The 57,112-nt window shown below is 69.2% G+C and carries 50 protein-coding genes and 5 pseudogenes (1 of these 55 running past the window's edge); 20 read left to right on the plus strand and 35 right to left on the minus strand.

Annotated elements, in window-relative coordinates; all coding sequences use genetic code 11:
- Positions 1–9: 9 nt before the first annotated feature.
- Positions 10–1,059, minus strand: a complete 1,050-nt coding sequence (locus tag ACLZN2_RS14845) for a LacI family DNA-binding transcriptional regulator (RefSeq protein ID WP_416978914.1) — start codon at positions 1,057–1,059, stop codon at positions 10–12.
- A gap of 135 nt (positions 1,060–1,194) precedes the next feature.
- Here ACLZN2_RS14845 and ACLZN2_RS14850 point away from each other — a divergent pair, with 135 nt between their 5' ends.
- Entirely contained in the window at positions 1,195–3,327 is a 2,133-nt protein-coding gene (locus ACLZN2_RS14850; protein ID WP_416978915.1) for a glycogen debranching N-terminal domain-containing protein, read from the plus strand.
- Positions 3,328–3,641: 314 nt separating this feature from the next.
- Here the strand turns inward: ACLZN2_RS14850 and ACLZN2_RS14855 are convergent, their stop codons facing one another.
- Complete coding sequence (locus ACLZN2_RS14855) at positions 3,642–4,235, minus strand: hypothetical protein (protein ID WP_416978916.1); 594 nt, start codon at positions 4,233–4,235, stop codon at positions 3,642–3,644.
- Positions 4,236–5,482: 1,247 nt separating this feature from the next.
- Between ACLZN2_RS14855 and ACLZN2_RS14860 the strand changes: the two genes are divergently transcribed.
- Entirely contained in the window at positions 5,483–6,907 is a 1,425-nt protein-coding gene (locus ACLZN2_RS14860; RefSeq protein ID WP_416978917.1) for an MFS transporter, read from the plus strand.
- Positions 6,908–7,290: 383 nt separating this feature from the next.
- On the opposite strand, the gene ACLZN2_RS14865 is transcribed toward ACLZN2_RS14860, so the two are convergent.
- The 4 genes from ACLZN2_RS14865 to ACLZN2_RS14880 form a co-directional block, all read right to left on the minus strand.
- Positions 7,291–9,306 (minus strand): glycosyl hydrolase, encoded by a 2,016-nt coding sequence (locus tag ACLZN2_RS14865; protein WP_416978918.1) that lies wholly within the window; start codon positions 9,304–9,306, stop codon positions 7,291–7,293.
- 323 nt (positions 9,307–9,629) lie between these two features.
- Entirely contained in the window at positions 9,630–10,484 is an 855-nt protein-coding gene (locus tag ACLZN2_RS14870) for a carbohydrate ABC transporter permease (RefSeq protein WP_416978919.1), read from the minus strand.
- Complete coding sequence (locus ACLZN2_RS14875; protein WP_416978920.1) at positions 10,481–11,458, minus strand: carbohydrate ABC transporter permease; 978 nt, start codon at positions 11,456–11,458, stop codon at positions 10,481–10,483. The genes ACLZN2_RS14870 and ACLZN2_RS14875 overlap by 4 nt, the downstream gene beginning before the upstream one ends.
- Positions 11,459–11,546: 88 nt before the next feature.
- Positions 11,547–12,866, minus strand: coding sequence for an ABC transporter substrate-binding protein (locus ACLZN2_RS14880; protein ID WP_416978921.1), 1,320 nt, complete (start codon positions 12,864–12,866; stop codon positions 11,547–11,549).
- A gap of 282 nt (positions 12,867–13,148) precedes the next feature.
- On the opposite strand from ACLZN2_RS14880, the gene ACLZN2_RS14885 reads away from it, so the two are divergent.
- From ACLZN2_RS14885 to ACLZN2_RS14895, 3 genes and pseudogenes are all read left to right on the plus strand, one after another.
- The gene (locus tag ACLZN2_RS14885; protein ID WP_416978922.1) at positions 13,149–15,548 is read left to right on the plus strand and encodes a glycoside hydrolase family 2 protein; all 2,400 of its coding nucleotides are present in this window, start codon (positions 13,149–13,151) and stop codon (positions 15,546–15,548) included.
- Positions 15,545–16,576: a LacI family DNA-binding transcriptional regulator gene (locus tag ACLZN2_RS14890; RefSeq protein WP_416978923.1), complete on the plus strand. Its 1,032-nt coding sequence runs from the start codon at positions 15,545–15,547 to the stop codon at positions 16,574–16,576. Before ACLZN2_RS14885 ends, ACLZN2_RS14890 begins: the two co-directional genes overlap by 4 nt.
- Positions 16,577–16,830: 254 nt before the next feature.
- Positions 16,831–17,962: pseudogene (locus tag ACLZN2_RS14895) on the plus strand (DUF4158 domain-containing protein); the annotation flags it as partial.
- A gap of 5 nt (positions 17,963–17,967) precedes the next feature.
- On the opposite strand, the pseudogene ACLZN2_RS14900 reads toward ACLZN2_RS14895, so the two are convergent.
- Positions 17,968–18,360 (minus strand): annotated as a pseudogene (locus ACLZN2_RS14900) (IS5/IS1182 family transposase); the annotation flags it as partial.
- Positions 18,361–18,526: 166 nt separating this feature from the next.
- On the opposite strand from ACLZN2_RS14900, the gene ACLZN2_RS14905 reads away from it, so the two are divergent.
- Both ACLZN2_RS14905 and ACLZN2_RS14910 read left to right on the plus strand, forming a co-directional pair.
- Positions 18,527–18,805 carry a DUF4158 domain-containing protein gene (locus tag ACLZN2_RS14905; RefSeq protein WP_217712302.1) on the plus strand — a complete coding sequence of 93 codons (279 nt, stop codon included), beginning with the start codon at positions 18,527–18,529 and terminating at the stop codon, positions 18,803–18,805.
- A 102-nt stretch (positions 18,806–18,907) separates the two neighbouring features.
- Positions 18,908–19,576: a hypothetical protein gene (locus ACLZN2_RS14910; protein WP_416978924.1), complete on the plus strand. Its 669-nt coding sequence runs from the start codon at positions 18,908–18,910 to the stop codon at positions 19,574–19,576.
- 37 nt (positions 19,577–19,613) lie between these two features.
- On the opposite strand, the gene ACLZN2_RS14915 is transcribed toward ACLZN2_RS14910, so the two are convergent.
- Genes ACLZN2_RS14915 through ACLZN2_RS14930 form a run of 4 tightly spaced genes read right to left on the minus strand, consistent with a single transcriptional unit; the run spans position 19,614 to position 22,571 of the window.
- Positions 19,614–20,114 (minus strand): hypothetical protein, encoded by a 501-nt coding sequence (locus tag ACLZN2_RS14915; protein ID WP_416978925.1) that lies wholly within the window; start codon positions 20,112–20,114, stop codon positions 19,614–19,616.
- 17 nt (positions 20,115–20,131) lie between these two features.
- Positions 20,132–21,157 carry a hypothetical protein gene (locus ACLZN2_RS14920; protein WP_416978926.1) on the minus strand — a complete coding sequence of 342 codons (1,026 nt, stop codon included), beginning with the start codon at positions 21,155–21,157 and terminating at the stop codon, positions 20,132–20,134.
- Positions 21,154–21,489, minus strand: coding sequence for a helix-turn-helix domain-containing protein (locus ACLZN2_RS14925; RefSeq protein ID WP_099934877.1), 336 nt, complete (start codon positions 21,487–21,489; stop codon positions 21,154–21,156). Before ACLZN2_RS14925 ends, ACLZN2_RS14920 begins: the two co-directional genes overlap by 4 nt.
- Positions 21,486–22,571: a tyrosine-type recombinase/integrase gene (locus ACLZN2_RS14930; RefSeq protein WP_416978927.1), complete on the minus strand. Its 1,086-nt coding sequence runs from the start codon at positions 22,569–22,571 to the stop codon at positions 21,486–21,488. The genes ACLZN2_RS14925 and ACLZN2_RS14930 overlap by 4 nt, the downstream gene beginning before the upstream one ends.
- A gap of 486 nt (positions 22,572–23,057) precedes the next feature.
- Between ACLZN2_RS14930 and ACLZN2_RS14935 the strand changes: the two genes are divergently transcribed.
- Positions 23,058–23,546 carry a hypothetical protein gene (locus tag ACLZN2_RS14935; protein ID WP_416978928.1) on the plus strand — a complete coding sequence of 163 codons (489 nt, stop codon included), beginning with the start codon at positions 23,058–23,060 and terminating at the stop codon, positions 23,544–23,546.
- Between the two features lie 176 nt (positions 23,547–23,722).
- Positions 23,723–25,222: a hypothetical protein gene (locus ACLZN2_RS14940; protein ID WP_416978929.1), complete on the plus strand. Its 1,500-nt coding sequence runs from the start codon at positions 23,723–23,725 to the stop codon at positions 25,220–25,222.
- Positions 25,223–25,253: 31 nt separating this feature from the next.
- Here ACLZN2_RS14940 and ACLZN2_RS14945 read toward each other — a convergent pair whose 3' ends face one another.
- A complete protein-coding gene (locus tag ACLZN2_RS14945; protein ID WP_416978930.1) occupies positions 25,254–26,420 on the minus strand; it encodes an IS630 family transposase in 1,167 nt (388 codons plus the stop codon).
- 87 nt (positions 26,421–26,507) lie between these two features.
- On the opposite strand from ACLZN2_RS14945, the gene ACLZN2_RS14950 reads away from it, so the two are divergent.
- Entirely contained in the window at positions 26,508–26,834 is a 327-nt protein-coding gene (locus ACLZN2_RS14950; protein WP_416978931.1) for a hypothetical protein, read from the plus strand.
- Positions 26,835–26,925: 91 nt separating this feature from the next.
- Here the strand turns inward: ACLZN2_RS14950 and ACLZN2_RS14955 are convergent, their stop codons facing one another.
- From ACLZN2_RS14955 to ACLZN2_RS14980, 6 genes are all read right to left on the minus strand, one after another.
- Positions 26,926–27,396 (minus strand): GNAT family N-acetyltransferase, encoded by a 471-nt coding sequence (locus ACLZN2_RS14955; protein WP_416978932.1) that lies wholly within the window; start codon positions 27,394–27,396, stop codon positions 26,926–26,928.
- Between the two features lie 124 nt (positions 27,397–27,520).
- Positions 27,521–27,868, minus strand: coding sequence for a hypothetical protein (locus ACLZN2_RS14960; protein ID WP_416978933.1), 348 nt, complete (start codon positions 27,866–27,868; stop codon positions 27,521–27,523).
- Positions 27,869–27,915: 47 nt separating this feature from the next.
- Positions 27,916–28,323 (minus strand): recombinase family protein, encoded by a 408-nt coding sequence (locus ACLZN2_RS14965; RefSeq protein WP_416978934.1) that lies wholly within the window; start codon positions 28,321–28,323, stop codon positions 27,916–27,918.
- 66 nt (positions 28,324–28,389) lie between these two features.
- Positions 28,390–28,593 (minus strand): hypothetical protein, encoded by a 204-nt coding sequence (locus ACLZN2_RS14970; RefSeq protein ID WP_416978935.1) that lies wholly within the window; start codon positions 28,591–28,593, stop codon positions 28,390–28,392.
- Positions 28,594–28,770: 177 nt separating this feature from the next.
- The gene (locus ACLZN2_RS14975) at positions 28,771–29,430 is read right to left on the minus strand and encodes a response regulator (protein ID WP_416978936.1); all 660 of its coding nucleotides are present in this window, start codon (positions 29,428–29,430) and stop codon (positions 28,771–28,773) included.
- A gap of 2 nt (positions 29,431–29,432) precedes the next feature.
- On the minus strand, positions 29,433–30,383 hold the full coding sequence (locus ACLZN2_RS14980) for a HAMP domain-containing sensor histidine kinase (protein WP_416978937.1): 951 nt from the start codon (positions 30,381–30,383) through the stop codon (positions 29,433–29,435).
- Positions 30,384–30,664: 281 nt separating this feature from the next.
- Here ACLZN2_RS14980 and ACLZN2_RS14985 point away from each other — a divergent pair, with 281 nt between their 5' ends.
- Entirely contained in the window at positions 30,665–30,994 is a 330-nt protein-coding gene (locus ACLZN2_RS14985) for a DUF3040 domain-containing protein (protein WP_416978938.1), read from the plus strand.
- A gap of 83 nt (positions 30,995–31,077) precedes the next feature.
- The gene (locus tag ACLZN2_RS14990) at positions 31,078–32,394 is read left to right on the plus strand and encodes a cation:proton antiporter (protein WP_416978939.1); all 1,317 of its coding nucleotides are present in this window, start codon (positions 31,078–31,080) and stop codon (positions 32,392–32,394) included.
- 99 nt (positions 32,395–32,493) lie between these two features.
- Here ACLZN2_RS14990 and ACLZN2_RS14995 read toward each other — a convergent pair.
- Together ACLZN2_RS14995 and ACLZN2_RS15000 are read right to left on the minus strand one after the other, a co-directional pair.
- A pseudogene (locus tag ACLZN2_RS14995) lies at positions 32,494–34,253 on the minus strand (DUF4158 domain-containing protein); the annotation flags it as partial.
- Between the two features lie 143 nt (positions 34,254–34,396).
- Positions 34,397–34,720 (minus strand): annotated as a pseudogene (locus ACLZN2_RS15000) (transposase); the annotation flags it as partial.
- Positions 34,721–34,817: 97 nt separating this feature from the next.
- Here ACLZN2_RS15000 and ACLZN2_RS15005 point away from each other — a divergent pair.
- Entirely contained in the window at positions 34,818–35,723 is a 906-nt protein-coding gene (locus tag ACLZN2_RS15005) for an alpha/beta hydrolase (RefSeq protein ID WP_416978940.1), read from the plus strand.
- Here the strand turns inward: ACLZN2_RS15005 and ACLZN2_RS15010 are convergent.
- From ACLZN2_RS15010 to ACLZN2_RS15020, 3 genes are all read right to left on the minus strand, one after another.
- Positions 35,695–36,672 carry a helix-turn-helix domain-containing protein gene (locus ACLZN2_RS15010; RefSeq protein ID WP_416978941.1) on the minus strand — a complete coding sequence of 326 codons (978 nt, stop codon included), beginning with the start codon at positions 36,670–36,672 and terminating at the stop codon, positions 35,695–35,697. The genes ACLZN2_RS15005 and ACLZN2_RS15010 overlap by 29 nt on opposite strands.
- A 296-nt stretch (positions 36,673–36,968) precedes the next feature.
- Positions 36,969–37,328 (minus strand): suppressor of fused domain protein, encoded by a 360-nt coding sequence (locus ACLZN2_RS15015; protein ID WP_416978942.1) that lies wholly within the window; start codon positions 37,326–37,328, stop codon positions 36,969–36,971.
- Between the two features lie 367 nt (positions 37,329–37,695).
- On the minus strand, positions 37,696–38,028 hold the full coding sequence (locus tag ACLZN2_RS15020; protein ID WP_416978943.1) for a non-heme iron oxygenase ferredoxin subunit: 333 nt from the start codon (positions 38,026–38,028) through the stop codon (positions 37,696–37,698).
- A gap of 330 nt (positions 38,029–38,358) precedes the next feature.
- Here ACLZN2_RS15020 and ACLZN2_RS15025 point away from each other — a divergent pair, with 330 nt between their 5' ends.
- On the plus strand, positions 38,359–39,240 hold the full coding sequence (locus ACLZN2_RS15025) for an IclR family transcriptional regulator (protein ID WP_416978944.1): 882 nt from the start codon (positions 38,359–38,361) through the stop codon (positions 39,238–39,240).
- Here ACLZN2_RS15025 and ACLZN2_RS15030 read toward each other — a convergent pair.
- From ACLZN2_RS15030 to ACLZN2_RS15080, 11 genes and pseudogenes are all read right to left on the minus strand, one after another.
- Positions 39,228–40,253, minus strand: coding sequence for an aldo/keto reductase (locus ACLZN2_RS15030; protein ID WP_416978945.1), 1,026 nt, complete (start codon positions 40,251–40,253; stop codon positions 39,228–39,230). The genes ACLZN2_RS15025 and ACLZN2_RS15030 overlap by 13 nt on opposite strands.
- A 93-nt stretch (positions 40,254–40,346) precedes the next feature.
- Positions 40,347–40,649 (minus strand): oxidoreductase C-terminal domain-containing protein, encoded by a 303-nt coding sequence (locus tag ACLZN2_RS15035; protein ID WP_416979004.1) that lies wholly within the window; start codon positions 40,647–40,649, stop codon positions 40,347–40,349.
- A 15-nt stretch (positions 40,650–40,664) separates the two neighbouring features.
- Positions 40,665–41,567, minus strand: a pseudogene (locus ACLZN2_RS15040) (NAD(P)/FAD-dependent oxidoreductase); the annotation flags it as partial.
- A gap of 268 nt (positions 41,568–41,835) precedes the next feature.
- On the minus strand, positions 41,836–42,399 hold the full coding sequence (locus tag ACLZN2_RS15045; protein WP_416978946.1) for a 3-phenylpropionate/cinnamic acid dioxygenase subunit beta: 564 nt from the start codon (positions 42,397–42,399) through the stop codon (positions 41,836–41,838).
- Between the two features lie 17 nt (positions 42,400–42,416).
- A complete protein-coding gene (locus tag ACLZN2_RS15050) occupies positions 42,417–43,757 on the minus strand; it encodes an aromatic ring-hydroxylating dioxygenase subunit alpha (RefSeq protein ID WP_416978947.1) in 1,341 nt (446 codons plus the stop codon).
- 60 nt (positions 43,758–43,817) lie between these two features.
- Positions 43,818–44,795, minus strand: a complete 978-nt coding sequence (locus ACLZN2_RS15055) for an alpha/beta fold hydrolase (protein WP_416978948.1) — start codon at positions 44,793–44,795, stop codon at positions 43,818–43,820.
- 45 nt (positions 44,796–44,840) lie between these two features.
- Entirely contained in the window at positions 44,841–45,740 is a 900-nt protein-coding gene (locus ACLZN2_RS15060) for a VOC family protein (RefSeq protein WP_416978949.1), read from the minus strand.
- Between the two features lie 251 nt (positions 45,741–45,991).
- Positions 45,992–46,645 (minus strand): NAD(P)-dependent oxidoreductase, encoded by a 654-nt coding sequence (locus tag ACLZN2_RS15065; RefSeq protein ID WP_416978950.1) that lies wholly within the window; start codon positions 46,643–46,645, stop codon positions 45,992–45,994.
- On the minus strand, positions 46,642–47,202 hold the full coding sequence (locus tag ACLZN2_RS15070) for a MarR family winged helix-turn-helix transcriptional regulator (protein WP_416978951.1): 561 nt from the start codon (positions 47,200–47,202) through the stop codon (positions 46,642–46,644). The genes ACLZN2_RS15065 and ACLZN2_RS15070 overlap by 4 nt, the downstream gene beginning before the upstream one ends.
- Before the next feature lie 100 nt (positions 47,203–47,302).
- On the minus strand, positions 47,303–48,277 hold the full coding sequence (locus tag ACLZN2_RS15075; RefSeq protein ID WP_416979005.1) for an Lrp/AsnC family transcriptional regulator: 975 nt from the start codon (positions 48,275–48,277) through the stop codon (positions 47,303–47,305).
- Between the two features lie 301 nt (positions 48,278–48,578).
- Complete coding sequence (locus ACLZN2_RS15080; protein WP_416978952.1) at positions 48,579–50,189, minus strand: MFS transporter; 1,611 nt, start codon at positions 50,187–50,189, stop codon at positions 48,579–48,581.
- A gap of 263 nt (positions 50,190–50,452) precedes the next feature.
- On the opposite strand from ACLZN2_RS15080, the gene ACLZN2_RS15085 reads away from it, so the two are divergent.
- Both ACLZN2_RS15085 and ACLZN2_RS15090 read left to right on the plus strand, forming a co-directional pair.
- The gene (locus ACLZN2_RS15085; RefSeq protein WP_416978953.1) at positions 50,453–51,064 is read left to right on the plus strand and encodes a TetR/AcrR family transcriptional regulator; all 612 of its coding nucleotides are present in this window, start codon (positions 50,453–50,455) and stop codon (positions 51,062–51,064) included.
- 74 nt (positions 51,065–51,138) lie between these two features.
- Positions 51,139–52,713, plus strand: coding sequence for an MDR family MFS transporter (locus ACLZN2_RS15090; RefSeq protein WP_416978954.1), 1,575 nt, complete (start codon positions 51,139–51,141; stop codon positions 52,711–52,713).
- Between the two features lie 78 nt (positions 52,714–52,791).
- Here ACLZN2_RS15090 and ACLZN2_RS15095 read toward each other — a convergent pair whose 3' ends face one another.
- Positions 52,792–53,664 carry a LysR family transcriptional regulator gene (locus ACLZN2_RS15095; RefSeq protein WP_416978955.1) on the minus strand — a complete coding sequence of 291 codons (873 nt, stop codon included), beginning with the start codon at positions 53,662–53,664 and terminating at the stop codon, positions 52,792–52,794.
- 152 nt (positions 53,665–53,816) lie between these two features.
- Between ACLZN2_RS15095 and ACLZN2_RS15100 the strand changes: the two genes are divergently transcribed.
- The 4 genes from ACLZN2_RS15100 to ACLZN2_RS15115 form a co-directional block, all read left to right on the plus strand.
- Positions 53,817–54,710 (plus strand): MBL fold metallo-hydrolase, encoded by an 894-nt coding sequence (locus ACLZN2_RS15100; RefSeq protein WP_416978956.1) that lies wholly within the window; start codon positions 53,817–53,819, stop codon positions 54,708–54,710.
- Between the two features lie 46 nt (positions 54,711–54,756).
- Positions 54,757–55,689: a nuclear transport factor 2 family protein gene (locus tag ACLZN2_RS15105; RefSeq protein ID WP_416978957.1), complete on the plus strand. Its 933-nt coding sequence runs from the start codon at positions 54,757–54,759 to the stop codon at positions 55,687–55,689.
- A gap of 85 nt (positions 55,690–55,774) precedes the next feature.
- Positions 55,775–56,566, plus strand: coding sequence for a maleylpyruvate isomerase family mycothiol-dependent enzyme (locus ACLZN2_RS15110; RefSeq protein ID WP_416978958.1), 792 nt, complete (start codon positions 55,775–55,777; stop codon positions 56,564–56,566).
- 296 nt (positions 56,567–56,862) lie between these two features.
- Positions 56,863–57,112, plus strand: the 5' portion of a protein-coding gene (locus tag ACLZN2_RS15115; RefSeq protein WP_416978959.1) for an IclR family transcriptional regulator. Its footprint extends 551 nt past the window's final position; 250 of the gene's 801 nt are visible here — the first part of the coding sequence; the start codon lies at positions 56,863–56,865; its stop codon lies beyond the right edge, outside the window.

Genomic DNA, 57,112 nt, shown 5'->3' on the forward strand with positions numbered 1-57,112 from the left:
CCCCTTTGCTCACACGTCCGGTGCGGGCGTGCTGTCACGGATGACCAGGGACGGCTCCAGCAGGACCCGCTCCGGCGGCGCGTCCCGGTCGGCCAGCCGCGCCAGGAGCAGGCTGACGCACTCCCGGCCGACCGCCTCCAGCGGCTGGGCGAGCGAGGTCAGGCCGGGCGAGAGGATGCCGGCGGTCGGCGAGTCGTCGAAGCCGACCACGGCGACGTCCCGGCCCGGTGTGGCCCCGCGCTCGCGCAGGGCGTAATAGCAGCCCAGCGCGAGGGTGTCGCTGGCCGCGACCACGGAGGTGGCGCCCGCGTCCAGCAGCGGTTTGACGGCGGCACGCGCATCATCCACGTCGTCGGCGCTCTCTGCCCTCCGCCCCCGTGTCGGCAGGCCGTGTCGGCGCATGGCCCGCTGCCAGCCCTCAGCACGGTCGTCACCGACACCGGAGCCGCGCTGCCAGCCCAGGAACGCGATCTTGCGGTGCCCGAGGGAGATCAGGTGCTCCACCGCCGCGTCGGTGCCGGCGGCGCCGTCCACGTCGATCCAGTCCCCGATCTGTCGTTTGGACCACATCCGGCCGAAGGCGACGAAGGGCACGTCCCGCTTGTCCAGCCAGGGCTGGCGCGGGTCGCCCCGCTCGTCTGTGTCACTGAGCACGAAGGCGTCGACGTCGTACTGGTCGAGGAGTTCCTCATAGCCCTTGAGGCTCGCGCCGCCGGGCGGTGAGGCGAACAGCAGGATGCGGTAGCCGGCCTCGTCGGCGGCCTCGGACAGGGCGTGCAGAAAACGGTCCATGACCGGGGCCGTGGTCCCAGGCGGGGAGGGCCTGACGCCGTAGCCGATCAGCTTGCTGGAGCGGGTGCGCAGTGTCTGGGCGGCGCGGCTGGGGCGGTAGCCCGTCTCGTCGATCGCACGCAGCACCCGCTCCAGAGTCTCGGGACGCAGCTTCTCCGGCGCATTGATCGCGTTGGACACCGTCGGCGCGGAGACACCGGCCCGGGCGGCAACCATGGCGATGGTCACCGGACCCTTGGCCGGGGAACTGCGGGGAGAGCGGGGCATGGCGATCTCCAGGATCGGTCGGGCTGGAACAAGCTGGGCGTGGATCCATTTAAGCGATTCAGAGCGGCTTGTCAGCCCTGCGAACTCGCGGTTAGGGTTCTTTTATCGATTTAATGAACGAGAGGTTGCGCCCCATTGGACGTCACTGTCAAGACCCATGACGGAAACATTTCCGCCACCGCCCTAGGGGCAGCGGTCCACGGCCTGCAGCCGTTCCTGCACGACGCCGTCGTCACGCTGCACGCGCCGAGCTTCGTCATCTCACCCGCGAACGGGCAGCTCACCGACGGTGCGGACGGCTTCTACCACGGCGACAGCAGGGCCCTGTCCCGGCTGGCCGTCGCCGCCTCGAACGCCGTGCTCGCACCGGTCGCGGGCGGGCTGCAAGGCGCCGACCGGGCGGACTTCCGGGCGGTCCTCCGGGGACTGGGCGAGATGACGGAGGACCCGGTGGTCGCCCTGCACCGGCGCCGTACCGTCACCTCCGGCCGCCTGGAGGAGACCTTCACGGTCAGCAACGCCGGCGCGCGGCCGGTCCGCCTCCGGCTCACGGTCCAGGCCGCCACCGACCTCGCGCCGATGGAGAAGGTCAAGGCTGGCCACCTCTTGGACCACATACCGCCCCAAGCCGTGGCGGACGGACTGCTCTGGTCACGCGACCGCTTCGCGGTGCGCCTGCACAGCACCCCGTCGCCGGACACGCTGGACGCTGCCGCCGGACAGCTGTCGTACGACATCGAACTGGCCCCCGGCCAGTCGCAGGCCGTGCTCCTGACCTGCACGGCCGCGCACGCCGACGGCGACCAGTTCCCGGCCCCGCCCACTGCGCAGGTGCCCTGGAGCGTGCCCGTTCTGCGCAGCGCCGACCGGCGCTTCGACCGCTGGCTGCAGCAGTCGGTCGCCGACCTGGACCGGCTGCGTCTGACCGATCCGCTCTCCGGCGACAACGCGGGAGCACGCGCCGATCAGTTCCTGGCTGCCGGCGCTCCCTGGTACCTGACCCTCTTCGGCCGCGACGCCATCTGGGCGGCCCGCATGCTGCTGCCCCTGGGCACCGACCTGGCCGCCGGCACCCTGCGCACCCTCGCCCGCCGCCAGGGCACCATCGTCGACCCGGCGACCGAAGAACAGCCGGGCAAGATCCCGCACGAAGCACGGCGCACCACCCAGCAGTTCAGCGACACGCTCGTCCTGCCGCCGCTCTACTACGGCACAGTGGACGCCACCCCCCTGTGGATCACCCTGCTGCACGACGCCTGGCGCTGGGGCCTGCCCGCAGGCGACGTAGAACAGCTCCTGCCCCACGCCGAGTCGGCACTGGCCTGGATGCGCGAGCAGTCAGCCGCGGACGGCGACGGCTTCCTCAAGTACGTCGACCAGACCGGCCGGGGCCTTGCCAACCAGGGCTGGAAGGACCACGACGACTCCATCCGCCACCGCGACGGCCGCCTCGCCGAGCCGCCGATCGCCCTGTGCGAGGTCCAGGCATACGCCTACGAGGCCGCAATAGGCGGAGCGGCACTGCTGCGGGCCTTCGACCGCCCGGGAGCCGAGGTATGGGAGGAATGGGCCGAACAGCTGGCCGACCGCTTCCGCGAGCGGTTCTGGGTGCAGGACGCACTCGGCCCCTACCCGGCCGTCGCCCTGGACCGTGACGGCCGCCCCGTCGACTCGGTGACCTCGGGCTTCGGCCACCTGCTCGGCACTGGCCTGCTCAACCACGAGGAGAGCGCGCTGCTGGCCGCCCGGCTCACCGACCCGGACCTCGACTCCGGCCACGGACTGCGCACCCTGAGCAGCGCCTCAGGGGGCTTCAACCCCTACGGCTACCACACCGGTTCGATCTGGCCCCACGACACAGCCATCGCCGTACACGGCCTCGTCCGGGCCGGCTTCCCCCAGGCGGCGGCATCGCTCGCCTCCGGCCTGCTAGACGCTTCCGCCCACTTCGACGCCCGCCTGCCCGAACTGTTCGCCGGCCACAGCGCCGAAGCCGGCGCACGCCCCGCGCCCTACCCCGCCTCCTGCCGACCGCAGGCATGGGCAGCAGCATCGTCGGTCCTCGTGCTCCAGGCCGCCCTGGGCCTCGACGCGGACGTCCCCGGCGGCACGGTGACGGTCGCCCCCACGTTCGCACACGAGTACGGCCCGCTGACAGTGACGGGGCTGCGGGTGGCCGCCGACCCGCTGGAGGTCACCGTCGCAGCGGACGGCGCAGCAAGCACGGTGGCGCCGGAAGGCATGACAGTGGTCATCGATCAGTCGTGACCAGCAACGCCCCTCTTTTCTCAAGGCGAGTTGGGGCGCCGAAGATCTCCGCACGATCATCGACACCTTCCTCGCCCAACTGCAAAGGCGTGGAAACACCAGCCACCCGGGTGCTGTTCAATCGCGATGTGCGTGCCACACCAGCTGCAAACGAGAGGTGTTGCGTGCGGCGACGTGCGGCGGGGTCGCGTTCGGCGACGTGTCGGGCGACCGAGTCGACGCCGGGGCGGGCGTATCGCTCCAGGGAACGGACCGAGGCGTGGCGGGAGCGGGCCAGCAACATAGGGGGGAGGTGCCGTCCTCAGCGTCGTGTGTCAGAGCACTGTGACGGAGCCGGTGGAGTGTCCAGCCGTCCAGGTCCTCAATGTCCTCGGGTGAGGCGAGCGGGTTGGCCAGCAGCGCCGGGTGTTCTCCTCGAAGATCTCCTCAGCCCGGCGGTAGGAGAGTCGGGCCCGGCCGGTCTCCGGGCACATGTCGAGCGTCGGTGTCCCGGCCGGGGCCTTGCGGTCGGTGAGGAACAGCGGCCCGCGGGTGCGGCGGGCGATCAGTCGGGGCAGGAGCTGGGCGGTGCTGGACTGCCCGTGAATCCATTCGATCGCCCCGCCCTTGGCAGTGATCTTCCCCCGCTTGTCCTGCGGGTAGAGGTCTTCCACGTTCAGGCACAGCACCTCATCTGCCCGCGCGGCGGACTCGTAGAGCATCTTCCAGAACGCCTTCTCCCGCCGGGCGACGTCCAGCCGCCACAGGGCGACGATCTGGTTCCCCGCCAGAGCCTTGGTGCGATCCGGCGGCGCCGGCCGCCGCTCGATGCCGATCGTCGGATCGACGACGATCCAGCCTTGGCGCTGCCACCAGCCGATCGCCTTGCGCGCGATGGACAGCTCCCGGTTTACGGTGTCGGCGTCCATCTCGTCCGCCCGCGCCGCCGCCAGTTCGGAGCACCTCCGGCAGTGCCGGGTCGTCGATCCCGGTGACGGGGAAGACGGGTGGCTTCGCGCCCCGGCGGGCGGGTCCGGTCGGAGCGGGCTCGCCGGCGAGCATCCACCCCCACGTCGTCAGCGAGATCCGGTAGATCCGTGCGGAGGACTTCGCGATGCCCACGCCGGTGAGGTACCAGAGCGCGCCCCCGTTCCCGAGTTCAGTCACCGGTTCGATCGTCACGTCCGTCCCGCCTTTCCGGCACTGCCGCAGTAAATGCGTACACCTCGCCGGCAGCGGCCGGAGAGTCCGCTGCAGGTCGCGACGATCACGGTAGGGGGTCTGTCGCAGTAAATCCGGCCTTTACTGCGGCAAGACGGGAGGCGGCCCGGCAGGCGTCAAATAATGTGACACCAAACTGCAGTCTCTGCACGGTTCCTACTCGACCCCCGTTGTCGACGACCGTGCCGAGGCGATGGTGGTGAACTCCTTGCGGGCAGAACGCGTCACCGCGAGCCGTCCTTCTGGACGCCGCGTATCAGGCGAGTTGGTTCGCGGGGCGGCTCGACGACGCCAGGCGGGCCTTGTGGACAGGGCCGTCGTCCCCTCGCACCAGCTGCATCACCGTGGTGCGCGATGAGCAGGACCGCCCGCCCGGACGCCTTCGCCGACACCGGAGCGACAGCCCGCGCATTCTCGGCCAGGCGCTTCAAAGCCCGCTCCGCGATTGCCATTTCATCCCGCTCGACCTGAACCTCCTGAAGCTGCTTGCCCAACTGCTCGGCGAGGGCGTCCAGTTCGCACCGACGAGCGGCCACCCCTGTCACTCCCGCCCCCCCCGGGCCCAGCCCGCGATCACACGGCACGCCGACCTGCCAACGGACCTGCTCGCGGGCCGGTCGTGGGCGCAGCCGAACCCGGTATCCGCCGGAGCCGGACCTGCCCGACGATCCACACCATGGTCATCGGCCGCCGACCGGCACGAATACCCGCCTCTCCCTTCACACCAGCCTCGTGACCAGCTCCTTCAGCTTGCACACCGCTCACTGAGACCGAGTGGCCGGACCGCCCGTCCCGGGTCGCGACGCCGCCGGGTGACGGAGCCCCTGGCCCCGGAAGCCGAGGGCCCGCTTCCCGCCTGCGCACCCTTGACGGGCCGTATCACCGTCACTAATCTCCGAATAAATTTCGCCAAGCGAAAACTGCATGAAACAGTGACGACATAGGGAGATCGACAGTGGCCATCACCGAGTCCGAGGTCGGGGCGAGACTGGATCGCCTGCCCATCTGGCCTCACCCGAAGTCCCTGCTGTTCATGCTGGGCGCCGGGTTCTTCTTCGCCTACTTCGAGGGTGTCAACATCGGCATCGCGCTCCCGGGCGCACTGGACCAGTTCAACGCCTCGCTCGGTGACGGCGCCCGGGTGATCAGCCTGGGTCTGTGGGGCACCCTGCTCGGCACGCTCAGCAGTGGCTACCTGTCCGACCGCAAGGGCCGTCGCGCCGCCCTGTTCTGCGGGGTCATGCTCTGCGGAGCCGGCTCACTGCTCAGCGCGTTCGCCCCGTCCCTGACGGTGTTCACCGGCGCGCGCTTCCTCGCCAACATGGGCTCCGCGGCGGCCGCGATCACCATCGGCTCCTACCTCAGCGAGCTCTCCCCCGCCGCCCGACGCGGCCGCCACGTGGCCACAGCCGTCATCCCCGGAATGGCCGGACTGGCCAGCGTGCCGTTCATCGGCCTCGCCGTGGTGCCCGCATTCGACGCCGGCTGGCGGATCATGCTGGTGATCCCGGCCCTGGCAGCCGTGATCTACCTGGCCGGATACCGCGTGATGCCGGAGTCGCCACGCTGGCTCGTCACTCATGGCCGTGCCGACGAGGCGGAGAAGATCGTCCGCAGGGCGGAGGACCACGTACGCAGCCGGATTCCGGGCGAACTGCCGCCGGTCGACACTCGACAGACCGCACGGCCCGTCGCCGCCCCGGACACCAAGGAGGGCGGCCAGACCCGGAAACTGTTCCAGGCCCCCAACCTGCGCTGGACGATCCTCTTCGCCCTGATCTGGTTCGGCTTCCAGGTTCCGGTGAAGTCCGTACTCGGACTCGGCGTCGAGCTGCTGACCCGACGCGGCTTCGACATCGCCCAGAGCATCGCGCTCTCCATCGGCCTGAGCGTGGGTGTCGTCATCGGCGCGCTGCTGGCGTTCGCCGTCACCGACATGTTCCCCCGCAAACACTCGCTGGCGGCCCTGACAGCGACCAGCGCGGTGCTGATCATCCTCATGGGGATCTTCCCGACCACCGCGTTGATCGTTGTGGCCTGGGTGGCCATGGGAATGGTGATCGGCTTCAGCACTCCCCTCCTGAACCTGATCACCGCCGAGCACTTCCCGACCAGAATCCGCAACCGCGGCGCCTCGGTGTCCTCCGCGCTCGGCGACCTCGGTGGGGTGGCTGGTCCCTACATCGCCGTGGCGGCGTTCAGCGCCGTCGGGTTCTCGGGAGCGTGGTTCGCCTTCGGCGGTTTCCTGCTCGTGCTGCTGATCCCGCTTGCGATGACCCGCAACACGAACGGGACGGCTCTCGAGAGCGTCACACCCGGACTGCCGACGGACGCGCCGGCCGGCAGCGAAGAAGAAACGGTTACCCGCACCCCTGTGTAGGTCTCCCCCATAGCCGATGAGCCGGACCGGCCCTCGACAGTGCCCGGACGGGTCGCGCGGGCGGACGTTTCTCACCAAGTACGGACCCTCTCCGTGCGGTTGCCCACGCCCGCGCGGAGATTGGTCTCGTCGGCCGGTAACCCCATCCGGCCGCACCGGTGACGGCTCCACGCCAGCGGAGACCAGGAGGGACAGGGACAAGCCCGGCCCGGCTCAGCGGCCGCGAGTCGCGTGCGCGCTCCCCTCCGTTCCGTTCTATACGACCGTGCGGTCACCGGGCGACGGAACATTGTCAACGCCCCGGAGCGGCCGAGGGCGGGCCGAATTCCCCGGACCAGGGGCACCACCCCGCCCGCACGGACCTGTGCCGGTCCCCTCAGCTGTCATACGGCCCTGATGTCATCCACGTACACGACGCCCTTGACGGCCCCGCTGGTGCCGTGTCCGAGGTACAGGTTGAACGCCGTCACCTTGGCGAGATGAGCCGCGTCGAGCAGGGCGTCGGCGTGTGCGGTATCCCAGGGGGCGGGCCTGAAGTCGCTGAAGAGTGCCTGGACCCGCTGCCCAGTGGTGCCGGACAGCGGAACCCCGTACTCGAAATAGGCGCCGTCCGCAACGATCTGGAGCGTCGCGCCGTTTCCGGATCCGTCGCCCTGGAGCCACAGTGCCATGGATGTGAAGGCGGACCAGTCGGCGTCGACGGACTTGCCGATGCCGGTGTACTCGGCGCTGGTGAAGTCGTAGGCGTAGGCCAGCCCGTAGGAGCCCGCGGCCCTGTGCTCGCTGGACAGGGTGGTGACGTTGGAGTTGACGTGGCTGTAGGCCTCGCTCAGGCTGACGTCGTCCCCGGCGTAGCCCTCGAAGTCGTCCACCCACCCGTTGGGCAGGGGTGCGACCTCGCCGAGGAGCACCACGGCCGAGTCGGTGAGCGTCCTGCCGTCCACCCGCGCGCTCACCGTGACGTCCGCTTTGCGGTTGTCCAGCCAGGCCGGGTCGACCGACCAGACGCCCGAGTAGAAGCCGTCGGCGTCGAGGCGCAGCGGTCTGGGGCGTCCGCCGTTCACGGCCCAGGTGACCCGGCTCGCCCGCGCGGGTGTGACCCGCACCCGCACGGTGGTCCTGGATGCCGTCACGCGCTGCCGGTCCGTGGGGATCACCAGGTGCAGGAACGGGTCGTTCCTGACGGCGGTGGCGTGTGTGGAGAACACCCCCCGCAGATCGTCGGCGAAGACGGTGTACGGGTCCTTGTAGTACGACACGAAGTCCGCCCACAGCGGATGGCCCGGGTAGGGCACATAGGCGCGGTTGGTGCCTCCGAAGTTGGCCCAGGTGAGCATGTACGTCGCCTGACGGGCCAGCGGGTCCGCCTTGACGGCGGCCAGCAACCGGGTGAACCACTTCACGTCGCGTCCCTCGGTGCCGCTCTCCCCGAACTCGCTGAGGGCCGGTGCCTTGCCCCGCTCGTTCGCCAGCCGAACCACCATGGCCAGGTCCTTCACCAGGCCGTTCAGCCAGGTGGCCGAGCCGGCCGAATCGTCGTAGGCGTCGTAGCCGAGGATGTCGACGAACCGGTCGCCGGGGTAGGTCCTGAGATAGCCGGTCGGGTCGCCTCCGAAACTCTGGTTGGGCGAGTAGGCGTAGAGCAGGTTGTGAACGCCTTTGGTGTCGCGCAGGTACTCGACGGTGTAGCGGTACAGCTCGATGTACTCCGCCGAGGTGGTGTGGCCCGCGCCCCACCAGAACCAGCCGCCGTTGTTCTCGTGGAAGGGACGGAAGATCACCGGGATCTCGGTGCCGTCGGATCGACGCGCGCCCTTGACCGCCTTGGCGATGCGGTCGAGGAAGGCGGTGAACTGCGCGTGCTGCGCGCCGCCGGGAAGGATCCGGCCGACCACTCGGCCCGCCGTGTCGTTGAAGTTCCCGCCAGTGACGAAGTTCGGCATGTGTGCGCTGAGCGTGTTGATGCCGCCGCGGGCATCGCCCTGCCTGATGACCCGGCTGAGCGCGGCGATGTTCTCGGTGTGGGTTCCGCCCTCGACGCCGGGACGCTCACCGCCGTCGAGGATGAGGGTGTCCCAGCCGAAGACCGCGGGATGGTCACCCACCGCCGCCTCGGTGTCGGACGCCCTGCCGTTCGGAGTGCCGAAGGTGAAACCGTAGGTGAGATCGTGCTGATGGCCGAAGAGGACGCCCTTGCCCTGTTGGCGCTTCAGAAAGGCGAACAGGGAACGGGTGGCGGGGTTCGCCCTGTCGTCGACGAGCCGGACACGCATCGGCACGCCGGCGGACGTGGAGGGCGACGGTGAGGCGACGGCCTTCGACATCTGCGAACCCGCTGCGACGGCGACCGAGGCGCCGAGGAGGACGAACGCGCGACGGTTCAGGCGTGGGTTGGGCATGGACGTCTCCTTTGACGTGGGTAGCCCTGCTCAGGGGAAATGACTCATTGCGGTGGAGTGGGTGAACGGCCCTCGCTGTCCCGGCCGACGTGCACCGGGCATCGGGGCGGCCGTGGGCTGCGCGGCAGCGTCGTGGAGATGGAGCCGGTCCCGTCGGCGTGTGCCGAGGCGGCTGCACGACCGCCACGGCACAGGGCGGGAGCGCGTTCACGTCACCGTGAACCGGTCAGGCGGGCACGGTCGCGCGTTCTCTCCTGGAGCTGCTTCCGGCACGGTCGGCGGTGTCGGCGGCAGACCCGTCGCCGCCGACCCTGCCCGCCCGTTCACTTCGTGGCGCCCCGTGCGAACCCGTTGTAGATGTAGCGCTGGAGGAAGAGAAAGACGACGAGCGTGGGCACGATGACGAGGATCGCACCGGCCGAGATGGCCTCCCAGTGGGCGCCGAAGGGGCCCTTGAAGCGGAACAGGGCCGTGGAGATGGTGCCCAGGTTCTCGGAGGGCATGTAGAGAAAGGGGATGTAGAAGTCGTTGTAGACGGTGATGCCCTTGATGATGACGACGGTGGCGATCGCCGGTTTGAGCAGCGGGAAGATGATCCGCCAGTAGACGGTGAGCGCGTTCGCGCCGTCGAGCCGGGCGGCCTCGTCGAGGGAGACGGGGATGGAGCGGATGAACTGCAGGAAGATGTAGATGGACACGATGTCGGTGCCCATGTACAGCAGGATCGGCGCCCACCGGGTGTCGAAGAGACCGAAGCTGTTGACCACCTGGAAGGTGGCCACCTGCGTGGTCACGCCCGGCACCAGGGTGGCGACCAGGAACAGGCCCACGACCAGTTTCCGGCCGCGGAAGGTGAACCGGTCGATGGCGTACGCCGTCATCGAGCCGATGATCACGGTGCCGGTGATGGAGAACAGCAGGATGAACGCGGTGTTCCCGAACGCCGTGAGCATGTGGCCGTCGCTGAACGCGGTGGCGTAGTTGGACCAGTTGAGCCAGTCATGGGGCAGACGGAAGGCGCCTCCCCCGTCCGTCACCTCCTTCGACGTCTTGAGTGAGGTGAGGAAGACGACGACCAGGGGCACCAGGACCACCAGCGACGCGGCGGCCAGGGACAGATAGATGAGGAACGAGCCGATGCCCCGGGGGCGCCGGCCGTCCACGGCGTTGGTGGTCATACGAGGTCTACCTTCTCGTCGGGCACGAGGCGGCGCTGGATCCAGGTGATCACGAGGATGATCAGGAGCAGGACGACCGCCGCGGCGGAGGCCAGGCCCGTCTTGTTGAACTGGAACGCGAGCTTCACCGTCTGGATGACGAAGGTGGTGGTGCCGGTGGCGCCGCCGGTCATGATGTAGGGGATCTCGAAGACCGAAAGGGACCCGGACACGGCGAGGATCACGCTGAGGCTGATCACGGGCTTGATGCTCGGCGCGATGAGGTACCGGAACTGGTGCCACCGCGTGGCGCCGTCGAGTTCGGCCGCCTCGTACAGTTCGCCGGGGATGGACTGGATCGCGCCCAGGAAGAGCACGAAGTTCAGTCCAGTGAAACGCCACACGGACACGCCTGCCAGGGAGACGTTCGCGGAGGTAGGTGTGGAGAGCCATGCGTGGTCGCTGCCCGCGCCGAACCACGACAGCACCGAGTCGAGGGTGCCGCCGTCCTGGAAGAAGTACAGGAAGACGAAGCCGATGGCGACGCCGTTGATGAGATACGGGAAGAACAGGATTCCCTTGAAGAGGTTGCGCAGGCGCAGGTCGAAGCTGAGGACGGTCGCGAAGTACAGGGCGATGACGATCTGTACGGCGGAGGCGGCCAGGTAGTAGAAGCTGACCAGGAACACCCGGAACAGTTCCGGCCGGGTGAACAGCTCGGTGTAGTTCCCGGCGCCGACGAGGTGGATCTCCGGGCTGACGCCGTCCCAGTCGGTGAAGCTGTAGTAGATCATGTTGGCCACGGGCACGTAGGTGAACGTGATCAGCAGGACCAGCGGGGCCAGCAGGAACAGCCAGGGGGTGGCCCTGCTCAGTGGGCCGCGTCCGCGCCGGGGACTCCTCGTCGCCGTCCGGCGGGCCCTGCCGCCGGACGCGCGGGCGACGGTGCTCTCCTCGCCCACGCGTGCGGTGGGCGTCTGTGTGGTGGGGGTCATGTCGGCCTTTCGGTCGTCCGCTGGATGCGGTCGGCGGGCTGGACCCGGAAACGGGGAGACTTTGGCCGGGCCCGCACGCCGCGCTCCGTCAGGAGCCCGCGGTCTTCTCCGCCTCGCTCCACTTCTTGTCGAGTTCGGCGAAGTAGCCCTTCAGGCTGCCGCTCTGGACGCCGCGGGCCATGTCGACCAGCTTCTGCCGGTAGTCGGGCTTGGCCAGGCCGATCTCGGCGGCGTTGTCGATGGCGTTGACCTGGGCGCTGTTGGCCTGGGACTGTTCGAGGAGAGTGACACCGTTGTCTTCGAAGGGCTTCAGGGTGTCCGGCAGGGCGCCCGACTTGAGCGTCGGGATCGAGCCCTCGTTCTGGGCGAAGCCGGACTTCTCGGTGAACCAGTCGACCCACGCCCGCGCGGCGGCCTTGTGCGTCGAGTGGATGCTCACCGCCTGCTGGTAGTCGGACGACGTGATGGCGCAGAACTTGCCGTTCTTCTGCGCCGGGAACGGCATGAACCCGATGTCGTCGGGATTCGTTCCGGCGGTCTCGGCCGCGTTCTGCATCTGGCTGATGGCCCAGGAGCCGAGCTGCATGGTGGCGATCTGCCCCCGGGCGATCATCCCCTTGGAGTTCTCCCAGTTGGTGGTGGTGGGGTCCTTCTCGACGAGCTCGTCGTGTACGACGTCGTAGAGCAGGGTGTCGATGACGTTGAGGTCGCTGCCCGCGGCCCAGGGGGCGGTGGAGGTCGCCAGCTTGTCGTTGGCCCGCGCGTCGCAGCTGACCGAGCCGATGCTCGCGGTGCCGGCCGTCAGCGGCCACATGTCCTTGAAGTTCGTGTAGTACGGCACCGCGCTCGTCTTGGCCTTGACGGCCTTGAGGTCGGTCAGGAACTCCTGCGGGCTGGTGGGCCAGACGGTGATGCCGGCCTTCTTCCAGACCGCCTTGTTGTAGACGAACCCGTTTGCGTTGCCCACGGTGGCGAGGCCGTACACCTTGCCACCGACGGTCGCGTTACCGGTGAAACGGTACTTCTGGCTCAGTTCGGCGGTCGTGCCCAGCGAGGCGAAGAACGAGGGGTAGTCCTTCTTGGCGATCGCGTTCGGGATCATCAGCACGTCACCGTAGTTCTTGGTGTTCATGCGGATCTTGACCTCGCCCTCGTAGTCGGTGACGCCCTCGAACTTCACCGTCACCTTGGGATAGGCCTTGTTGAAGGCGGCCGCGTACTTTTTCATCGTGCCGTTCTGGACGAGGTCCGTGCGGTGCGTCAGAACCGTGATGGTGCCGGACACACTTTCCGGGTCCTTCGCGGCGGCGGCGGACTCCCCCTTCGTCGCCGCCGCCCCCGTGCATCCCGTCGCCGTGAGCGCCGTGACGGCGATCAGTGCGGCGACGGCGAGCTTCTTCCTCCCCATATGCGCAGCTCCTTCCAGATTTGCGGCTCAGGCCCGCCTTTGGGCTGTCGGCACTATGGCACCGCAGGATTGAACCGGTAAAGCTGTCGGTTCGACCGCGATATCAAATCGTTACCTTGCGCTTCACGGAGTAGCCATCTCACCAGGAGAAAGAGGAGGAACCAACCGAACAGCACCAAATCAGCGAGGACTAGACCGGTTTATGGACATCCCTGGAACGGGCAGCTAGGTTGGCTGGGCCGTCACCGGAACCGACCTTGCCTCACGTGAGGGGAGCCGCACATGAAGGACGTCACCCTGCTCAGCGACGGGTGGGGGCTGCGCCACGAGGACACGGTGCTGCCCGCCCGGGTACCGGGCTGCGTGCACACCGACCTTCTGGCCGCGGGGATCATCTCCGACCCTTTCATCGGCACCAACGAGCACGAGATCGCCTGGGTCGGCGACCAGGCCTGGGCCTACACCGCCCGCCTCACGGCCCACACCGCGCACGAGCACACGGACCTGGTCTTCGACGGCCTCGACACCGCGGCCGAGATCACCCTCGACGGGAAGGTGCTCGGCCGGACCCGCAACATGCATCGCACCCACCGGTTCGACGTCACCGGCCGGGCCGGAGAACTCCAGGTGCGCTTCACTCCGGCCCGCGAGGAGGCGGAGGCCGTACGCAAGGCGGTCGGCGACCGGCCGAACGTCTATCCCGAGCCCTCCCAGTACATCCGCAAGATGGCGTGCAGCTTCGGCTGGGACTGGGGCCCCACCGTCGTCACCGCCGGGATCTGGCGGCCCGCGCGTCTGGAGCACTGGTCGACCGCGCGGATCGCCCAGGCCCGGCCCGTCGTCACGGTCACCGGGGCACAGGGCCGTGTCGAGATCCACCTCACGGTGGAACGCACCAGCGGCGGCACCGGACGTCTCCTGACCGCGCGGGCGTCGGTGGCCGGGACGGACACCGAGGTCACCTTCACGGACGGACACGCCCTGCTCCTGCTGGACGTTCCCGAGCCGGAGCTGTGGTGGCCGCGCGGATACGGGAAGCAGTCGCTGTACGACCTGACGGTCACCCTCGCCGACGGCGACGACACACTGGACACCTGGCGGCGGCGCATCGGCTTCCGCACCATCGAACTGGACCGCACCCCCGACGAGTACGGCACCGGCTTCACCCTGGTCGTCAACGGCGTACGCCTCTTCGCGCGCGGCGTGAACTGGATCCCCGACGACGTCCTGCCCTCCCGCATCACCCCGGAGCGCTACCGGCACCGCCTCATCCAGGCCGCGGACGCCAACGTCGACCTCGTGCGCGTCTGGGGCGGCGGCATCTACGAGGACGACGCCTTCTACGACGTGTGCGACGAACTCGGGCTCATGGTCTGGCAGGACTTCCTGTTCGCCTGCTCCGCCTACCCCGAGGAGCAGCCCCTGCGCGGCGAGGTGGAGGCCGAGGCCCGGGAGAACGTCGTACGGCTGATGCCGCACCCCTCGCTGGTGCTGTGGAACGGCAACAACGAGAACCTGTGGGGCTTCAGGGACTGGGGCTGGGAGCCCGCGCTGGCCGGTGACTCCTGGGGCGGGGGGTACTACCTGGAGCTGCTGCCGCGGGTCGTCGCCGAGTTGGATCCGACCCGGCCGTACACGGCGGGCAGCCCCTGGTCCGGTTCCTGGGACCATCACCCCAACGACCCGGCGCACGGCACCCACCACTCATGGGAGGTGTGGAACCGGAGGGACTACGCGGAGTACCGCGACAGCGTGCCGCGCTTCGTCGCCGAGTTCGGCTGGCAGGCGCCGCCCGCCCTGGCCACCCTGCGGCGTGCCCTGCCCGGCGAGGACCTCGCCCCCGACTCGCCCGGCATGCTCCACCACCAGAAGGCCGAGGACGGCAACGGCAAACTCGACCGAGGCGTGGCCCGCCACTTCGCTCCCCCGAAGGGCACCGGGGCCGGTTTCGACCGCTGGCACTACCTGACCCAGCTCGTCCAGGCCCGGGCCGTCGCCGCCGGCATCGAGCACTGGCGCTCCCACTGGCCGCGCTGCGCCGGCACTGTCGTCTGGCAGCTGAACGACTGCTGGCCGGTCAGCTCCTGGGCGGCCGTCGACGGCGACGGACGGCTCAAGCCGCTCTACCACGAGCTGCGCCGCCTGTACGCCGACCGGCTGCTCACCCTCCAGCCCGCCGCGGACGGTGTCGCGCTGTGCCTGGTCAACCAGGCGGCCGTCCCCTGGCGGGCCGAGGTCACCGTACGCAGGGCAGCCGCCGACGGGACGGTGACGGCCCGGGTGCCGCTCACCGTGGAGGTGGGCGCTCGTGACGCGGTACGGACGCCGCTGCCCGCGGACCTGCTCGGGCTGGACGGGGAGTTCCTGGTCGCGGACGCGGACGGGCTGCGCGCGGTGCACTTCCCCGTACCGGATCGTGAGTTCCCCTATGTGCGCCCGGATTTCGACGTACGGGTGGAGTCCGTGCCCGGTGCTGCCGATACAGTCGACGTCGTGGTCAGCGCACACACCCTGGTCAGGGACCTCCTCCTGCAACCTGACCGGCTCACCCCCGACGCCGTGTCCGACACCGGCCTCGTCACCCTGCTCCCCGGCGAAGAGAGCAGAATCCGCATCGGCGGCTGGGCCGGGCCCGACGCAGAACAGGCCCGTGCGGCGATCTTCTGTGTGGAACCGTCGTGAGCGCACCCACGCAACGCGTCACCATCAAGGACGTCGCCGCCCTGGCCGGTGTGTCGAAGGGCGCGGTGTCGCTCGCGTTCAACGGCAGGCCCGGGCTGTCCGTCACCACCCGGGACCGCATCTTCCAGGCGGCCCGGGAACTGGGATGGACACCCGACGTACGGGCCCGCAGCCTGTCCTCCGGCGCCGAAGTGGACACCATCGGGCTGGCGATCTGCCGACCGGCCCGACTGCTCGGCCTCGAGCCCTTCTACATGGAGTTCATCTCCGGGGTCGAAAGCGTGCTGGTCGAGCGGTCCTGCTCGCTCCTGCTGCACCTGGTGCGGGACGTGGACGAGGAGATCGCACTGCAGCAGAGATGGTGGCGGGGCAGGCAGATCAGCGGGTCCATCCTCGTCGACTTCCGCGAGAACGACCCTCGCCTCCCGGCACTGCGCGCCGTCGGGCTGCCCGCGGTGGCGGTCGGTCACCCGTCGCTGACAGGCGGATTCACCTCGGTGTGGACGGACGACGCCACCGCCGCCACCGAGGCCGTACGGTATCTGGCGGCGCTCGGCCATCGCCGCATCGCCCGGGTCGGCGGACCCACCGGGCTCGGCCACAGCGCCATCCGCGCGAAGGCGTTCGCCGAGGCCACGCGGGACCTGGGCCTCGCCGACGACCTCCAGATCGCCACGGGCTACGAGGGCGAGGAAGGAGCGCGCGCCACCCGTTCGCTGCTGCTCATGACCGACCGTCCGACGGCCATCCTCTACGACAACGACATCATGGCCGTCGCGGGAGCCGCCGTCGCAGCGGAACTGGGCGTCGCGGTGCCGCGTGACCTCTCGCTGCTCGCCTGGGACGACTCCCAGCTGTGCCGGCTGACCCATCCACCGCTGTCCGCGATGAGCCACGACGTGCACGGGTTCGGCGCCGACGTGGCCCGGACCCTGTTCGCGGTCATCGCCGACAAGGAACCCGAGTCCCACCAGGTCGCCACCCCCTCGCTCACCCCACGCGGCTCCACGGCACCACCGCCGCGGTAGAACCGCGGCCTGCGGTGGAAGTCTCCGGGGCCGGGGCCGACCACACCGAGGCAGCGCCGGCACCCGGCCCCGCCCGTGCCCGGCGCCGCTTCGGAAAGCGGCCAGGTCCGGCCTTGGGGACCAACGGAACAGCCGGTATCGGTGAGATTGATCTTGGCCGAATCGCCGTGATCTTTGAGCACAACTGATCCGTCGCGTGCGGGCGTTCACTGAAAGATCCTCGGTCACTCGCTCCGGGTGGTTACGTCCGCCGTATGCCGGTGGAGTTTTCAGCTCATGAGCAGGCTGAGGCGTACGGGAAGTTCGCCGAGGAGCCGACGAGGCCCGAACTGGAGCGGTTTCTCTTCCTGGATGACGTGGACCGCGATGTGATCGCGCTGCGGCGTACGCCGCACCACCGGCTCGGGTGCGCGCTGCAGATGTGCACAGTGCGGTATGTGGGTCTGTTCCTGGGTGAGGACCCGCTTGAGGTGCCGTGGCCTGTCGCGGAGCACCTGGCCGAGCAGTTGAGGATCGAGGACCGTCGTGTGTGAAGCGGTACACCGGCCGTCGGCAGACGGTCCACTAGCACGCGTGGGAGATCCGCGAGCGTACGGCTGCCACCCGTACGAGGACCACGACCAGGGGCGGAGGTTCCGGGCGTTCCTGCACGGGCGGGCCCGGACCGCACACGCGGAGGGGCCCAGGGCACTGCACTGTTCGACCACGCCGTGGGCTCGTTGCGCCGACACCGGGTGCTGCCGGGTACCTCGGTGCTGGCCCGGCAGGTCGCCGAGGTCCGCGGAATCACGGAGCAGCGGCTGTACGCCACGGTCGCCAAGGCGACCCGGTGGGCGGACCCCGCGCTGACCGGGGACCTGGTGGCCACGCTGAAGACGCCGGAGGGCAAGCGGTATTCGGAGCTGGAGCGGATGCGCCGGCCGCCGACGCGGACGACGGGCACCGCGATGAAGGGCGCATCGCAGCGAATCGACGACATCGCCGCGTTCCAGCTGGGGCGGGTGAAGCCGGACAAGGTCCCGCCGAACCGGCTCTCCTAGCTGGCCCGCTACGGGCTGGGCACCAAGGCGCCGAAGCTGGAGCGGACGCCCGAGCCCAAGCGCACCGCGACGCTCACCGCGGTGATGCGCCACCTGGAGGACGAGGCGATCGACGACGCGCTGGACCTGTTCGAGATCCTGATGGCGACGAGGCTGATCAGCACCGCGAAGCGCTCCACGGACAAGCAGCGGCTTCTCGCCCCTGCCGCAACGGGAGAGAGCGGCACGGATCACGGCCAGGGTCTCGAAGGTGGTCATCGAGGAGTTGGAGCTCGTCGAGCAGACTGGCTGCGATGTGGACGTGGCCGCGCTGGGGAACGCGCCCCTGGCCGCGCTCCCCAGCGCCCGCCACGCCAGGTGGGCCTTGAAGCCGTCCCGCTGGTTACTGCGGGCCTTGGGGACGTGGCGGGACGGAGGATCGACGGTGGAGACCATCCGGCTAGGGGCGGTGCCGCGGGTGATGCGCCAGCCGAGTTGCTGGTCGGGCAGGTGGCCCAGCAGCCGCAGCGCGTCGGTGACCAGTGCGTCGACGAGCTCGGCGCGGGCCTGTTCGTCGTTCCAGGCGATCTTCGGCTTGCCCGGGTCGGTGTAGTCGTGAGCGGTGCACTGCGCAGCGGCGACCGCGTCGGCGCCGGGGACCTCGCGGATCGCCGCGCGGACGGCGGCGATGATCTGGGTGACGGTGTCCTGGGTGGCGACCGCGTCGTCCAGCACGGTGGAGTCCAGCGCCCGGCGGTGCTTTCCCGGCCGTGGTACTGGTGGGCTCGCCTATTCAAGTGTCGCCAGTTTCCCGCATAACCCACCCTGCCGGTGACCGTGTGTGGTCACCGGAGGCGTATCGGCTCCAGGTCCCACCAGCCTCCGAGGCAAGGCGAGTTGTGGTGACGTGGTGGTAGCCGAGGGCGTAGGCATGCCTGTTGAGTACCTGTCTGCTGAGCAAAAGGCCCGCTATAGGCGGTTCGCCACGGAGCCGTCGCCCGGGGAGCTGGAACAGTTCTTCCGCCTGGACACCAAGGCTCTGGGTCTGACGCGGGCGAAGCGCCGTCCGGCGTCGAGGTTGGGATGGGCGGTGCAGGCCCTGTCCGGCGGTGGTCGGGGCCGCGAGGACGGCCACGGCCGCCGTCAGCGCGGTGACGGCGGGGATCAGATTTCGCATGCCCCGATCAACGCCCCCGCACCATCGCGGTGATGCCGGCCGCCCGGCCTAGCGGCCCGGGGCGGCGCGTTGTCGGGCAGCTCTCACCGATGGTCAAGCGGTGGTACGACCGCCACGCTGCGAGGTGGACATTCGGTGTGGATCGCTCAGTCTTCGCTGCGAGAGATTCGGCGGGAGCGGACGGTCTACGCACGCGCCCAGCGCCGGACCATCGGAACCGCCACGGCGGCACCAACAAGGGCCCCGACTCCTGCCCCACCGAGAAAGCCGAAGGCCGACGCCGACAGAGCCCCGTCACCCCAGGCCGCGACGATGGGCAGGCCTTGCGGGAGGCAAGCGGGCGATGCGTCGCAGGCGGATCGCGAGTTGCCGGGAGGGATGACCGGGGGGAACGTGAACGGAGGGGGCGGCGTCGAGCGGAACGTGGAGCGCGTGATGACGAAGATCAAGTTCGAGAGCGTGTTCGCGCCGGCCATGGAGGGCCACGGTCAGCGATCGATCATCCTCCGTGTGGACGGGGAGGCGGTCTGGGAGGGGCACATCGGCCAGGGAGAAATCGTCAACATCAACGTGACATTGCCGATCCAGACGCTGTCGGTCGAGTTGGGGACCAGGAGATTCGACGAACACGGAAATCCCGACGGCTTCCTCAACTACAAGCACCTCGTCGAGATTCCGCACCCCTCGGAGGAGGACGTCTGGAAGGTCACGCTCTTCGACGACAACATGACCCGGGCCCTCTTCCGGAGCCGTATCGACGGCCTCGGAGGAAAATTCGAACTCGAAGTCTCCTTCCACGGCTGACCGGGACGACGGCCTTGGTACTGGTGAGCTGGCGTATTCAACTATCGCGGATTCCCTTGGGAGCCCAGCCCGCTGGTGACCGGCTGTGATCACCAGCGGCGTATCGGCTCCAGGTCCCGCCGCTTTCTCTGAGGAGGCGGCTGGTGGTCTTGTCGTGGTAGCCGAGGGCGTCCGCGACGACGGGGGCGGGTAGTTCGAGGAGTTGTTGTCGGATGGCGGCGCCGCGGGCGGCGGCGACCGGGATGCCGATCTCCCGCAGTCGTGAGGACATGTGGTCGGGACGGGCCGGCCGTCCGGCCCGGCGGCCGGGGAAGAGCCAGCGGGATACCTGGTTGGTGGCGGTGTTCATGTTGTCGCGGTCTGCGAGGTAGGCCAGTAGCAGGGCTGCCGCTGGTTCGGGGACGGGAGAGGCGGGCTCCCCGAGCCGCAGGAGCGTGGTCTCTCCGTCGTGGAGCACGTCGTCGACCGTGAGCTGGACGATCCGGGTCAGGGGCTGCGCGTAGAGGAGAAGGATGAGGCCGGCGACACGGAGGCGCATCGGTGTGTCTGCGTCGGTCAGCAGTCGCCGAGTGCGGCCAGGCGCTCGTCCTCGCTCAGCGCGGGTCGTCTGGAGATCTTCATGGTGGGGATGGACAGGGCCTGTGGACATCGGCGGCTCTTCCTGGCCCAGTTGAGGAAGGGCCTCAGACAGGTGCGGCTGTTTTCGGTGTTGTCCGCGAACCAGGCGTCGATGTCGAGTTGGCCGCAGGACGAGAGGGTGCTGTCCCGGGTACCGAGCCACTGCAGGAAGGTGGTCGCGTGCTTGATCTGCTCGGCTGCGAAGCGGCGGATGCTCGGTGTGATGGGGCTCCGGTCGGCTCGTCCCCGTAGGTGGGGAAGGACGTGCCAGGTCGCGAAGAGCTTGATCGTCTTGACGTCTTCGGGATCGGCGATGTCGGCCAGGTGGCCGGGCAGCCATCGCTGGAAGGAGCAGATGTACTTGTCGACGGCGGGCAGGACGCCGCTGGCCATCAGGAGTTCTTCCAGGTGAGCTGCTGCCCGCCAGGGCTGGAGTTCGTGGAAGGCGTCGTGGGTCAGAGGTAACTGTCCGAGTCCAAGTCGTCGTAGAATCTGGGAGGCGTTTCCGGGATGGCCGCGGCGCATCGCCAGCCAGGCCAGGCCGCTTCTGGGCTCGTCCATCGCCACCAGCATGTCGAGCAAGGGCGTGAGCGTCTGGCGGACGCGGCCCGTGCCGTCGTCTAGGAGAGTGGTCAGCCGGTCGGTGAGCGTGCACCGCTCGCAGAGTCGGCCACCCAGCAGTTTGCCCTCGAAGCCGCAGCGCGAGCAGTCGAAGGTCTGGGAGAAGCCGGCGCAGGTCGTACAGATCGCGGAGCCGTCGGCGGGGTGATGTCCGGGGAGAGCACGGTCCTGGCCGCATCCTGGGCACGTTCCTCGCGTTCGCACCGCGCCGTCCGAGCAGGTCCGGCAGACGTATCCGTCCGGCCAGGTGCCGGACTTGTGCCTGCGGCGGCCGCAGCGGCAGCACTCGGCCATGAACCAGCGTTCGTACTGCTCGTCGGTGGCGTAGGGGCGGCGGCTCATGCGTCGGGCAGGATGCGGGCCGCACGGGGCCGGAGCTTCGCGACGTTCGCAGGTGGGGTGGGCAGGTCGCCGGTGGCGGTCTTGCGGACGCCGGCGTTCTCGGCGGTGGTGGTCACCAGGTCGGCCGGGGTGCAGGAGAGGATGTCGCAGAGCGCGGACAGGACCTGCAGCGACAGCCGCTCCGGGGTTCCGGAGACCAGGCGGTGGACCTGGGAGGCGGACAGGTCGATGCCGCGTTCGCGCAGCAGCGGAACCAGTTCGGTCGCGGTGAAGATGCGATGCTGGGCCATCACCTCGCGCAGCCGCCATGTGTAGCCGACCTTGCGCTTCATGCCCGCTTCCCGTTCTGGGCTTGGAGGGCGGCGGCGACGGTCGCGTCCAGGTGCCGGCGCAGGGTGCGGGTGCGGAAGTCCGAGGAGACGCAGGTGTAGATGGACGTGGTGCTGGCGTGCTCGTGACCGACCTGTTCCTGGACGAAGCGGGGATCCCAACCGTCCTCGACGAGGTGGGTGACGTACGACCTTCGGAAGGAGTAGTAGTCCAGCCCGTCGTCCAGGCCCAGGGCCTTGCGGTAGGTGATGAAGCGGGAGTTGATGCGCTGGCAGCCGATCCGCATCCCGCGCTCGGACGGCCAGGCCGCCGGGTTGCCGTCGGTGCCCAGCAGCGGGCGGACCTCGGTGAACCACTCGTCCAGGACATCGGGGGTCCAGTCGAACACGGTCAGCACGCCGCGGCGCTTGGGCGGCGAGCCCTTCTTGGCCTTGCCGAACCGGACCTGGCAGCGGCCGAAGTCGCCGTACTCGGTGCCGTGCGGGTTGCGGCCGAAGTCGGCGGCGTCGAGCATCCGCGTCTCGTTGCGCCGCAGCCCGTAGGCGTAGGCGGTCTTGAACAGGGTGGCGTCGCGGAACGCCGGCAGCCATCCCTTGCGGCCGAAGGCCCTGATCCGGGCGACCTCGTCGTCGCAGTGCTCGAAGAACGCGTGCAGCTCGGCCTTGGTGAACGCCCGCTTCTTCGCGTCGGCCTCGTTGTCCTGGACGTGCACCGCGGTGTTCCACTCGTGCACGACCTGGACCGGGTGGGTGCCGAACCGCTCCTCGCACGTGGCCGTCCAGTCGTAGAGCGGGTCGGTGACGAAGTGGCAGAACGCCCGGACCGCCTCCGAGTAGGAACGGATCGTGGAACGGCGCAGGTCCAGCAGCGAGCGCAGGTCACCGAGCCACTCGTCGATCATCGCTGGCGTCCAATGCCACGGGTAGGTGTTCACGTACGCGGCGAACGCCTTGACCGTGTTCTCCCGGCCCTCCACCGTCGTCCGGGCCAGATTCCGCGCGAGCTGCTGATTGGCGAACCCGGTCAGCATCGCGGTGAAGACCTGTTCCTCCGGCCGCAGCAGCCAGGTGCAGCCGTGCCGCACCTGGGATCGACCCGTTGAACCCCACCGGTCCACCACCCTCCGTCACTCGCGTCGTATGCGAGAAAACCGCATCTGATGCGAGTCAGTGGACAAACCCCAGGTCAGTCAGCCGGACGAGTGACCCCAGCTGGCGGCGCCCTCACGTCCGTCGTACCGTCGCCACCCGCAGATTGGGCTAACTTCGATGGGCAGCGTGCTGGTTGGCACCGTCGTCCACGACGATTCGCGAACCGTCGCGAGTTCGCATCGGATGCAATTGGCGGCGCTTGGACCATCGGTACAGCCATTAACGCTAAGTGGTCGGCTCCGTAAGTCCTTCGGGGGTTGACGTCGGAGGCAGTTCTGTGTCTGGCGTCTGCTCAGATGTCGGGGGCGGCGAGGTGGAGATGGCAGGCACAGTCGAGTGCGTCTGTCCGGGCTGCCGGGGCCGCCGGTTCCGGAGCGAGGTCCTCGCGGTGCGCTACGAACGGGTACGACATCGCGGAGGTGCTGGCCGCGACGGTGGACGAGGCGCTGACCGTCTTCCGGGGCGTACGGCAGATCGCGGCCCGGCTGCAACGGCTCTCGGACGTGGGCCACGGCTATCTCCCGCTCGGCCAGCCCGCCACCACCATCTCCGGCGGCGAGGCCCAACGCCTCAAGCTGGCAAAGGAGTTGGGCCGCCGCGCGACCGGCCGCACCCTCTACCTCCTCGACGAACCGACCACCGGCCTGCACGCCGCCGACACCGCCCGCCTGCTCGACGTACTCCAACGCCTCGTGGACGCGGGCCACTCGGTCGTCACGATCGAGCACAACGTCGACGCCATGCGCGCCTCCGACTGGATCATCGACCTCGGGCCGATGGGCGGCGCCGGGGGAGGGCGGGTGGTGGCCGAGGGGACACCTGAGCAGCTCGCGCGGGCGGCGGCGGAGGAGGACGGGGGCGGTTCCCGGACGGGTGGGTCTCTGCGCGAGTCCGAGCCCCATGTCTGAGCCCCATGTCTGAGCCCCATGTCTGAGGCCGATGTCTGAGGCCGATGTCTGAGGCCGATGTCCGAGGCCGATGTCCGAGGCCGATGTCCGAGGCCGATGTCTGAGGCCACACTGCTTCGATTCGACGGGACAATAAATGCCAGAAAGCCAGGGCCTGTTGTGGTCACAATGCCCCTGTGAAGCATGCCGATGTCCTGAGCGGGCTTGCCGCCAACGCCTCCCTTCCGCCCGAACTCGTCGACCGTCTGATCGAACTCGCGGTCGCCGACACCGACGCCGACTTCACCTATGACCTCGCCGAACGCCCCGACCTCACCCACGCGCAGGCGCTCGCGCTGTACGCACGCGTCCCGGAGAGCGGCCCACAGCTCGCGCGCGAGGGCCTGCTGACCGTCGCCGACGTCGATCCGGCAGCCGATCCGGACACCGCTCTCGCGCTGCTCGGCGAGGGGCGCGGCGATCCGGCGTGGGGCCGGGTCCTCGTGGCGGACCCGGATTCCTGGAGTCGGCAGCGGCTGGCCCGGTGTGTGGGCCTGCCGCCCGATGTCGTCGAGACGCTCGCCGCCGGTCCGGATGTGCGGGTGGTGGGGGAACTCGCCCTGTGGACGACGGATCGGGCGCTGGCCACGAGGCTCGCGGGGCATCCGAACGCCGAGGTCCGCAAGTACGCGGCCTGGAACGAGGCAACGCCACCGGCCGTACTGGCGGCACTCCTCGACGACAAGGGACTGCCTCCCGTACAGCGGTGCTCAGTCTGCGGCGTCGAGGAGACCGGCTGCGAGGTGCTGTCGTACGAGGTCTGTGACGGCACGCACGAGACCGCCGTGCACGACGTACGTCACGGGGCCCTGAGCAACCCCGCCACCCCCATCGAGGCCGCGATCCCCTTCGCCGACCACCCGTCGGAGAACCTGCGCTTGGCCCTCGCCGAGCACCCCGACCTGCCCCCGGAGGTGAGCCGACGGCTCGCCACGGACCCCGACATGCGCATCCGGGCCTGCATCGCCGAGAAGCCGGCCGGCGACGACGCCCTAATGCGCGTACTGGCCGAGGACGAATGCCAGGACGTACGGCGCCGACTCGCGCACAACCCCAACGTGCCCCTCGACGTCCTCGTTCGTTTCATCGCCACCAAGAAAATCGGCCCCACCCTGCTACCCCGCGTCGAGGCCGCGTCCCCGGCCGAGGTCGGGAAACTGGCCCACTCGACCGACTCGACCGTGCGGATGCTCGTGGCCCTGCGCCGCGACCTGCCCGCCGAGATACGCGACGCCCTCGCCACCGACCCCGACGCGAAGGTGCTCAAGAGCATCGCCCCGCACCCCGGCCTCTCCGAGGCGCGACTGCGGGCCATGGTCGACCGGCACGGAGTCCAGGTCCTGGCGGCGGTGGCGGCCAACCCGGACGCGTCCGGGGCACTCCTGGAACACCTCGCCCACCACCGTCCGTCGGTGCACGAGGCGTTCCGCGAAATCGCCGCCCACCCCCACGCGACCCCGCGGGCCCTGCTCGCCTGCCTGACGGACGGCCAGGCGAGGCCCATTGCCGCGGGCCATCCGGCCCTCCCGCCCCAGGTGATCGTGAAGTTGCTCGCCGACGATGACGGTCATGTGGCGAAGGCGGCGGCGGGCAATGCTTCGCTGCCGGGTGCGGTGATGCGAAACCTGGTGCCTTAGCGGTCGGCTCCGTAAGTCCTTCGGGGGTTGATCATGTAGCTGGCTCGGCGGAGGATTCTTCGTGGTGATCGGTGGTGTGCCGGTCGAGCCTGGCCAGCAGATCGTCCAGGTCGGAGGTGGTGAACTTCCACTGGAACGGCTGTGCTGTGGCGTTGTAGCGGTCTTCGAAGGCCCCAAGCCGGTCGGCGACCTGGGCGAGGTCGGTGAAGTCGTTGGGTGAGACGACCTTGCGCTGCACGACGGAGAAGTAGATCTCCACCTGGTTCAACCACGAAGCATGCACGGGGGTGTGGACCATCACCGCGTTGGGGAAGGCGGCGGCCAGGCGGTCGGCGGCCTTCTTGCCGCGGTGGGAGGAGCCGTTGTCCACGATCCAGAACACGCGCTTCGCGCTGGCGTAGGGCTCGGTGCTCATGACCTGGGCGACCAGGTTCATGAACGGGTCGATGCCGGTGCGTGGCTCGGTGCGGCCGGACACTTTCGCGGCGTGGACGTCGTAGGCGGCGAGGCAGGCCAGGGCGCCGCCGCGTCCGTAGGTGTGGTTGACGCGCATCGCGCGGGCCTGACCGGGGGCGAGGGTGGGGTGGCAGCGGCAGCGGGCCTGGATGGAGGTCTTCTCGTCCGCGCTGATGACGTACTCGTCCTCGCCGAGCCGGACGCCTCGCCAGGTGCGGGCGTACAAGCCGAGCACCCGCTCGGCCTTGGTCCAGAAGCCGGGGTCGGTGATGAAGATCCAGGACTGGTGCTGCCAGGGCTTGAGCGCGTCGTCGGTGAGCCAGCGGCGCACGGTGGAGGCGGAGACCCAGCAGGCGATCGCCTGGGCGACGACCTCACGGGCCAGTCCCGGGCACGACCGGCGCGCCAGCGGCACGCCGCTCTCGGCTGGCAGCCGGCAGGCCAGGGCCTTCACCTGGGCCACCTGCAACGCGGTGAACGACGGAGGCCGCCCTGACCGCTCGCGGTCGGACAGACCGGCCGGACCGTGCTCGACGAACCGGCCGCGCCAGCAGCGGACCGTGTCCAGATGCAGCCCCGTCTCACGGGCGATGCGCGCGTTGGAGCGTCCGCGTGCGGCGTGCAGTACGACCTGCGCGCGCATCCGCAGCCGGTGCTCGGTCTTGTGGCCGTAGGCCATCTTCTTCGGTCGCTCGCGCTCGGCGGCGCCCAGGACTGTCGGGCGGGCGGCGGTAACGGGCAAGGCAGGCAGGCCGATCGACAGAAGTGGATCATGACAGGCCGAAGCCTGCCGCATCCGGCAACCGGCCCCTCGGGCAGGATGACCGACATGCCCACGCCTTCGGAACACACCCGGTTCTCGGTGGAGGCGCGCCTCGGTGAGCGCGCCCGCACCGCCTGGCCGCAGCTGGAGCGGCTACACATCCGCCACCGGGGAGCCTTCGCCTATGTGGAGGCCGAACTGGCCGACGGCGAACGGGTCAAACTGATGCGACTGCGCTACACCGGCGCGGTCGACAGGTGGGGCTTCGCCCTCTACCACGCCGGCGGTGACCACTACGAGGACTCCCTGCTGCCCAGCGGCAGCACCACGGGCACCCCCGCAGACGCACTCGACTGTGCCTGCCATCTCCACCTCGCCGCCCCCGACATCTGAGCAGACGCCAGACACAGAACTGCCTCCGACGTCAACCCCCGAAGGACTTACGGAGCCGACCACTAAGCACTTGATCTTGGTCGGACTGGTGTCAGATTCCCCGCTCCAGGATCGGCCCAGGGCGGCGGCCTGGTGGGGGCGGCCGGTAGCCCGGCGGCGAGGCCAGGTGCTCGCACGCCCCGCCGTACGCGGGGAACGCGACGCCGGTCTCCTTCTCCAGCGCCGGGAAGAACTGCTTCGCCTCCGGGGACTGGCCGGTGGTCTGCCAGGTGTACCCGGGCCCGTCGGCGAGCGCCCGGCGGATCAGCTGGCGGCCGATCCCCTGGCGCTGGTGCTCGATCGTGATGGAGATCTTGTTGATGCTCCCGACGCGGCAGTCATCGCACACCATCCACACCAGCGTCCCTATGTCGCACCCCTCGCGGTCGAACATCCGGATGCGGCGGTGCCCGGCCGGACGCCGCGGTGGCCAGTACAGGAACCGCACCTCCTGGCGTTGGGTGGTGAGCAGAATCCACCGCCACCGCAGCGGTGAGAGGTACTCGGGAACGGGTGGCGTCACCGGCTTCTCCTTCGTCTCTTCGGGAACGCTGCGGTCAGTGTGATGACCACGCCATCGCGGGCGTACAGCCCGATCCACTCGGTGAACCTCGTGTCCGCGGTCGTCTCGCTGGTCCACTCGCCGATCACGTCCGCGTCCTTGGTGAGCTGGGCCCGGACCTCGAACTGACGGACGTCCGCGCCCTGTTCGCCCACTCGGTCCCCGGGGACGGGAGTACTTGGGCCTCAAGGCGCTGTCGAAGGTCGGCTTCCTCGGGCGTCAGCGGATCGTCGAGGCGCCGGATGCGGGCGGGCTTGGGCCTGAGCGGCAGGCCGTCGTCCAGCGTGTCGGTCTCGGCTTCGGCCAGGGCCCGGTAGAGCGAGGCGACCGACGAGGACTTGCCCGCGTTCTTCCCGACCTTGATGGTGAGCTTCTTCGCGATCTCGGGGACGGGGACGCCCTTGTCCTTGAGGGCGACAGCGAAGGTGAGCATGTCGTCGTCGATGACCTTCGGCCGTCCGCCGTGGTTGCCCTTGGCCGCTACGGTGACCTGGCCTTCGAGGTCTTCTCCCGGATGTAGTTGCGCTCGATCTGCCCGGCCACGGCGAGCACCGCGAAGAACATCGCGCCCATGCCGTTGGGGTCGTAGATGCCCGTGAGCGGGCCGGTGAGGAGTTCGAGCTGGATGCCGCCGGCCTGCAGCTCCGCGGACAGCGTCATCAGCTCCGCGGCGTTGCGCGCGAGGCGCTTGAGCTCGTGGACGGTGACGATGACCGGCGTCTCGGGCGCGGCCTCCTTGAACTGGTGGGCCAGCGCGAGCGCCTTCTCCAGCTCGGGCCGGATCTTGACCCGGGTGCTGATCTGCTCCTGGAAGATCTTGTGACACTCTGCCCGGCGGGGAGCTTCGAGCTGGCTCGCCAGCTCCTGCCGAGCGGTCGACGTACGCACGTACCCGATCCTCACGGGCCGCTCGGTGCGGGGCGCGGGCACGACGGCGAGCGCCGGACTCTGCTTCTATGCGCGGCCGGGTCCGCGGTCGGCAGGCACCGGGACTTCGAGTTCCTCGCGCAGCGCGGGCACGAGGACGAAGCGGGGGGTGTGGTACTTCGCGGCGGTCTTACCGCCCCGGGTGCGGCAGGCGCTGTCCGCCGGGGCCTCACAGTTCGGACAGTCGTTACGTTCCACCACCAATGCGGCCTGATCGGGCGTCACATCCATGATCGGAGTCTCTCAGAACCCCGTCGCACAACGCGCGGGTTTTGAGGGGACTTTTGCGAGTGGCGACCTGCGGAAACGTGATCACTCCGGGGCCGTTCTCAGAACTCTCACAGATGGTCACTTGTGAGAGGCCGCTTCCTGCTCGTGCGAGGCGGAGCGGCCGCGATAAGGGCCGGACTATGGCTCGATAAGCCCCGCGCGGATGGCGTAGCGGGTGAGTTCGAGGCGGTCTTTGAGGCCGAGTTTCTGCAGCAGGTTGGCGCGGTGGCGTTCGACAGTCTTGACGCTGATGACGAGCATGTCGGCGATCTGCTGGGAAGTGTGGCCTTCGGCGACGAGTTTGAGGACCTCCTCCTCGCGGTCGGTGATGGCCCGCTCGGGCAGGGGCTCACCGTGTCGGGCTCGGTCGAGGTAGTGGCGGATCAGGGCGTTGACGGCGCCTGGGTAGAGGAAGGGCTCGCCGCGCATGGTGGCGCGGCAGGCTTCGACGAGGTCGCGGTCGGCGACGGATTTCAGGACGTAGCCGGAGGCTCCGGCCGCGAGGGCTTCGAAGAAGTACTGCTCGTTGTCGTACATCGTCAGCATGAGGATGCGGACGTCAGGCTGGGTGCGGGAGAGCTCGCGGGCGGCCTGCAGGCCGGTCATGCGGGGCATGGCAATGTCGAGGATAGCCAGGTCCGGGTGGTGGGTGCGGGCGGCTTCGAGGGCCTCGGCGCCGTTGCCGGCTTCGGCGACCACTGTCAGGTCGGGCTCGGCATCGAGGATGAGGCGCACTCCGCGGCGGACGAGTTGGTGGTCGTCGGCGAGCAGGATGCGGGTCTGGGTCGCCTCGGGCATGGTCAATGGCTCCCGTGGTGGGTGGGGACGACCAGACGTACCTCGGTGCCGCTGCCGGGGCCGGGGCCGAGGGTGAGGTCGGCGCCAATGAGCAGGGCGCGTTCGCGCATACCGCTGATACCTGCGCCTTCAGGAGCGCCGTAGATGCCGTGGCCGTCGTCGCGGACGCTCAGCTCCACACCGGCGGGGGTGTGCTTGAGGGTGAGGTCGACGCGGCGGGCGCCTGAGTGGCGGGCGGCGTTGGTCAGGCTTTCCTGGGCGACGCGGTAGAGGACGAGTTCGGTGTCGTGGTCCAGGGGCGGCAGGTCGGCGTCGGTGTGGGGGCGTACGGACATCGTGGGGCCGGTGAACTCGGCGGCGAGGGCTTTGAGGGCGCTGGTCAGGCCGAGTTCTTCCAGGACGCCGGGGCGCAGGCGACGGGCTATGCGGCGGATCTCGTCCAGGCTGGCGCGGGTTGTCTCCTGGACTTCGTGCAGTTGCTCGCGCACGGGGTCAGCGGCCTGGTCGGCGACGCGTTTGAGGTCGAGCAGGACGGCGGTGAGACTCTGGCCGATCTCGTCATGGAGTTCTTGGGCGATGCGATGCCGCTCAGCTTCCTGCGCTGACAGGGCGCGGCCGCTGCTAGCGGCTCGTTCGGCTTCCAGACGGCCGATCATGGCGTTGAAGGCCGTGACCAGTTCTGCGATCTCGCCGTGCCCGGTGGCGGCCGGCCTGGGGCGGGGGCGCAGCAGGTCGACGGTGGCCATGCTGCGAGCCAGCCGCCCCAGCGGGGCCAGTCCGAGGCGCAGCAGGAACGCGTTGGCGATCAGCATCACGGCCAGTCCCGCCATCAGGATGACCGCCTCGGTCAGCAGCACCGGGGTGGAGACGGTGACGGGTCCGAGCAGCAGCAGGGCGGTGCCGGCGAGCAGTACCACCGCGTTGAGCAGGAAGATCCGCCAGGACAGGGACATCGACACCGCCTTCCCTCTCTGTGCTGTGTCGGCGGCTGGGACCGGCGCCCGGCTCGCTACACCGGCGTACGTGTCCTGGCTGCCGTCGAAGAGCCTTCGGCCTTCATGGTCAGCCTGCGCGGTGCGGTGCGCAGTGTCCATCGGTGCCGGTGCCCATGTGACGGCCGGTTGTGGGGGTCGGGCACCTGCGGAAATGGGTGCTGGGCCCGATGGTGATGCCGCAAGCCTGCGTGTGACGGTGGCATAGACCCCCGAATTGCCGGTCCCCGGAAGGAGGAGTCATGACGCAGCCCGACACCAATCCACTGCACGACCTTGAGGCGCAGACGCAGCGAAGCGACCCTCATTTCGCCCACGGTCTGCAAACAGCGCGCCCGCACCAGCCGCGCGAATACCGGCGACGGCGCGGCCCGGCCTGGGCGCTGCTGGCCCTCTCCGTGGCGATGCTGGTCATGGGCACGGTGCTGCCGCAGGGCCTACTCCTCGCATCAGGCCTGGTCACCGCAGGGATGGCGACTTATCTGCTCGCACCGCCACACGACCCAGCCCCCCCGCCCTCCCCTGACACGCACCGGCGCACCCCATCCCGGAAACGATCACCCGGGGACTGACCGACCCCGGAACAAAGGAGGACGTATCTACTCCCGTCAATCGCGACACGCTACGCCCGCCACACTGCGGAAGGTGGTGACCCGTGGGACATGCTGACACCCTGCTCGCCATGGGCGGCGCCTTCCTGGCCGCCGCCGTCTTCGCCCGCCTCGGCAGGAGGATCGGCCTGCCGACCATCCCGCTGTTCATGCTCGCCGGCATCCTCCTAGGCCCCCACACCCCAGGCCTGGTCCTGGTCGAGGACCCACACGACTTCGAGATGCTCTCCGCGCTCGGGCTGGTACTCCTGCTGTTCTACCTGGGGCTGGAGTTCCACCTCGACGACCTGCGGAGCGGCGGCAGACGCCTGCTGACAGCCGGCGGAATCTACCTGCTGCTGAACGTCGGCGCCGGCCTGGGATTCGGGTTCGCCCTGGGATGGGGCGCACGGGAAGCCCTGGTGCTCGCCGGCGTCCTGGGCATCTCCTCCTCCGCCATCGTCACCAAGATCCTCGTCGACCTCGGCCGCATCGGCCGCCCCGAAACCCGGCTCATCCTGGGCGTCACCGTCGTCGAGGACATCTTCCTCGCCCTGTACCTCGCCGCGCTCCAGCCCGTCATCAGCGGCGCCCAGGGCATCACAGAAACGATCCTCCAGGCGGCCAAGGCGTTCGGATTCCTGATGGTGCTGGCCATCGCCGCCCGCTACGGCACCCGCCTGATCGGGCGCCTGATCGCGGTGCGTGACAACGAACTGCTGGTCATCAGCTTCCTCGGCGCTGCGATCCTCATCGCCGGTGTCTCCGAGGTCCTCGGGGTGGTCGACGCCATCGGCGCCTTCATGGTCGGCCTGATCCTCGCCGGCACCCCCTCCGGGCCGCGGATCCGCGAACTGGTGCATCCGCTGCGTGACGCCTTCGCCGCAATCTTCTTCTTCGCCTTCGGCCTGGCCATCAACCCGGCAGACATCGCCTCCGTCGCCGTGCCGGTCGCCGCCGCCGTCGCGCTGACGATCACCATGAACGTGGCTGCGGGACTGTTCGCAGCACGCCTGTACCGCTACGGCCCACAGCCCGCCGCGAACATCGCCACCACGCTCCTGGGACGTGGCGAGTTCGCGCTGATCCTGGCCGCCATGGCCGCCAGCGCGGGACTCGACGGCCGCCTCGCCCCGTTCATCGCCAGCTACGTCCTCGTCCTCGCCGTACTCAGCCCCATCGTCGCCGGGCGCTCGCACCTGCTGGCCCGCGCCCTGAAGGCCGCACAGTCCCTGCTGCCCGGCGGCCGAGCCCGCCACCCCACGGCCGCCAGCCCACCCGCCGACCCGGCACCGGACCCGCCCGACACCACTGCTTCCCGTCCCACCGGCGACATCACCCCGTCGGCCTCATCCGCCCTGTCCGCGGAAGTGGAGCGATAGCGCCAGCCCCGAACAGGGCAATGCCGCCAGCCGACGGCCACACGCAGGCACCATGCGCGAGACCGCCCCATCTACGACGTCACGGTGGCTGGGAAGATGCACGTTCAGCTTCGCCCGCCCGTTGGGCTGTACCTCGATGCTGATCTTCGCGTCACTGCCGGCCTCTTCGAGGCGCTCGGCCATCTGCTTCCACGTCGCGTCCAGCACCTCGATCAGCTCCCCCAGGTGCTGTTCGGCGTCCTCGTCCAGGCTCAGGCCCGCCAGGACGTCCTCGCGTACCGCCTCCCAGCCCTTGCCCTGAAGCAGGCGGGCGCGCGGATCGGACCAGCGGTGCGAAGGGGAGGCGAAGATGTCGCGGCGCTTCAGCGCGCGGAACAGCTGCTCCAGCACGCACACCACGTACGCGTCCCGGTCCACCGCCCCTCCGGCAGGTCCGCGTTCGCGTACACCGCCTTGCGCCAGTGCGGCGGCACCAGCTTGTCGTCGACCTCGCGCGGCAGCAGCGGCTTCTCGCTCACCTTCCGCCTCGACAGGGCCGGGAGCCGCCGCACCCCGGTCAGGACGCGCATCCCGCCGGTCGCCGCGCCGAGCGCCGAGGTCTCGCCCAGCAACGACAGGAACCGCTTGACGGTGTTGTAGCGCAGTGCCAGCGCCCCGCGCAGCGCGGTCTCGGCCGTGTCGTCGTCCTCCGGCACCAGGCTCACCACCGTGGCGGCCTCGCTGGACAGCGTGGCCCGGGGCGCGACCTCCTCCAGCGCCCGCCACAGCGCGGCCACGTCTACATTGCAGCCCCTCTCCTCGATGAGCTCCAGCTCCTCAATGACCACCTTCGAGACCCTGGCCGTGATCCGCGCCGCCTTCTCCAGCTGCGGCAGGGTCGAGAGCCGCTGCTTGTCCGTGGACCGCTTCGCGGTGCTGATCAACCGGGTGGCCATCAGGATCTCGAACAGGTCGAGGGCGTCGTCGATCGCCTTGGCCTCCAGGTGGCGCATCACCGCGGTGAGCATCGCGGTGCGCTTGGGCTCGGGCGTCCGCTCCAGCTTCGCGGCCTTGGTACCCAGCCCGTAGCGGGCCAGGGCGGACAGCCGGTTCGGCGGGACCTTGTCCAGCTTCACCCGCCCCAGCTGGAACGCGGCGATGTCGTCGACCCGCTGCAACGCGCCCTTCATCGCGGTGCCCGTAGTCCGGGTCGGCGGCCGGCGCATCCGCTCCAGCTCCGAATACCGCTTGCCCTCCGGCGTCTTCAGCGTGGCCACCAGGTCCCCGGTCAGCGCGGAGTCCGCTCGCCGGGCGGCCTTGGCGACCGTGGTATGCAGCCGCCTGTCCGCGATGGTGCGGACCTCGGCGACCTGCCGGGCCAGCACGCTCACCCCCGGCAGCAGCACCCGGTGTCGGCGCAGCCAGCCCACCGCGTGATCGAACAGCGCCTTCGGGCCCTCCGCGTGCGCCGTCCACGCCCGCCCGTGCAGGAACGCCCGGAACTTCCGCCCCTGGTCGTGGTCCTCGTACGGGTGGTAGCCGTACGCATCGCGGATCTCCCACGCGTGCTCGTACGGCGTCGGCTTGCGCTCGGCATACCGCTTGATCTGGGAGACGTCCTCGATCCTCAACTGCCCGGCCAGATGCTCAACGACCGGCCACGGCACGTCGAGGGGGTCCTCCAGGAACAGCCCGATGTACCTCACCGTACACATCTGGAGAGCGAAACCGAGACGACTGTGATCACCGCGCCGCTTCGCGATCAGCTTCCGGTCCTCGTCATCAAGAAAGAAGAAGCGCTCCAGCTCGGGCCTCGTGGGCTCCTCGGTGAATTTCCCGTACGCCTCAGCCTGCTCATCAGTCAGAAATTCCACCGGCATGCGGCGGACCGTAGCCACGGCCCACCAGTGATCGAAGATCTTCCACCGAACCCCCGCACGGGACCGATCACCTGTGCTATAAGGTCAAGATCAAGTGCTTAGCGTTAATCGCTGTACCGATGGTCCCCACGGCCGTTTCCCTTGAGTACGCCGGTGGCCTTCGCGAGCTCGCGCACGGCCTCGAAGACGCGGTGGGGGCGGGCGGAGCGGGCCAGTCGGCGGCGGAAGTAGGCCGGCAGCGACGGGTCGAAGGCCATGTCGTGAAGGCCCAGCCCGCAGGCGGCCTTCCATCGCAGGTCGCACCGCAGTTCCTGGACCGTCTCGAAGTCCGACAGCCCGTCAAGGGCCTGCAAGGTGATCGCGGCGGCCAGGATCTGCGGCGGCATGCTCGGCCGCCCGTTCACCGACGGGTACATGTCCGCGAACATCTCAGCCGGGAACAGCTCGCCGCGATGCTCGGCCAGGAACATCGCACTTCCGAGGTGGCAGGTGTTGCGCGCGAGCGCACATGCGGTTGCGTGTCCGGAGCAGCACCGCCTCCCGCCCCCGTCCATGCTCGGAGCCATGCGAAACGACATCGAATTCCGGACCACCGACGGGACTCTGCTGCGCGGCTGGCACTACGTACCCGAGGGCCCCGGTCCTTTCCCCACCGTGGTCATGGCCACCGGCCTCTCCGGCGTCAAGGAGGGCGGACGCCTGCCCGACCTGGCCGAACGGTTCGCGGCGGCCGGCCTGGCCGCCGTCGTCTACGACCACCGCAACCTCGGCACCAGCGAGGGCACCCCGCGCCAGGAGATCGACCCGCTCCTGCAGATGCGCGACTACAGCGACGCCGTGACCTTCGCGGAGACCTTGCCGCAGACCGACCTGGAGCGCATCGGGGCCTGGGGCTCCAGCCTCTCTGGCGGACATGTGATCGTCCTCGCCGGCCAGGATCGCCGCGTGCGCGCCATCGTCACCCAGGTGCCCATGGTCAGCGGCCGCGAATGCGGCCAGCGGCTGGTGCCCGCGCCGGCGCTCGCCGCGGCGGCAGCCTTCCACCGGGCCGACCGCCGGGCGCGCATGGCGGGCGAGGCTCCCGCGATGATCCCCGTGGCCTCCCCCGACCCCACCGCCCCGGCCGCCCTACCGACCCCGGACTCCTGGGAGTTCGTCCAGACGCACAACGACCTCCCCACCTATCGCAACGAAGTGACTCTTCGCAGTATGGAGCTGCTGACCGGCTACGAACCGGGCCTGCTCATCGAGCGCGTCAGCCCCACCCCCATGTTGATGATCGTCGCGGAGGACGACCTCGTCTGCCCGCCGGAGCTCCAGTTCGCCGCGTACTCCCGCGCCCACGAGCCCAAGAAGTACGTCAGCATCCGCGGCGGCCACTTCGACGTCTACCGTGACGCCCCTGCCTTCGACCGGGCGGCCGAGGCGGCCGTCGCCTTCTTCACGGAGCACCTCGGCGCTGCCGGCTGAGGGCCGTCGCGCGCACCTCGCGCGGGCTCGCACCGTAGCGTTCGTGGAACGAGCGGCTGAAGTGTCCGGCGTTGGCGAACCCGACGGCGAAGGCGATCTCGGTGACACCGCGGCCGTCGGCTCGGCTCAGCTCCAAATGGGCGCGGCCGAGGCGGAGGGCCTTGACGTATCCCCGCACCGTGTGGCCTCGCTGGGCGAACACGTCCTGGAGAGTGCGCAGCGGCACCTTCAGTTCGGCGGCCAGGACCCCGGGGCTCAGATCCGGGTCCTCCAGCCGTCCCTCGACATGGGCGCAGGCACGCTTGAACAGCGCGGCCTGAAGCGCCGCCCGCCCGTGCAGCACCCGCGGCCGCAGACATGCCACCAGCAGTTCGGCGAGGGCCCGGGACGAGGCGTACCGACCCATGTCGTCCAGATCCGGCGCGTAGCGGGCCACATCGGCCGTCACCGCCCGGAACAGGCCGACAGCCGGGTCCGCGGACGGCAGCTCGAGCATGGGGCGGGCGTCGAGCGTCGGGCACAGCGTGGAGAGGAACTCACGCGGGAAGAAGACACTGCGCTTGTGGTCCTTCTTCTTGATGTCGAACCAGGCCGGTGCCGTGCTGTCCCACACCACGACGCCACCCGGCCGGAGTTCCAGCGACTCTTCGCCACCACCGATGACCATACGTCCCCGGAGCTGGATCAGGGCGACGATCCATTCGTCCTCGGTACGCGCGATCTCCTCCGGCCCGCGCCACCCGCCCACCGGAGCCGCCGAGGACTCCACGATCCGGGACCGCGTCAGTTCGTGGGCGCGCATCCACCCGATCTCGCCACCGCCCGGCCGGGAATCACCGGGCTCCCGGGGCTCCAGCCGCCACGGGACATGGACGGCGGACAGCACGTCCTGTTCTCGTGTGCGGCCGTCGCCCCCGACCGGCCGGATCCGCGTCGCTCCGGTAGCCATACGACCAGTGAAACACACCCGCTTCTCTCTGTACGCCGTCTCAGATCTCGGCGCTGAGCCGCCCGGAGCGGAACGGCTCGACGCTACGGGGCGGTTCGGTGAAGCCGGCGTCCTTCAGCTCTCCCGGCGATCGCCGGGAGTGCGGCGACCCGGGCGACGAGGCCGGGATCCACCTCCAGGCGCACTCCGTCTCCGAAGTCACGGACCCGCAGATCCGCAGAAGCCGGCGGAACCTGGAGCCGATACGCCCCAGGTGATCACACGCACTGACTGTCGGGAACGGCCCGGCCAACACCTCACACCACCGATGCCCTCAAAGGATCAGTGGGAACGATCTCCGCGTCGTCGAAGAGTTGCTCCAACGCCTCATGCCCCTCGCGCCTGCGGAACTCGATTTCGGCGGCCGTCACAGGAAGGGCCCACAGGATGCGGGCGTGTCCCCCGGGTAGTGGACAGTGCTCAAGATCAGGACCGTGGAGAAAAGGCAGGCTGATCAGCAGACGGTCGCAGGCCGAGCCCGGCGCCCATGGTCCACCGATCGGCATGCTGCGCTCCAGATCGAGCTGATGCCCTCCGCAGTGGTAGTAGGCGATCATGGCCATGAGGTCGATGAACAGCTGGTCTCGGACGTGGGCGGTCAAGACGAACTCAAGCACATGGCCGTCCTTCTCCATCGCGGCCCAGCACGCGGCGGTCACATAGGCCCAGCTATCGCTGCGTCACGGACATGTGACTCAACGGCCTCCACCGCCAGCAGCCTCGCATCACTCACCGCGCGATCATGCCAGACCCAATCAACCGGCCCGACTTCTCACCAAGCGTCACAGTCCGTAGGCCTCCCCCCGCGAATGCTCGACACCTCAACATGCGGGCCTACCAGTCCCAAGGGCGAGGTCCTCCTCGGAACCGGCGATGCGGTCCTCGGGGCCATGCCCTCAATAGCCGCCTTCGTCCGCCACAGCGCGATCACTCGGCGTCACGCCGTGCCGTGCCGTGGTCACCACGGTGATCAGCAACCCGGGGTCATCGCATCTGCCGGTACGGCCGCTCGCCCACGTCGATGTGAACGCCGTCGTCGCCGACCTTGACCGCGAAAGTGGTGAGAGGCTTCGAGGCCGGAAGAGAAAGGGCACGCCCATCACGAACGCAGAACTTGGCGAAGTGGAATCCGCATTCGACCTCGTCGCCCGACAGATAACCGTCTTCCGACAGCGACGAGAGCGCATGTGTGCATGTGTCGTCGGTCGCGAAGAATTCCCCTCCTACGCGATACAGGGCGATGGGCGGCAAGGTCTCGATGCGCAGCGCCTCACCTTCCTGGAGATCATCGGGGCCACAGGCGCGAAGCCATGCCATTTTCCACGTTCCTTTCCACCGAAATTCTTGATCCACTGCCGACGACGGCGAACGGCTCCACGCGGTCCGGAGGGAGTCGGGCCACTGCACCCACATGTTCGGGCCCGACGCCGGATGGAGGGAAACCCGATGTTCCGCATGTTGAAACAGCCCGTAAACACCCAGCTCACCGGGGTCCCGGCGGGGCGGCCAGTCGCCCTGACGCTCACAGGAGTGCCCGGAATACCAAGGAGAGGTGAACCTTGTTGACATATTCCCGTAACCTGCCACACTCCTCCCCAGGAGCTTCGAGAGCGCGGTCGGGCCGCTGACTCAACAAGGGCGTGAGGCATGAATGGCACGGAGCCGGTCGGCGAGGAAACGGTAACGCTCGACCACCGTGAGCATTCGCTGAGTTCGGTACACAAAGCACTCGCACTACTCAATTCGCTGGCCGGTCTGGAATCAAAGGCTGGTCTCACCGAACTCGCCCGTCGTGTCGGTATTCCCAAGCCGACCGCCTACCGTCTCCTCGCCGTCCTCGCCGAGGCCGGAATCGTCGAGCGCCGGGGCACCGACTATCTGCTCGGGCTGCGGATGTTCGAGCTCGGGGCAGCGGCGAGCCGACCGAAGAGCGTGAACCTGCGTGAGCGCGCGCTGCCGTATCTCGAGGATCTCTACGAACTCACCCACGAGACCGTCAGCCTCGCGGTTCTCGACGGGCCGGAGGTCCTCTACGTCGAGAAGATCCACGGCCACAGGTCGATGCCCACCCCCTCGCACGTCGGCGGCCGCCTCCCCGCCACCTGCGTCGCGCTCGGCAAGGTGATGATGGCCTACGCGAACCCGGGCCTCGTGCGGGAGATCGTGTCGGGGCCCCTGCCCCGGATGACCAGGTACAGCGTTTCCCAGCCCGGTCGGCTCCTCGCGGAGCTCCGCAAGATCCGCGACGCGAAGGTCGCGTACGACATCGAGGAGGCCCAGGTCGGTCTCACCTGCGTCGCCGCACCCATCTTCGACTCCGGCCATCGCGTGGCGGCGGCGATCTCGATGTCCGGCCCCACCTACCGCTTCGACGCGAAGGCCTGCGAACGCGCCGTGAGCCGGGCCGCTCAGCTCATCTCGACCGTGGTCATGCCCTCGCTCGACCCGCAGCACACCGACTGGAAGCCGGAACCCGGCGACCCGGGACAGCCCGCGGCGCCGCACGGCTCCCCACGTCACCGGGCCTGAGCCCCGGCCCGCCCGATTTTGTCGAGCGCCGCGACCTGCTCGGGCTCCAGAACCACGTCGACAGCGCCGACCACAGCTGCGAGTTCCTCGACCGACTCGGGGCCGATGATCGCCGCGGCCACGGGCCGCCGATCCAGCAGCCACCGCAGCGCCAGGTGTGCCGGGGCCTGCCCCCAGTCCTTGGCGAACGTTTCGAGCGCGCTGGCCGCGTCACGCTGTTCCTCCGAGAACGTCACAGGGACACCCCATCGCCGCAGACCTCCGAAGGGGCGCTCCAGCACGTCGAGTCCGGCCAGCGCCCCGCCTGCCAACGGGCTGAAGCAGGTCAGCGACACTCCGAGCTCCTGGGCGGCCGGCACGATCTCGCGTTCCGCGGCACGTCGGATCAGGTTGTACTCGATCTGGTTCAGCACGGGCCGCGCCACACGCCGCGCGTCGGCCGTGAGGACCGCCTTGGTCATCTGCCAGCCCAGGTGGTCCGACAACCCGACGTATCTGATCTTTCCCTGCCGCACCAGGTCGTCCATCGTGCCGAGCGTCTCCACGACGGGAGTGTCGGGATCGGGGTGGTGCAGGTGGTAGACGTCGATGTGGTCCGTCTGCAGGCGGCGCAGACTCCTGTCGACCTCCCGCAGGATGTGGAACCGGCTCAGCCCGCCACCTGGGTGCACCTGCCCCGGTACGGCCAGTCCGAGACCACCGTCATTGACGCCGGCCCCAACGGGCTCACCGACCTTCGTACACACCAGGACGTCGTCGCGCCGGCCCCGCAGGGCTTTGCCGAGCAGTTCCTCGGCGTGCCGTCGTTCCGCGGCCGCGGGATGCCCGGGGCGGTCGAACGCCGGACGGTTTCCGTAGGTGTTCGCGCAGTCGAAGACGTTGATGCCCAGATCGACAGCGGCGTGCACGAAGCGGTCGGACTCGGCCTCACCGGGAGCGAGGCCGAGAAGCGCCGTGCCGAGGGCGATGCGCGACACTCTGACACCGGTACGGCCGAGGAGTGCGTGTTCCATTGGTCATTCCGTCCTTAGGGCCCTTGCAACGGCGGACATTCGCCAACACCGGGCGTTTACAGCGGCTCAGTGGTCCCGGGGCGGGCTGTTCGGCTACGGCCAGGCACTCACGAGCCCGCCGGAGTCGGCGACGGCGGTCTGCCAGGGGGTGCGATCGCGCACCATGCGGCGCAGCCGGGCGAAGAGCCGCGGCTGGTCGACCACCACGGCGGACGCCAGCACTCCGTCGTGCCCGGTGATCGCGGCGAGGCCCTCTTCGACACCCCGCAGCAGTGCGAGATCGTCCGAGGCCCTGGGCCTGCCGACGACCTGCACACGGTGGCCGAACTGGTCCGACCACACATAGGGCAACAGGTCGTCCAAAGGCGTCGACCCCTGGATCGCGGCGGCCACCATGGCGGCCTGCTCCCCCGCCGCGGTCCAGTGCTCGGTCCGTACCGCCTCGCCGTAGCGGGGGCTCCACCAGCGGGCGACGTCACCGACGGCGTACACGTGCTCCGCTCCGGCGGTCTGCCCGGAGGCAGTACAGAGCACCCCGTCCGTGACATCCAGCCCCGACGACGACAGCCATTCGGTGTTCGGCACGGATCCGACGCCGATCACGAACAGGTCGCCCGCCTCGGTCCCGTCGTCGAGCAGCACTCCGTCCACACGGGAACCTCCGGCTTCCTTGAACGACACGACGGTTCTGCCGCACAGCAGCTAACTTCCCGCCTGTTCGTGGAAGGTACCCAGCCGGCTGCCCAGCTCCGCCCCGAACACCCGGGCCAGGGGCGCGGACGCCGACTCGATCACCGTCACGTCCAGTCTGCGGGCACGGCCCGCCGACGCGACCTCCGAGCCGATGAATCCGGACCCCACGACCACCAGTGACGTCGCGGTCGTCATCGCGGCCCGGATCGCCACCGCGTCCTCCAATGAGCGCAGTCCGAAGACGTTGTCGTACCCCGCGGTGCCGGCCAGTCGCCGGGAGCGGGATCCCGTGGCGAGCACGATGACATCGGCGGTCAGCCGGGAGCCGTCGTCGAACCCAACGCCGTGGCCGACGAGGTCGAGGGACGTGGCAGTGGTGCCGAGCCGCAGGTCCAGCTCCAGATCCGCCAGTTGCTCGGGCGTGCTCAGCGCGACCTCATGTGGTTCCTTGTCACCGGTGAGCAGTTCCTTGGACAGCGGTGTCCGGTCGTACGGCGCATGGGCCTCACTGCCCACCATCCAGATGGCGGCGTCGGAACCGGAGGCTCGCAGGGCTTCGGCGGTGCGCAGTCCCGCCAACGAGGCTCCGACTATCAGCACCTTCACATGGGGCTCCTTCACGGCGTCAGGACGGTCCTGCCCTGGAGAGACGGGACCCTGGGCGGTAGCGTCCGGGCTGTCGAGTGCAGGGGGCGATCACGAGCCTGGCGGTCACCGTCCGCAGGGTCAGGGAGGCCGCGCCCCGGGGCAGTCACGCCCGGGGCAGTCACGGCATTCGGCGGCCGGGCCCCGGCTTCCTCGCAGGCCCCGAGAGCGAACGGCGTCGGGACGGTGGGTTTCTCGCCCCCGGAACGGGGCCCGCGCCTACGCCGCCCGCTCGGTTGCGGGTCTAGAAGAAGAGGCTCAGGTTCTTGGACAGGATCGTCGCCTGGTCGAGGGTGATCGTCCGGTCGGCGATCTGCCACCGGTGTTCACCGACCCGCCGGAGCACGTCGTCCCGGCGTCCGACCCACATGTCCCACTCGCTGTCACCGCGGGTGCGGTACGTGAGGAAGTACGACCGGGTGTCGAACTCGTCCGGCGAACTCCCGGGCTCGACCGAGATGTTGGTGACGATGTGTCGGGCCCGGCTCGGCGGGTCCTCGGCCCAGGCCATCCCGGTCCGCAGTCTCACGATCCGCTGCCAGAGCGAGGATTTGTCCTCCTCGAAGTTGGCCGGCTCCCCGACGCCCGAGGTCTCGGAGGCGAGTTCACGCGACAGACGGTTGTAGCGGATCGGCATCCAGTACCGTATGTCGTCCGCGAAGAGCGCGAACCACTCCTCGTAGCGCCGCTCGTCGAGCAACTTCGCTTCGAGATAAAGGACTTGGCTGATCTCGTGGTACGTCGGGAAATCGACGTCCAGGCTGATGCCCGGCACGTCCGCGGAGGTCTCCTCGTCGACGGTTGTCATGATCCGGACCCTCCTCTCTAGATGTCGGCCGCGGCGGTCAGCACGCCCGACGCGTCCTTCGGGACCGGCCATTCCTCGGACTTCAGCAGTTCGAGCCAACGCTGGTAGAAGGTGCGCTGCGGGCCCTCCCCCACCAGTTGGCTCCCGATGGTGCCCGGGTAGGTGTCGCTCGGCCCGTCGTGCCCGAGGCCCATCTGGTAGTTCAGCATCGTGCGGTGGATGACCGCGCCGCCTCGGCTGAGGTTCTCGCCGATCTGGCTCCAGTTCTCGCCGTCGTCCTGTTCGTAGATCCCGGAGGCGCTGAAGGTGCGCATCGTGGCGACCCGTTGCGCCTCCTTGACCTCCGGCGGGGCGGCCTTGTCGACGAGGGTGAGGGCCCACACCTCGAAGCTGTTGGGGCCCTTCGGGTGCCACACGCGCAGGCTGTTCTGCGGCTTGAGGTAGGAGAGGTTCGGGAAGATGTTGTTGTGGGAGGTGTGGAAGCCCCACTCCGGTCCGAGCCTCTCGACCTGCTCCGCGTGCGTGGAGCGGTAGTAGTCGGTCAGCACGTCGGAGGTGAAGAACACCGGGAAGAGCTGTCCGCGCGGGTCGAACGAGAACCCCGTACCGTGGCCCCAGCCGTCGGAGTACTGGCAGCCGACGACGCTGCCGAACGGATCGCCGCCCCCGGGAGCCGCCTCCAGGGACACCCCTTCGAGCATGGCGATCGCGGCCGAGGCGTGGCTGATCTGACCGTGGTAGGCGTCGCCCGCGAACTGCTCGGCGGCCAGCTTCCAGTTGCCGACGAAGGTCCACTTGTAAACGCCGGGGAGGGCCTCGACGCCGCCCTCGCGGCGGTCGATCATGGTGTCGAGGAAGCGGGTGGAGTCGCCGAGGTACTGCAGCAGGGGTGGCGCGGAGGGGTCCCAGTTGCCGAAGATCAGGCCCTTGTACTCGTCGACCTGGGTGACCGGCACCAGTCCCCAGTCGGCCGTCTTCAGCTCACCGTAGTAGGCGTCCTCGAAGCTGGGTACGTTGACGAGCTTGCCGTCGGTTCCGTACGTCCAGCCGTGGTACGTGCACGTGAACGCCTTGGTGTTGCCCGAGTCGGCGCGGCAGACCTTCATCCCCCGGTGCCGGCAGGCGTTGAGGTACGCCCCGACCGTCATGTCCTTCCTGCGGACGACCAGGACCGGGTCCCCGCCCATCCAGGTGGAGAAGAAGTCACCCGGCTTGGGGATCTGGGACTCGTGGGCCAGGAAGAGCCACGACCGCGCGAAGATCTTCTCCTGCTCCAGGCGGTAGATCTCCGGGTCCGAGAATATCTCGGGACTGACGAGTCCCTGTTCGAAGTCGATGAGCCTGTCCAGACTCTCCATTTCCGTACCTCCGTGACGAAATGGCGTGGCGCGTGCGGGAAGCGGATCTCCTGCCGGAAATCAGCTGACGTCGACGAGTTCGGGCAACGGAGGACGCCGGTCGGAAATGCCGGACCACTGTGCCGTCTCCCACGACACCTTCCCGTCACGGAAGAACTCCAGGAAAAGCTGGTTCACGAGTTCGGGCTGATCGGTCTGGCCCTGGTGCCCGGTGTCCTCCGGGTAGAAGAACTGCACACCAGGCAGCGCGTCTTCCTGCGGGTAGCCGAAGACGTCGTGGGGTACGAGCACGTCCTCCTTCCCGTAGAGGTAGATTCCGGGAATCGACAGGCGGTCGAAACGACCCTTCGTCGACAGACGCGCCTGGATGTCCTTGTCCTCGCCGCCGAAGGAGAGCTGGGTGCGGCGACGGTAGTAGTCCTGGTGCCGGAGCGCGGCGGCGGTCCGCATGGCGACGAGATCCTCGGTCACGGTGGACGAGTCCCGGATGATCGCCGACATCATCTTCCGCATGGATTCCGGCGTGCCGTCGAACGCCATGATGTCCGGCCGGTCCGACTTCTCCTGTCCGGGCCGCAGATCCGGTGACGGGACGAGATCGCCGAGACCGCCGGCGATGAGGGCGTAACTGCTGACGCGCTCGGGATGGGCGAGCGTGTAGTTGACGGCGTTCAGGCAGCCCATGGAGTTGCCGGAGATGTGGAAGCTGTCCAGGCACAGCGCGTTCACGAAGTCGTGCAGGAAGTCGACGTGCGCGGCGTTGCCGTGTTCGGCCGGGTAGGCGCTCTCGTAGCCGGAGGTGTGTCCGAAGCCCGGCAGGTCGGGGCAGTACACCCGGAAGCCGTGGGCACCGAGGAAGGGGGCCATGAACCGCCATCCGGCGGTGGCGGACGAGCCGATGATCCCGCCGTGCAGCAGCAGGACGGCCGGGCCGGTCTCGCCGGACGTCATGTAGTGGGCCTTGGTTCCGTTCGGCAGCCGGACATAGCGGCTGAGCATGCCGGGGACGGTGATGAGTTCTTCGTCGTTCAGGGCCATTTCAGCTCTCTCTGCGGGGAAGGGGAAGGCCTGCGGACGTGCGGGTCAGTCGGTGCCCAAACCGTCCATCATGGCGGTGCCGGGGGGCGGCCGATGGCCCCACACGGACGCGGCGTCGTAGTACCCGGTGTTGTGGTCTCCGCCGACGAGACGGCCGCCCCAGCCGTATTCGACCTTCACTCCCGAGGGGCTCTCGCAGTAGAAGGAGAGCATGTGGTCGTTCGTGTGCCGCCCGAGGCTCAGGCTGAGCGGTACGTCGTTGTCCTGGACGCGGTCGAGGGCCCGTCCGACGGTGTCCAGGTCGTCGACCTCGAGCATGAAGTGCTGCAGCATCGGCGGCACGCCCGGAATCGACACGAACGCCATCGTGTGGTGCCGTGGGTTGGGCGAGGTGAAGGAGCACGGCTCCCCCATCACCAGGACGTCCCGGACCTGGAATCCCAGTGTGCCGACGTAGAAGTCGCGGACCCGTTCGTACTCGTCGACGAAGAGAACCGCGTGCCCGAGTCCCTGCGGGCCGGTCACGAACCGGGCTCCCCGCGGCGAGACGAACGGCTCGCGGTCGCTCTTCCCGCCGTAGTAGAACTCGACCGGGTGCCCGGAAGGGTCACGCGTCCTGAATACGTCCAGTACGCCCCGCCGCTCGGCGAGTTGCGGCTCGTCCTCGATTTCGATCCCGCTGTTAGAGAGTCGCTTGCACAGGTTCTCGAGCGCCCCGCGGCTGGAGACCTCGAGCCCGATGGCCGTCAGTCCGCCATCGGCGCCCGGTTGCACCGCGACGCGCCAACTCCGCTCGTCGACGCGGAGATGGAGACTTCCGTCGTCGGACCCGTCAGGCGACTGACCCACCTGCATTCCGAGGACGGATTCGGCGAATGCCCGCCATGCCGCGATGTCCTCGGCGGTGATGACGAGATATCCGAGGGAAGTTACCTCGAGACTCATATGGAATCCTCCCGGAGACGCTGTGCGAATTCCTGGAGCCGACGGTAGGAGCTGGCTCACGAAGGCCACAACGCGGTTGGTCCGCATGTCGGACCCGCGCCGGGAGATCCCCGGGTGTCATGAACGGCATGTGCGTCGAGGTTCAAGGGCTCACGGGCCCACTGACCGCATGAGCAAGTCCCCCGGGGTCCGGAGTGACGTTCAACTCCGGACCCCGGGGGACCTGTTGGTTGTGCCCGGCGGGCGACCTGTCAGTAGGCCACGGTGATACGGCGACGGATCGCGTCGCCCTTCTCCAGCTCGTCGACCAGCGCCACCGCGAAGTCCTCGGCGCTGATGGTGCTGCTGCCGTCGGGCGCGTACAGCATCTGGTCACCACCGAGCCGGAACACACCCTTGCGCTCACCGGGGCCGATCTCGTCCGCCGGGGACAGGTACGTCCAGTCGAGGTCGGTCACCTCGCCCCGGAACAGCCGCAGGACCTCGCGAAGGGCACGCGACTCGGGCTTGTAGATGTCGAGGAAGTCCGGGGTGTCCACCCGGTCCACACCCGAGGGGGTCTGGAGGCTGCCCGCCCCGCCGACGACCAGGAAGCGCCGTACGTCCGCCGTGCGCAGCCCCTCGATCAGGGAGCGGTACGTCGCCAGGAGTGACACCGCCGGGTCGACGGAGCCGTCGCGGGCCGGGGAGATCGCCGAGACCACGGCGTCGTGACCGGCGGCGCCCTTGGCCACCTGGGCGGGGTCCGAGGCGTCGAGGGTCGCCGTGGTCAGCGCGGGGTTCTCCGGCAGGTCGCCGGAACGACCCGAGCGGGTCGCCGCGGTCACCTCGTGTCCACGGGTCAGCGCTTCCGCGGCGATGCGCGAGCCGACCATGCCGGTGGCGCCGATCAGGAGGATCTTCACGGGGTGTCTCCGTTCGTCTCTTTCACATGGGGTGAGTCCCGGTGCGCCGCCTGGGCCGCGCATGACCCCGGCGCCGCCTGCTGCCGGCCTCGGGCATCGTTCGCCAGCACCTTGCTGACCAGCTCTCGCAGAATGAGCCGCTCGACCCTGGTGAGCGGCTCCAGCAGATCCGCGGTGACCTGCGGAACGTGGGCCTCAAGTGCGCGTGTCAGCTGTTCCCGGCCGCGGTCGGTCGGTTCCAGCAGCATTGCCCGTCTGTCGTCAGGGTGCGGATGCCGCGTCAGCAGTCCCGCGGTCTCCATCCGGGCGACCAGACGGGTCAGCCCACCGGAGTCGACGGACAGCTCCTGCGCCAGGCGGGCGTTCGTGGTGCGGTTCTGCGGGTGGCGGGCCAGCCGCAGCAGGACCTCGAACTCCGTACCGGTGAGCCCGGTGGCCTCGCGCATGACGCGCGAGGCCCGGTCACCGATGGTGTTCACCAGCCGCAGGATGTCGCCGAACAGCACGACACCCTCGTCGTTCACCAGCGAATCGCGATCCGCGGCACCGTCACTCATAAGACTGACCATACAGCATAGTTTGAGCGTTCCCATCACACCGGTACCCTTACCCAGAGGGTCAAATCATTCTTTTTCAGGCATGATGATCGATGACTTATCAGCGGTTTGGTTCGTAGGTGTACTCCTTGACCTGCCTCAGAATGAGCGCGGTCTCGATGGACTGGACACCCTCGAGCGCTCCGATCCTGTCGCTGAGGTAGGTGTACAGCTCGGCCGTGTCGCGGTGCAGGGTCGCCGCCACGACGTTGGCCTGACCGGTGGTGGCCGCGGCGAAGCGCACCTCCCCGTGTCCCGCGAGAGCGCTGCCGACGGCGGCCAGCGCTGCGGGCGCCACCGTGAGCCAGAGCATCGCCTCCACCGTTCGGCCGAGCGGTTCGTGATCGAACTGGACGTCCATGTAGAGGACGCCGGTGGAGCGAAGGCGGTCGAGGCGTCGCCTCACCACTCCCTCCGACAGGCCCGTGGCTGCCTGGAGCTCGGTGAGCGGAGCGCGTCCGTCGCGTCGGAGTACGGCCAGGAGCGTCTCGTCGGCCTGGTCCAGGGTGACGGGTGTTCCGGCGCCGTCCACGGAGGACGGCCGCAACGCGGCCGCCTCTTCGGGCCCGAGGGCGTCGATCTTGCTCGGCAGGCTGAGCGGACCGCCGTAGAAGTGACGCAGCACGCAGTGGGCGCTCACCGAGATGACGCTCGGTGAGCGCGGGAGTCGTCCGAAGAGCAGTTCGTCGCGTTCCTGCCGACTGCGCGGCTTCATCCCGCACATCACCTCCGTGCCGCCGGAGATCAGGCCGAGGTAGGCGGTGTCCGGACGCCGGGCCAGCGCGTCCGCCAACTGCGGTGCGATGTCGGGGGTGCAGCGCAGCCTGACGATCCAGGTGTCACGACCGAGCCGGCTGCCGTCCGTGATACCGAGCACCCGTAGGCGCACGGTGTCGCGCAGCCGCCGGAAGCGGCGCGCGATGGTGTGGTCGGACACGCCCAGCGCCTCCGCGATGCGGTTGAAGGGGGCCCTGCCGTCCAGTTGCAGAGCCTGCAGCAGTTTGAGGTCGAGCGAGTCGAGCACGCCGTACTCCAAGTGGTCCTTGTTCACCCCGGTGTCGATGCGCGGCACCCGTCCGGACGAGCGGGCCGAGCCCGTGCGCACCCCGCAGCGCCCTGAACACACGGCCCGCGCGGGCCGTGTGTTCAGGGCGCTGTGTCATGTCCCCGGTCGGGCGCGCGAGGTGCCTGGCACACGCGCTCGCAAGGCGCCGGACGCCGCGATGATCCGACCGGCGACATGACACAGGTTCTCAGGGTCGCACCGGGGTGCGGCCTGCGGACTGCCGGGGGCGACTCCTCCTGGAGCGCCATCGGCAGGCCGTCCCGTCCGTGCCCTACCGGACCGGATCGGGCAGCTTTCCGGACTCCCCTCCCCCGGCGACCTGAGACGGAGCGTTCGATGCGCCGGGAGATGTCGCGGCTGACCGCGGACGCAGCAGGACGACACCGACCAGGGCGGCGAACAGCACCAGGCCGGCGGACACACCGATGCACAGCCTCAGTCCGTCGAGGAACGCTTCCGAGAGGGCGCCGAGGGCACGCCCGGCGTTCGCGCCCAGGTCCATACGGGCGACGGCGCCCAGACCACCGGCGTCCACGGCAGCCGTGACCTGGTGCACTGTCGCGCCGGGGAGCCCGGCGTCGGTGAGATGGCCGGGCAGAGAGCCGGTTGCCCTGGTGGTCAGCAGGGCGCCCAGCACTGCAGGCCCGAGTGCGCCGCCGACCTGCCGGAAGGCGTTGTTGCCCGCCGACGCCATGCCCGCCTGGTGGTGCGGCACGGCGGCGACCGCGGTCGCCGTCATGGGCGTGATGACGATGCCGAGGCCGACCCCCAGCAGGAACAGCCGCCAGGCGAGGGAGGCGAAGGAGACGTCCGCGTCGATACCGATCAGGGACAGCAGCGAGGCCGAGACGAGGAGCAGGCCGGCGGTGATCAGGGCCCGCGGCGTGAACCGGTGCATCAGCTTCCCGGCCGGCATGCCCGCCAGGATCGCCCCGAAGGTGATCATGAAGAGCCGGTAGCCCGCTTCCAGGGTGTCGAGTTGCTGCACCATGCCGAAGAACAGGCTCAGGACGAAGAAGAAACCGATCATCCCCAGGAAGGTGATCATGGCCACCAGGGTGGTCGCGGTGAACGCCGGGCTGCGGAACAGCGTGAGGTCCAGCATCGGACTGCCGCTGCGTCGCTCCACGAGGACGAAGGCGGTTCCGGAAATCACCGCCAACGCCAGCGCCACCAGGACCTTGACGTCGGTGAACGAGTCGGCGCCACCCTCGATGACGCCGTAGACCAGCGCGGTGATGGCCACCATGCCGGTGAGCTGGCCCGACCAGTCCAGGCGTCGCGAGCCGGGGGCACGGGAGTCGGGCACCAGACGTGCGGCGACCACGATGGCGATCAGCGAGACCGGGACGGGCAACAGGTAGATCCAGCGCCAGGCGAAGTGTTCGAGGATCACTCCGGACAGGAGCGGGCCCAGGTTGAGGGCCGCCATCAGGGCGGTCGCCCACAGGCCGATGAACTTACCGCGCTCCCGGTGGTCGGGGACGGCGTGGCTGATCAGCGCCAGTGTGGTCGGCAGGAGGGCCGCCGCGCCGAGTCCGGCGACCGCCTGTCCCACCCACAGGACCTCGACGGACTGCGCACTCAGCGCGATGACGGCCCCACCTCCGGCCATTGCCAGACCCGCGAGATAGACCTTCTTGCGGCCGTGTACGTCTCCGAAGACCCCGGCGGTCAGAATCAGCGCGGCCATGGACAGGACGAACGCGTCCGTCACCCAGGCCAGTTGGGACGTGGACGTGTGCAGCGCCCGCTGGATGGCCGGCAGGCTCACCGAGACGGTGGTCACCGGCAGATAGGCGATGAACACGCCGAGACAGGCCATGACGAGCGTGACCGTCCGCCCCTCTTGGGGCGCCCCCGCCCTTGTAGTGCCGTTCACGAGAATTCCCCTCCACGACGCCGTGCGCCGGATCGACTGCAATCGGGGGCAGCCTCCGTGTCCCACGTGCCAACAGGCCAGCCACGACAGGCAGAACGCGGAAAATCGACGTCCGGCCCGGGTGTGACGCGGATTTCCGACGGCGGACGGTCGGGCTTGGAGTCACCGGATCCGTCACCGTGTGACCCGTGTCACCACGGAATGCAGTCTCTGCACTAAGTGCAGCTCCAGAATATTTTGCAGAGTGTGCAAGAATCTCTCTTATGCCTCGCCCCACCGAAAGCCTGCGCGAGCGCAGGCGCCGTGAGACGCGACGGGAGATTCACGCCGCCACCCTGCGGCTGGCCAGGGAACACGGCTTCGACAAGATCACCACCGAGATGATCAGCGAAGAGGCCGGCGTCTCCCCCCGTACCTTCTTCAACTACTTCCCCAGCAAGGAAGCGGCGGTCATCCAAGAGCCGCCGCAACCGTCGCAGGAGTACGTCGACGCCTTCACGGGCGCCGGTCCGGCGGAACCCCGCGAGGTACTGGCGGACCTGACCCGGTTCCTCCTGCAGGGGATGGTCGAACACCCGCCGCGGCGCGACGAGTTCCAGGCCACGTTCGGCGCGGCCGCCGAGCATCCCCCCGTCCTCGCGGCGCTGCTCGCCCGCTTCCAGGCGTTCGAGCGGACCCTGGCGGCGATGGTGGCGGTCCGCACCCAGCAGGATCCGCAGGACGAGTTGCCCCGGCTGATGGCCGCCCTTGCCATGACCGCCGTCAAGATCGGCATGGAGAGCTGGGCATCGACCGACCCCACGGACGAGGACGACAGCCCGATCCCGTACATCGAGCGCGTACTCGCCGTACTCGGCGGCCTCCTCTCCCCCTGATCGAACCCTCGCCATCCCCCGACCTCCCCGGGACCCGGCAAGCCGTGTCCCGCCCCGCGACTTCGGAGTTCCCTGTGACCGACACCATCCCGGCCGAGGAGGCGGAGGAGAGCGAATCCTCCGGCCTGCCTCCGCACTTCGCCCTGATATTCGCCGGCCTGATGGCCGCGATGCTGCTGTCCTCCCTCGACCAGACAATCGTCGCCACCGCGCTGCCCACGATCGTCGGTGAGCTGCACGGCGTCAGCCACATGGCATGGGTGACGACCGCGTACATCCTCGCCGCCACGATCGGCATGCCCGTGTACGGCCGCTTCGGCGACCTGATCGGCCGGAAGGCCCTCTTCCTCAGCGGCATCGGCATCTTCATCGCGGGCTCCGCGATCGCCGGTGCAGCACCCAACATGACCACGCTGATCATCGGCCGCGCGGTCCAGGGCCTCGGCGGAGGCGGTCTGATGATCACCTCGCAGGCGATCATCGCCGACCTCGTGCCGCCCCGGCAGCGCGCCAAGTACATGGCTCCCATCGGGGCTGTGTTCGGTCTGTCCGCGGTGGTCGGACCGCTGCTCGGCGGCTTCTTCACCGACCACGCCAACTGGCGCTGGTGCTTCTGGATCAACCTCCCCATCGGCGTCATCGCCCTCGGCGTGTGCGCCTACGCGCTGCGTCTGCCGCGCCGCTCCGGCAAGGTCACCATCGACTACGTGGGCATCGCTCTGATGGCCGCCGCCGTCACCGGCACCGTGCTGGTCGCGGACTGGGGAGGCACGGACTACGGCTGGACGGACCCGGTGATCCTCGGTCTGGGCGCGGGCACCGTCGTCGTCTGGACGCTGTTCTTCCTCTCGCAGCAGCGTTCGGCCGAGCCGATCATCCCGCTGCGGCTGTTCCGCAGCCCGATCTTCAACATCGCCACGCTGATCAGCATGATCATGGTGGGCATCGGCATGTTCGCGGTGATCGGCTACCTGCCGACCTACCTGCAGATGGTGTACGGGGTGAGCGCGACCGAGTCCGGACTGCTGCTGCTGCCCATGGTCGTGGGCATCATGGCGACGGCCGTCCCGTCCGGGCAGCTGATCAGCAAGACGGGGCGCTACAAGGTGTACCCGATCATCGGCGCCGTCCTGATCGGCGTCACCGCCCTGCTGATGTCCCTCACCCTCGACATCGACACGCCGATCGCCCTGATCCTCGGATACGTGTTCCTGCTCGGGGCGGGCTGTGGCCTGCTCATGCAGAACCTCGTCCTGGCCGTGCAGAACGCCTTCCCGGCCAGCGAGGTCGGAACCGCCACCTCGGCGAACAACTTCTTCCGTGAGATCGGAGCCACCCTGGGCACGGCGGCCGTCGGCGCCGTCTTCACGCACCGGCTCACCGACCAGCTGACCCAGCGCCTGCCCGGCGGTGCCCTCAAGGCCACCGGGGACACCAACTCCCTCACCCCGTCCGTGGTGCACTCGCTGCCGGACCGGATCCAGGACGCCGTGGTCAGCTCCTACCAGCACGCGCTGACCCCGGTCTTCGGGTACCTGGTGCCTCTGTTCGCCGTGGGTGTGGTGCTCGCCTTCCTGCTGCCGGAGAAGCCTCTGTCCAACACCAACTCCGAGACGGAGACGGGTGTCGAGGTGTCCGTCGCCCATTAGGCCGACACGCACCCGGTGCCCCGTCCGCCCCCGCCCCGTCGTTCACCCGGCGGCGGAGGGGGCGGCCCCGTGTCGGTCTCAGCCCGCGGAGGACGCCGAACCGTAGAACCGGGCGGCGATATCGGTGAACGAACGGATCAGCGGGTCGCCGTTCGCGCTGCTCCACGCGACGACGAGACTGCTGCGGGGCATGTCGGTCACGGGAACGCAGACGAGCCCGGCCGGCAGTGCGTGCCCGATCGGCATCAGCCCGATCGTGCGGTTCCACAGCACGGCCTGGACGCACTCGTGAACCGTGCGTACCACGGGCCCCTCCCGCAACTCTCCGCTGGCGGCGCTCCAGTAGGCGCGCCAGACGGGGTCGCTGTCGTCGGGGAGACGGAACCACCGGCGGTCGGCGAGGTCGGCGACGGCCAGACTCTCCCGCCCGGCCAGCGGATCGTCGATGCGCAGGACCGCGCCGACGGCGTCGGAGCGCAGCACATGCACGCTGATCCCCGTGTCGTCGAACGGCCAGCGGGTGAGGGCCACGTCGACCAGTCCGCCGTGCAGCCCCGTGGTGGGATCGGTGAGGTCCGCCTCACGGACCCGCACGTCGACGTCGGGGTGAAGCTTCCTGAACGCCTCGACCAGCCCGGCCCCGGCCTCGTCCGCGCTGTCGGCGAGGGTACCGATGGTCAGTGCGGCGGCACCGGACGCCGCGGCGACCCGGGCCCGTACGTGCTCGGCCTGGTCCAGCAGCGTCCGCGCCTCGTCGTAGAGGGTGCTGCCCGCGGCGGTGAGGGAGACCCCGGTGGCCGAGCGGTGCAGCAGGACGGCACCGAGGTCGGACTCCAGCTGTTTGATCGCCCGGCTCAGCGGCGGCTGGGTCATGTGCAGTCGCAGCGCGGCGCGCCCGAAGTGGCGTTCCTCGGCGACGGCGACGAAGTAGCGCAGGGAGCGTAGGTCCATCACCAGCAACGATACCGGCACGGCATGGGGATTGCGCAATGGGTGTTGGACACCCGGGTCACGGCGCGCTGAGCTGGACTCCGGACCATCCGCCGGCCCAAGGCACAGCGGAATCCGTTCCCAGCAGCCAAGGACGTCGAAGGAGCCGTTTCATGGCGGAACATCCGGCACCCGAGCCCCCTGTGCACACCATCAGGCCGCGGGAACTGGCACGCGACCTGCTGGTGATCCCTCAGCTGCCGGGTCAGTTGGCCGCGAACATGGGCGTCATCGGCGGCACGCACTCCGTACTCGTCGTCGAGACCGGCATGGGCCCACGCAACGGCGAGGCGCTGCTCCGGTTCGCCAGCGAGTACGCCCGCGGACGCAGAATCTTCCTGACGACCACCCACTTCCATCCCGAACACGCCTTCGGCGCCCAGGCCTTCGCCGGGGAGGCGGAGTACCTGGTGAACCGGGCACAGGCCAAGGACCTGAAGACGAAGGGGGCCGGCTACCTGGACATGTTCCGGGGGTTCGGCGGACCCATCGCCGAGCAGCTGGAGGGCGTCGAACTGGTCTCTCCGGACCAGGTCTACGACCACACCCATGTCCTCGACCTCGGCAGCCGTGTGGTCCAACTGCGCGCCACCGGCCGGGCCCACACCCTGGGTGACCAGGTGATCACCGTCCCGGACGCGGGAGTGATGTTCACCGGCGACCTAGTCGAGGCCGGCCAGTTCTCGATCTTCCCCTGGTTCCCGCCGTACGACACCGATGTGTCCGGCACCCGCTGGATCACGGTGATGGAGAAGCTCCTCACCGAACAGCCCGAGGTCGTCGTACCCGGACACGGCGACGTCGGCGGTCCCCAGTTGCTCGCCGACGTCAGGGACTACCTCCGGCTGCTGCGCGACGAGACCTGGCGGCGCCGGGACTCAGCGGCGAGCGAGGAGACCATCGTCGAGGAGGTCACCGCGCTGATGCTCGAGCGTCATCCGGAGTGGACCGGCCAGGAGTGGATCGAGCAGGGCGTCGGCTGCCTGTGCGCGGAGCACGCCCACTGATACCAGCACGCACCTCCCACCCATGACACCCCAGGAGAGCACACCCGTGCCGACAACCCCCATCACCCGCCGCAGAGCCGTCACCACCGCACTCGCGGCAGCCGCCTTCGTGGGCGGCAGCGCCCTGCCCGCCGCCGCGCGGCCCGGCGCATTCCCCCGCAAGCGTGGCGGACAGGGGGACTGCGCCGACCTGGAGTACCAGAAGCGCGTCTCAGTACGTCTGCAGAAAGCGCTGTGGCAGGACGGCGACACCTCACTGGTGGACGAGTTCGTCAGCCCCACCTACATCCAGCACAACCCGCTGGCCGCGGACGGCCCCGAGGTGCTCAAGGCCATCGCCACCGCCGTGCACCAGCAGTTCCCCGACGAGAAGTTCAACATCGTCCGGGTGCTGGCCGAGGGCGGTCTCGTGGTCATGCACACCCACCAGGTCTTCGTGCCCGGCGCCCCCGGCCGCAACGTCATCGACATCGTGCGCTTCGAGCACGGGAAGATCGCCGAACACTGGGACGTCATCCAGGACGTGCCCTCGACCCCGTCGGTCAACGGCCACGACATGTTCGCCACGCTCAGCAGCCCGCGCACCGACCAGCCGGGACCGCAGCGGCTGACCGCACACAGCAAGCGGGTCGTCCTGGAGTACGTCAACCGGCTGGCACGCCAGGACCTGTCCGTCCTGGACGACCTCCTGGCTCCCGACGTCATCCAGCACAACCCGAACCTGCCCGACGGCGCGCGGGCCACCAAGGCCGTCTACGCCGACCACTTCCAGCAGTTCCCGAACCTGACGTTCGACCTGAAGCGGGTCGTCGCAGAGGGGGACCTGGTGGCGGTGCACGCGCACCTCATCGACACGCCCGGGGCGCTCGGCCAGGCCGTCGCGGAGATCTTCCGGGTACGAGACGGGAAGATCATCGAGCACTGGGACGACTTCCAGGACGTGCCGGCCACTTCTCAGAACAACAACACCATGTTCTGATCCGGTGGGCGCGGGACCCGCGGCGGTGCGGGTCCCGCCCACTCGTCCGTCTTCCCCGACCAACCGAGCATCCACGGGAGCAACCATGAGCAACGCCGACGCGGTCATCGCCGTACTACGCACCGGACACGACTCCCTGGCCGAGTCGGTGTCGGGGTTCGGCGACGACGACCTGGCCCGCCCTTCGGGCGCGGCTGAGTGGGACGTCTCCCAGGTGCTCAGTCATCTGGGCAGTGGCGCGGAGATCTTCGGGGCCCGCCTGCGTGCCGCCGTCGACGACACCGAGTATCCCGGGCCCGATCTCAACCAGAACATCTGGGACAAGTGGAACGCCATGAGCCGGCGAGAGCGCGCCGACGGCTTCATCAAGGCCGACGAAACCCTGGTGGCGCTGTACGAGTCCCTGGACGCCGCCACGCGCGACAAGCTCCGCATCGACATGGGCTTCCTGCCCGAGCCGGTCGACGTGGCCACCTCGGCGCGGCTGCGGCTCAGCGAGTTCGCGCTGCACTCCTGGGACGTCGCGGTCGCCTTCGACGAACACGCCACGGTCTCCTCGGACGCCGCCGCGGCCCTGCTGCACGCCAAGCCGGACATGCTCGCCTGGGTGGGCAGGGCCGACGCGTTGGAGGGCCGCACCTCGGTCATCCACGTCACCACCTCCGACCCCGGCTCCGTGTTCGAACTACGGCTGCAGGCACCGGTCAGCGTGGAGTTCGACCTGTCCGAGAAGTCCGACGGCACGCTCAGGCTCCCCACCGAGGCCTGGCTGCGGCTGGTCGCGGGACGGCTCACCGAGCGCCACACCCCGGACAGCGTGACGGCGACCGGGGCCGCCGACCTCGGCCTGCTGCGCCGGGTGTTCCCCGGTTACTAGAGCCGAGCGAGGGCGGCGACCGTCCCGAGGGCCACACCGCAACGGTCGCCGCCGTGTCCCGGGCTCACAGGGCCGTTCTGCTCCCCCGACGGCCAGGTGACAGGTGACGCCCCAGGGTCCTCAGCCTGGCCCGCCGCAACCGTCGCGCACCCCATGGACAGGGGACGCGCGAGGCCGCCGTGGCGGGCGCGCAGCCTCCCGGCCATCGGAACAGCACGCATATTGCGCAAGCCGGAAATAGGGTCGTAACATCCTCTAGAATGATGGTTCTAGCCTCAACGCGGAGGTCAGACCCCATGATCGACCAGCCCCCGGCGGGCAGCCGGGTCCCTTCCGGGGCCATAGCGCCGTCCGTGCTCTGGAAAGCGTTCGACGTTCTCAGCGCGTTCAACCACAAGGAACGCGTTCTCACGCTCGCTCAGATCGCGCGGCAGAGCGGCCTGCCCAAGTCGACCGTGCACCGGGTGCTCGCCATGCTCGCGGACATCGGCGCCGTCGAGCCGCACGAGGGCGGATACCGCATCGGGCTCCGCATGTTCACGCTGG

This window comes from Streptomyces sp. T028, from assembly GCF_048159505.1.
In the GTDB taxonomy this organism is placed as follows: domain Bacteria; phylum Actinomycetota; class Actinomycetes; order Streptomycetales; family Streptomycetaceae; genus Streptomyces.

Coding starts and splice junctions, on each gene's coding strand:
- ACLZN2_RS14845 (WP_416978914.1), bottom strand. CDS start 1,059: ATGCCCCGCTCTCCCCGCAGTTCCCCGGCCAAGGGTCCGGTGACCATC.
- ACLZN2_RS14855 (WP_416978916.1), bottom strand. CDS start 4,235: ATGGACGCCGACACCGTAAACCGGGAGCTGTCCATCGCGCGCAAGGCG.
- ACLZN2_RS14865 (WP_416978918.1), bottom strand. CDS start 9,306: ATGCCCAACCCACGCCTGAACCGTCGCGCGTTCGTCCTCCTCGGCGCC.
- ACLZN2_RS14870 (WP_416978919.1), bottom strand. CDS start 10,484: ATGACCACCAACGCCGTGGACGGCCGGCGCCCCCGGGGCATCGGCTCG.
- ACLZN2_RS14875 (WP_416978920.1), bottom strand. CDS start 11,458: ATGACCCCCACCACACAGACGCCCACCGCACGCGTGGGCGAGGAGAGC.
- ACLZN2_RS14880 (WP_416978921.1), bottom strand. CDS start 12,866: ATGGGGAGGAAGAAGCTCGCCGTCGCCGCACTGATCGCCGTCACGGCG.
- ACLZN2_RS14885 (WP_416978922.1), top strand. CDS start 13,149: ATGAAGGACGTCACCCTGCTCAGCGACGGGTGGGGGCTGCGCCACGAG.
- ACLZN2_RS14905 (WP_217712302.1), top strand. CDS start 18,527: ATGCCTGTTGAGTACCTGTCTGCTGAGCAAAAGGCCCGCTATAGGCGG.
- ACLZN2_RS14915 (WP_416978925.1), bottom strand. CDS start 20,114: ATGCGCCTCCGTGTCGCCGGCCTCATCCTTCTCCTCTACGCGCAGCCC.
- ACLZN2_RS14920 (WP_416978926.1), bottom strand. CDS start 21,157: ATGAGCCGCCGCCCCTACGCCACCGACGAGCAGTACGAACGCTGGTTC.
- ACLZN2_RS14925 (WP_099934877.1), bottom strand. CDS start 21,489: ATGAAGCGCAAGGTCGGCTACACATGGCGGCTGCGCGAGGTGATGGCC.
- ACLZN2_RS14950 (WP_416978931.1), top strand. CDS start 26,508: ATGCCCACGCCTTCGGAACACACCCGGTTCTCGGTGGAGGCGCGCCTC.
- ACLZN2_RS14960 (WP_416978933.1), bottom strand. CDS start 27,868: ATGCTCACCTTCGCTGTCGCCCTCAAGGACAAGGGCGTCCCCGTCCCC.
- ACLZN2_RS14970 (WP_416978935.1), bottom strand. CDS start 28,593: ATGGATGTGACGCCCGATCAGGCCGCATTGGTGGTGGAACGTAACGAC.
- ACLZN2_RS14975 (WP_416978936.1), bottom strand. CDS start 29,430: ATGCCCGAGGCGACCCAGACCCGCATCCTGCTCGCCGACGACCACCAA.
- ACLZN2_RS14980 (WP_416978937.1), bottom strand. CDS start 30,383: ATGTCCCTGTCCTGGCGGATCTTCCTGCTCAACGCGGTGGTACTGCTC.
- ACLZN2_RS14985 (WP_416978938.1), top strand. CDS start 30,665: ATGACGCAGCCCGACACCAATCCACTGCACGACCTTGAGGCGCAGACG.
- ACLZN2_RS15005 (WP_416978940.1), top strand. CDS start 34,818: ATGCGAAACGACATCGAATTCCGGACCACCGACGGGACTCTGCTGCGC.
- ACLZN2_RS15010 (WP_416978941.1), bottom strand. CDS start 36,672: ATGGCTACCGGAGCGACGCGGATCCGGCCGGTCGGGGGCGACGGCCGC.
- ACLZN2_RS15020 (WP_416978943.1), bottom strand. CDS start 38,028: ATGGCATGGCTTCGCGCCTGTGGCCCCGATGATCTCCAGGAAGGTGAG.
- ACLZN2_RS15025 (WP_416978944.1), top strand. CDS start 38,359: ATGAATGGCACGGAGCCGGTCGGCGAGGAAACGGTAACGCTCGACCAC.
- ACLZN2_RS15030 (WP_416978945.1), bottom strand. CDS start 40,253: ATGGAACACGCACTCCTCGGCCGTACCGGTGTCAGAGTGTCGCGCATC.
- ACLZN2_RS15035 (WP_416979004.1), bottom strand. CDS start 40,649: ATGGTGGCCGCCGCGATCCAGGGGTCGACGCCTTTGGACGACCTGTTG.
- ACLZN2_RS15045 (WP_416978946.1), bottom strand. CDS start 42,399: ATGACAACCGTCGACGAGGAGACCTCCGCGGACGTGCCGGGCATCAGC.
- ACLZN2_RS15050 (WP_416978947.1), bottom strand. CDS start 43,757: ATGGAGAGTCTGGACAGGCTCATCGACTTCGAACAGGGACTCGTCAGT.
- ACLZN2_RS15055 (WP_416978948.1), bottom strand. CDS start 44,795: ATGGCCCTGAACGACGAAGAACTCATCACCGTCCCCGGCATGCTCAGC.
- ACLZN2_RS15060 (WP_416978949.1), bottom strand. CDS start 45,740: ATGAGTCTCGAGGTAACTTCCCTCGGATATCTCGTCATCACCGCCGAG.
- ACLZN2_RS15070 (WP_416978951.1), bottom strand. CDS start 47,202: ATGAGTGACGGTGCCGCGGATCGCGATTCGCTGGTGAACGACGAGGGT.
- ACLZN2_RS15085 (WP_416978953.1), top strand. CDS start 50,453: ATGCCTCGCCCCACCGAAAGCCTGCGCGAGCGCAGGCGCCGTGAGACG.
- ACLZN2_RS15095 (WP_416978955.1), bottom strand. CDS start 53,664: ATGGACCTACGCTCCCTGCGCTACTTCGTCGCCGTCGCCGAGGAACGC.
- ACLZN2_RS15100 (WP_416978956.1), top strand. CDS start 53,817: ATGGCGGAACATCCGGCACCCGAGCCCCCTGTGCACACCATCAGGCCG.
- ACLZN2_RS15110 (WP_416978958.1), top strand. CDS start 55,775: ATGAGCAACGCCGACGCGGTCATCGCCGTACTACGCACCGGACACGAC.